The sequence below is a fragment of the Natronorubrum halophilum genome (genome assembly GCF_003670115.1).
Lineage (GTDB): Archaea > Halobacteriota > Halobacteria > Halobacteriales > Natrialbaceae > Natronorubrum > Natronorubrum halophilum.
Map to the genome: position 1 here is coordinate 391,216 of NZ_QQTY01000005.1, position 55,343 is coordinate 446,558.

Here is a 55,343-nt window from a genome sequence, read left to right on the forward strand (position 1 = left end):
CACCGCGGAGGGCGACCTCGAAGATCTGGAGGACCTCGAAGTCGAGACGCGGCCGGAATCGTCGCCCCAATCGGCGGCCGAGTAATGCTCGGTTCCGTCGTGCAACCCTATTTACGCGGTGAGAATCTCAGGCCTCGAGCGCGGGCTCTTCTCGCCCGAGGAACGATCGAATCCGCGAGTCGACGGTGAGCGTTCGCTCGTGGAGGGCGTCATCGCGCGGCCGTTCGTGAACGTCGCCGGTGAATCAGGAAAACCGCGCGGCGATATCCGCTTCGGTGATGATCCCGACCGTTTCGCCGGCCTCGGTGATCATCACCGCCTTGTAGTGCTCGAGCAGGTTGCTGATCTCGTCTAACGTCGCGTCTTGCGAGACCGTCGGAAAGCTCTCGCTCATGTGTTCTTCGATGGGTTCGTCTCGAGCCTCCGAATCGAGGTGGACGAGGTCGCTCTGGCTGATCGAGCCCACGGGGATCCCGTCCTGAATGACCGCCAGTTGCGAGTAGGCCTCCTCCTCCATTTTTCGCGCCGCGGCTTTGACCGCGCTGTCGGGCGCGACGCTGACGACGGCCTCGTTCATCAGGTCGGAAGCGCGCACGACGTCGCTTTCGGCCTTCTCGAGTGCGTTGACGATTCGACGGAGCGTCGATAGTCGGGGATCGACGTCCCCGCCTTCGATCCGGGCGATCAACGGCTGGGAGACGTCGGCCGTGTCCGCGAGTTCGCTCTGGGTCAGCCCGAGTTCGGTTCGGCGCTGGCGCAGATCCGCGGGCGTCGGAAGTTCCATACGGGGTAATAACTGCGGGTTATCAAAATCCTTTGGGTCGGTCCTCGGGTCCGGTGCCGATCGCATCCGTTCAAAAGCGCCCGGTCCGTCGGAGCCGAACTCAGTCCTCGTCCTCGGGCGTTTCCATGATCTCGACGACGCTCAGCGGGACGTCCCGCAACGCGCCGCCGACCTCGCTCTTCGCGATTCTGGAGGCGTGTTCCTCGCCCTCGGCGTTGAAGACCTCCATCTCGAGACCGAGTCCGACGAGTGCGGTGTCGGCCGCGATAAAGGCGGAGTCGAAGGGTTCGCCGCAGGCCGGACAGCCCGTCGCACCGACCTCGACTTCGACGTAGTCCATGTTTTCGCTGTTGAGTCGTTTTCCGGCTTCGCTGACGGCGACGCCGATCGCGTCGTCGATCGCTTCGACGTCACGAACCAGCCACGCGGCTTCCATCGCGACGAGATAGTTTCCCATACGACGTGGTGGGTCCGAGGGGTTTCCTGCTTTGCGGTTCGTCGCCGGCACGTGCCGGCGACCGTCGACCCGCGCTCGAGGTGCGCACGGGAAGCGAAAGATTCCCATAAGTTACGAGAATTGCCCGCATCGATTGCCTCCGACATAGCCGTAGATGGTCGCGAGTACGCCTCGAGTTGTCCCCAACGAAACTGTATTTGAATCGCAAGACTGCGTCGACCCGGTGACGAAGTAGCACGCCGTGAAAACTGCAGCCATCAAGAAGACTTATATATGCCCTCGGTCTGAGCGACGATGAACGCCGATGATATCCCGAGCGTACCACGCGACGCTGTTTGCACTGTACCAGTTGTGCATTGTAATCGGTATCGCCGCAATGCCACTCGCAATCGCCGCCCGCCAAGCCGGATTCACCCTCCCGATCCACCGCATCCTCGAAAATCTCGAGGCCGCCTACGAGGCCCGTCACTCCCGGGAGTAATCACGGAAGTCGCCCCGATCGGACGCGCCCGGTCTCGAGTTCGGGCACGTCGTCGGGCGTATCGACGTCGTGGAAGTGCCCCGCCCTTTTCTTGGCCGAGAATTGAACGCGCCGCGGAGTCGCGTCGCCCGCGGCGATGACGGCCTGTCACTCCTCGGGGCGAACCATCGCCCCGTCGCGTGAGCGTTCTCGACGCCCGTCTCCACGTCGAGGTCCACCTCGACGGCGCTCGAGTCGGCCCGCGCGTTCTACGGTGTTACGGACTCGCGTCGCGAACCGGGGTACGACGAGGGGATCACGCCGGTCAGAGCGGAGCGAGCAAGCCGCAGGTCGCGTCGCATTCGAGTAGCCGTCGCCGGTTCCGTTGCACAGACCACGCCAAGACGTTTGCCGGTTCCGCTGGTGACTAGCCCCATGACGACGCTCGAACTCGCGGAATTCGTCCAGAAAACCGACTACGACGACCTCTCGTCGGAGACGCGCGACGCGCTAAAACGACGCGTTCTCGACTCGGTCGGCATCGCCATCGCCGCGGAGGTCGCCGACCCGACGCAGGTGGTGTATCGAACCGTGCGAGACCTCGAGGCGGAGGGAGAGTGTACGCTCTGGGGCCGAGACGCCGCCGCCTCGCCGGTACAGGCGGCGATGCACAACACGGCGCTGACGCGGTACCTCGATTACATGGATTCGTTCCTAGCACCGAACGAGACGCCACATCCGAGCGACAACCTGGGAGCCGTCGTCGCCGCCGGGGAGTACGACGACCGATCGGGAGCGGAACTGCTCTCCGGACTCGCGATCGCCTACGAGATCCAGGCCGAACTCGCGTGGAACGCTCCCGTTCGCGACCGCGGGTTCGATCACGTCACCCACACCGTCATCTCGGCGGCCGCCGGCGCGTCAAAACTGCTCGGACTCGACGCAGCGGAGACTCGAAACGCCATCGGTATCGCCGGGACCGCCCACAACGCCCTGCGAGTGACGCGAACCGGCGGGATCAACGAGTGGAAGGGGATCGCGTCAGCGAACGCGGCCCGCAACGCGGTCTACTCGGCGATGCTCGCGAAAAACGGGATGGACGGTCCGCGAAACCTCTTCGAGGGCCAGAAGGGGTGGCAGGAGGTGATCTCGGGCGAGTTCGACGTCGATCTGACGCCCGGCGAGCGCGTCCACGACACGATGACCAAACGTTACGTCGCGGAGACGTACGCCCAGTCGGCCGTCGAGGGGGTGATCGAACTCGCCGACCGCGAGACGCTGGATCCGGACGACATCGCGGGGATCAAACTCGAGACCTTCGGCGGCGCGAAACTCATCATCGGCGGCGGGGAGGGGAACCGGTACGAGGTCGAAAACAGGGCGCAAGCGGACCACTCGCTGCCGTACATGCTCGCGACGGCGCTGATCGACCGGGACCTCTCGCTCGAGCAGTACGAACCCGAGCGCATCCGGCGCGAGGACGTTCAGGAATTGCTCCGCGTCGTCGACGTGAGCGAGGATTCCGAACTCACCGAGCGCTTCGAAAACGGCGAGATGCCGGCCGTTATCGACGTGACGACGGACGACGGCACCACCTACCGGATCGAGAAGGACGCCTTCCGCGGTCACCCGCTCGATCCGATGGGGTGGGACGGTCTGGAGGCGAAGTTCGACGCGATCACCGAGGGGCACATCGCGGACGGTCGACGCGACGACATCGTCGAGACGATCAAAACCCTCGAGGATCACGACGTCTCGGAGCTGACGGCGCTGCTCGCCTGACCGGCTACCGGCCGCGTCGAAGCGGTCGCCCGGTTACCACGGCTACCTTTCTCAGGCAACGTGGTAGCGTTTTGACGATGGTCGTGGTGAACGGTCGTATGTCCGATCGCGCATTCGACTTCCTGCACGTCAACGACCGCGGCGAAAAGCCTCGAGAAAACGGTATCACCGAAATCCGCGGCCCGTACTACGACCCGATGGGGCCGCGAGAGCTTCGAGACATCCTCGAGACGATGGGCGAGTACGTCGACATCTACAAGTTCTCCGGCGGATCGTTCGCGCTGATGCCCGAAGACGTCGTCCGAGAGCTGATCGGAATCTGCCACGAACACGACGTGCTAGTCTCGACGGGCGGTTTCATCGAACACGTGCTGATTCGGGACTACGAGCAGGTGGACCGCTACGTCGAGGAAGCCGCCGATATCGGCTTCGACGTCGTCGAGGTCTCGAGCGGTTTTCTCGCGATCGACGTCGACGACATGGTCGCGCTCACGGAACTCGTCCAGGACCACGGGCTGAAGGCCAAACCGGAGATCAACGTCCAGTTCGGTGCCGGCGGTGCCTCGAGCGTCGAGGACCTCGAGTCCGAGACGGCGATCGATCCGACGAGCGCGATCGAGGAAGGGAAGCGCCACTTAGAGGCCGGCGCGTACAAAGTCATGGTCGAATCCGAGGGGATCACCGAGCAGGTACGCGACTGGCGAACCGACGTGGCGTTCAAGATCGCGGACGGTCTCGGCGTCGAAAACTGCGTCTTCGAAGCCGCGGACCCCGAGGTCTTCGAGTGGTACATCAAGCAGTTCGGTCCGAAGGTGAACCTGTTCGTCGACAACTCACAGATCGTCGAACTCGAGTGCATGCGCTCGGGACTGTGGGGCAAGAAGTCCTCGTGGGGACGGATCGCGAGCTACGAGCGCGACGAAGACTGACGAAGGGGCGAACGAGAACGGAAGCCGAGGCGAGTGCTAATCGTCGCTGGAGCCGGTCGTCGCGGCCTCGGGATCCACGACGGGGTCCGCCGGCGCGGCGTCGAACAGGGGGCTCTGCTCGCCGGGGACGAACGTGTTGAGCAACAGGGCGGACAGCGCGGTCAGGATGACGGGTTGGCCGAAGAACGTCTCTGCCGCAGTGGGAAGGCCCTGAAGGGCCTCGGGCGTCGTCGCGACGCCGAGTCCGAGACCGAGCGAGACGGCGACGATGACCATGTTCCGACGGCCGAGGGCGGTGTGCGTGACGATCAGTCGAACGCCGCTGGCGGCGACCATGCCGGCCATGAGCAAGACGGCACCGCCGAAGACGGCGCTGGGGATGGTGGTGACGGCGGCACCCACCCTCGGGCTCAGGCCGAGGATCGCGAGAATCACGCCACAGATTCCGACGACGTGGCGGCTCATCACGCCGGTGAAGTTGACGATACCGACGTTCTGGGAGAACGACGTGATCGGGAACGCGGCGAAGATGGCCCCGAACGAACTCAGGATGCCGTCGTTGAACAGGCCGCCGCGGAACTCCTCGTTCGTCGGGTTTCGCCCTTCGGCGGCCGTGACGCCGGACATGTCGCCGACGGTCTCCATCGCGGAGACGAGAAAGAGGAAGGCGAACGTGACGATCGCGATCGGCTCGAACTCGAAGCCGAACCGAGTGGGCGACGGGATGGCGACCCAGGCCGACTCGCCGATCGGCGAGAAGTCGACGAGGCCGATCACGACGGCGACGACGTAGCCGACGACGATCGCCGCGAGGATGCTCAACAGGCGCGCGACGCCTCGAGTGAACAGGTTGAGACCGACGGCGGTGGCCAGGACGAGCGCGGCCAGACCGATGTTGTGAACCGCGCCGTAGTCGTCCGCGCCGACCCCACCGGCGGCGTAGTCCATGCCGACGGGGATGAGATAGAGACCGATGATGACGACGACGAGCCCGGTGACGAGCGGCGGGAAGAACGGTTTGATGCGTTTGAACTGCCAGCCGATGAGTCCCTCGACCGCGAACCCGGTGACGAGAATAGCACCGAAGACGGCGGCCATCCCGTAGTCGATCCCGATCGATATCGACGCACCGACGAAGGTGAAACTCGAGCCCATCACGATCGGCAGTCGCGCGCCGACCGGGCCGACGGTGTACGCCTGTACGATGGTCGCCAGTCCCGAGAACAGGAGGACCATCTGTACGATGTACGCCGTGTCGGGACCGCTGAGTCCGACGTCGCCGGCGACGATGAACGCGACCGCCGTCGCCGGGACGATCATGACCGCCACGTGCTGTAAGCCGAGGAGAATCGACTTCGGCCACGGCGGTTTATCGTCGAGTTCGTATTCCAACTGAATGCCCCCGTTCGGTTCGTTCGACATACTATGGCAGCCATCTTGCGGATCACCCACCAAAAAGATTCGTATGTGCGCGCATATTACCCTTCTTCCAGAACTGAATTGTGCACGTTTGTGAACAAGAATGCGAAGCGCCAGCACACAGCAAGGGCTCTACGCAGTCGTCTGCTCCCGCTCGAGACCCGATTAGTGAACGGTGACTTCGCCGTCTTCGACGGTGATGTCGATGAGGCTCGTCGCCTCGAACGCCGTCTCGTCGAGTGCGGACGGTCCGACCTTCCGCATCACGACGACGATGTCGACGATATCGGCCCCGATGTCGTCCAGCGCGGTACAGATGGAGGCCAGCGTGCCGCCCGTCGAGAGCATGTCGTCGACGATGAGGACGCGGTCGCCGGATTCGACATCGTTGATGTACATCTCCGACTCCGAGTAGCCGGTCTGTTGGTGCAACGAGACCTCACCGTCGAGGCCGTACGGTCGCTTGCGGATCACGACCAGCGGAATGTCGGTCTGGAGCGAGAGCGCCGTCGCGAGGTGAATGCCCATCGCTTCGGGGGCGACGATCTTGTCCACGTCCAGATCGGCCGTCTGCATGACCTCGATGACGACCTCTCGCAAGAGGGCCGGATCGAGCATCGGGACGCCGTTGCTGATCGGATGGACGAGATATTCGTAGCCGTCTTTGTCGATAATCGGCGCATCGTCGAGCGACTCGAGGAGTTTCTCCATACTGCCGATTGGAGGAATCGGTGCAAAAACGGATCGTTCTCCGCGTCGCTCAATCGTCGGCGCGCTGTGGTCGCTCCCGTCCCGAGACGGCGCTGCTGACCGTCCCCGCGGTTCGCTCGAGGACGTAGCGGAACTCCGCTCGCCGGTGGATGAACAGCGCCAGTCCGAGGAGGATGTAGACGGCGCTGTACGCGAGAAGCATCTCGTAACTCGAAAACGGCACGGTCACGAGTTCGCGGATCATGGCGAACTCGAGGAGCACTTGCGAGAGAAAGAGCACCAGCAGTGCGATCGCTTCTCGGACCGTGATCTCGAAGTCGATCAGGATGGCGATGGCGAAGAACGACTGGGCCGCCGTGAGCCAGATTTCGGCCATCTGTTTCGCATCGAACGGCAGCGCGCCGTACCGCCCCAACGCGAGGGAGTAGACGAGGACGAGCGTACCGATGAGCAGGGTCCACTGATTGAGTTTTGACGAGATCAGGGCGTTGAAGCCCGCCGTCGATCGCGTCTTGTTGACCAGGTAGGCGACGACGATGAGTTCCGGCGACTCGGAGGCCAACGGCGCGATCCACTGGATCATGAAGAAGGCCGGGATCCCGGCTCCCGTCCCCAGTTCCTCGAGACCGTGGGCGAACGGTTCGACGGCGACGAAGATCACCAGCCCGGAGTAGACGAACAACAGGACGACGCTGGCGATCCGCAGCGGCCTGGCAAACGACTGGAGGTACGCCGGGACCCCGGTATGTATGTCGCTGTGTTCGACGTCGCCGCGGAGTACGATCGCGATGTAGACGACGTACAGTCCCACCAGAAACGCCATATCGAAGATGTCGATGCCGCCGTTAAACGGCACCAGAAACGCCCAGCCCGTCGCCAGCAGGAGGAAGACGATCTCGAGGCTGAGGTCGCGATCGACCGTGACGGCGTCCGTCCAGAATCCGCGACGATCCTCGACGGCGGGATCCGCGTCCGCCGCCCGGCGAAAGATGGTAAAGAGGGCGATGCCGGACCAGCCGAGGCCGATGAGGATCCGGTTGGCGCCGGTCATGTTGGCGACGGCGAGGTTGCCCGCCTCGATCCCGCGTTCGGTCCCCGCGAACTGTCCCGCGTTCCAGGCGTAGAGGGCGTCGACCGCGTACTCGGGGGCGACCGCCAGCACCGCGAGGACGGCGATCGCGAACGCTCGAGGGACGTCTTTCTCGGCGGTTTCGGCCGCCCACGCGAGCAGGAACGCGGCGCCGAGGATCGACACACCGCTGGCCGCGACCGTTCCGATCGTCGAGAGGGGGCCGAGCACCGATCCGCCGTACGCGGACGTCAGCCAGACGACCATCCACGGCACGGTCAGCGAGGCGGCCAACCCGATCGTTCCCAGTGATCGCCACCTCATAGAACCGCTCCGCGGTTCGCCGAACGTACTGGACCGTCGATTGGAATCGCGCCCGACATCGGACTCCGTCCGTATCGTTCGTCTCGCGTCGAGGGGCTCACTCGTCCGGACGTTCGAAGTGATTCGGAAGTGCCGGCTCTGAACGGCCCGCGGAGACTCCACCGACGGTGGGCGCAACTGCGCGAATCCACCAGTCGCTTCTCGTGCATAGATACACACAGCCAGACGAGTGAGTAAAACCTGCCGCCTGCTCATCCGCGCCGATGTCGCGTCCGAATATAGCGTTCGAAATCGCGGGCGGCACCGGTGTCGAACCTCGTCTCCTCGGGACAGGTGGTATCGGCCCGTGAGAGCGTAACCGCGAGCGAGAAGCGAAGACCTCCGGAAGCTCGAGGATCTCACCGGCGGGTCGGATCCGGAGTCGCTCCGGAAATAGTCAGTGAACGGATAGGGGCGGTCTTCGAAGGGATACCGTAACCGAGAGCCGCGACCGACCATCGACGGCGGGCGGGCGAGAAACGGTGTCCGTCGTGGCTTACGAACGGGAGACGCCGTCGGGATCGATGCGGTTCGATTCGGGCACCGCACCGGATTCGCTCGAGACGGCGTATTCGCCCCGCTCCGTTGCCGTCCCCTCCTCGTCGCCGCCGAGAACGATCACGCCCGCTGCGAGCAACGGCGCGAGAATCCCCGCGACGACGACGCGCGGATCCGCGAGGGAGTCGCGAACGACGACTCTGTCGCCGGCCTCGAGTCCGTACTCGTCGATCACCCCGGCCGCAGCCTCGAGCGCGGCGGCGTGGGTCACGGTTCGCTCACCGTCGGTCAGCATCGCCGTCGCGGGATCGACGTCCAGCGGCGGGAACGCGGGGTTTTCCGTCCAGACGCCGGCGTCGAAGTGGTGGATATCGGGCTCGTCGGGTTTCGCTCCGTAGCCGACGCGCTGGGCTCCGCGCGGGAGATCGTAGAGCCCGGACTCGAGGTCCGGAACCGGCGCGACGAGCGCCCGGAAATCGTCCTCGTCCGCGAGATCGGTCGGTGGCTCGAACCGCGTCGTTCCCTCGAGCAACGTGGTGCCGAAGAACGCGAGCACGGCGAGGGGTCCACCGCCGACGATTCCGACGGTGACGTCCTTGCGAACGCCGGAGTGTCGAAGGAAGTTGCCCGACTGCCAGGCCGTCGTACACAGCCAGTGGTGATCGAACTCCCGGCCCGTCGCATCGACCAGCGCCGTCCGGTCGTCCCGGCGTTCGCGCGTGAGTAACTCGTCGACTGTCGCGGCGGTCATACGCCCACTCGAGGGCCAGTCGAAAAAAGCGCGCCGACTCGAGTCGCTGATATTTCCACCGTCGATTCTCGAGCGCCCAGTCCGGTATCAGTCGTCCGCGGCCGCCGGAGCGGTGTCGGCGTGGTCGATATCGGTGCCGAGGCAGTCGAGGAATTCGGCCAACCACTCGGGGTGATCCGGCCACGCCTGTCCCGTCACGAGGGTGTCGTCGCGCGTTACCTCGTTCGTCCAGTCCCCGCCGGCACCGCGGACGTCGGCCTCGAGCGCCGGATAGCCGGTACAGGTGCGTCCCTCGAGGACGTCGGCCGCGGCGAGGATCTGGACGCCGTGGCAGAGCGACGCGACGGGCTTGTCCGCCTCGAAGAAGTGTTGGACGATTTCGATGACCTCGTCGTACGTTCGAAGGTACTCGGGCGCGCGGCCGCCCGGCACGACGAGCGCGTCGTAGTCGGCGGGATCGACGGCGTCGAAATCGTGATTCAATTCGAAGTTGTGCCCCGGCTTTTCCGTGTACGTCTGGTCACCCTCGAAGTCGTGGATGGCCGTCGGACAGGTGTCGCCGGCCTCCTTTTCGGGACAGACCGCGTGGACGTCGTAGCCGACCATCTGGAGCGCCTGAAACGGTACCATTACCTCGTAGTCCTCGACGAAATCGCCGGCGAGGAGCAGGATCTTGTGTGCTGTCATCGGAGTACCCACGTATCCATTCGACAACGCTCACCATAGTTCGTGTTGGGCGTTATCACGACACTCATACCAGCGGATACGAGTCCTCGAATCAGACGGCCGGATCACACACTCCGGGAAGCGCGCCAAAACTGCGACGACAACGAGCGAGGGACTGTCGCCGTTAGAACGCCCGCTTGATCTTCTCGAAGAAGCCTTCCTTGACCTCGATCTCGTCGCCGCCGGCCTCGGCGAACGCCTCGAGTGCATCCCGCTGTTCTTCGTTTAGACTCTCGGGAGTGACGATCTGAACCTGCACGTAGAGGTCGCCCTGGCCGCGGCCGCGGAGGCGAGGCATTCCCTTGTCCTCGAGGCGGAAGGTCTCGCCGCTCTGGGTTCCCCTGGGAACCTCGAGTTCGACGGACCCGTCGAGCGTCGGCACCTCGATGGTGTCCCCGAAGGTAGCCTGCGGGAACGAAATGGGGAGTCGGTACTGCAGGTCGTCGCCGTCGCGTTCGAACTCGTCGTGGTCGCGGACCGAAACGTCGATCAGCAGATCGCCGCGGCGGCTGCCTTCGGGACTGGGCGCACCCTCGCGTTCCATCCGGAGGGTCTGGCCGCCCTGGATCCCCGCCGGCACTTCAACGCTCAGCGACGCCTCGTTGCGGACGTAGCCCTCGCCGCGACACTCGCTGCAGGTCTCGGAGTAGAGCGTCCCGTCACCCTCACAGCGCCGGCACGTGGTCGTTTGTTGCACCCGACCCAGCGGCGTCTGCTGAACCTGGGTCACCTGCCCGCGACCCTGACACTCCGGACAGGTCTGGGCGTCCGCATCCGGCGGGTGCCCCGCGCCCTCGCAGGTGTCACACTCCTCGGGACGCTCGACGGTGAACTGCTTTTGCGCCCCCTCGTAGGCCTCCTCGAGGTCGATCTCGAGTTCGGTTCGCAGGTCGCGACCCTTCTGCGGACGACGCCGACCGCGGCCGCCACCGCCGCCGAAGACCTGCTCAAAAATGTCGCCGAGACCGCCGCCGCCCATTCCGCCGCCGCCCATACCACCGAACGGGCCGCCACCCATGCCGCCGCCGGCGCCGCCTTCGCTGGCGTCGAAGCCGTGCTTTTCGGCCTGTTCGTACCGGTCGTGCCCCATCCGGTCGTAGGCCTGACGCTTTTCCTCGTCGGTGAGGACCTGCTTCGCCTTCTGTATTCTCTTGAACTTCTCCTCGGCGTCAGGGTCGTCGCTGACGTCCGGATGGTACTCCGTCGCCTTCTCCCGATACGCCTGTTTGATATCCTCGGTCGACGCGTCGGAGCTCACACCGAGCGCGTCGTAGAAGTCCTCGCTCATTCGTTGTTCGACCGATACTCGGTTGAGACACTTGAAACGAACGTTCCACCCCGGACTGTTCCCGCCTCGGGTTCGCCTGCGGCGAACCACTCGGCGCAAAAACTTCGGTGAAAAATACCGGAAGTAGACGCTTCCGAACCCTCGTTCGCTTTGCTTACGAGGAGGCTGCTCGCTCACTTCGTTCGCGGGTGTACCGCTACGTCACAGTCAGAGCGGCAACTCGTCGTCAGCAGCTATAGTAGCCACTGAAAGTCACTGCACACCTGATCGCACGAGGGCAGCGCGGTTCGGAGCGAACGGAGTGAGTGAGAACCGCGGCTACGCGATGGCGTGTAAATCGTTTCAGTTGTTACTACAGTACCACGTGTTCATGTGGACTTCGAAACTCACGATACGTACAGAAGACACAGCCGACGGAGTGGAAATTGCTCCAACCGTTCTCGTCGGTGGGGAACGCGCCGAATACAGCAGTCGGTTTAGCAAACCACCAGCGGCTGTGGTGAGCGATCGGTCCTGGATCGACTGTCGATTCGTACGCGACAGTTTCCGTACACCGTGGTAGGTTACTTTTTTGAACAGTCGAGTACTCGAGATACGTACAGTACCGATGGAAACACCCGGCAACAAACGCGTTGAAGCGATCTCCTTCGATCTCGATAACACCCTCGTTCGATACGAACGCTCCCCCGGTGACGTGCTCCAAGCGACCTTCGACAAGCACGGATTCGAACCGATATTTTCTGTCGAGCAATACTATGCCCGATACGACGAGTTTGCGGAGACGTGCGATTCAATGAACGAGCTTCGTTCCGAATGCTTTGCATCACTCGCTTCTGAGAACGGGTACGAGAGCCAATTAGGGCGGGACATTGCGAAGGCGTTCAGTAACGAACGCGACCAATCGAACGTAGAACTGCTCCCGGCTGCCGACCGCATCTTAGAGACGCTCTCTCGAGAATACCGGTTGGCTATCGTTACTAACGGCGCACAGGACGCACAACAGCAGAAAATCAGCGCTGTAAACCTCGAGCGATGGATTGATACGGTCGTTATCGCGGGACACGATACCCCGCCGAAGCCGAGCCCGGAATCGTTTCGCCGCGTCACCCGATCCCTAAACGCCGCTCCAGCGACAACGGTTCACGTCGGCGATTCGCTCGAGACGGATATTGCGGGTGCAACTGCTGCCGGACTCGATTCGGTCTGGATCTCTGAAGACGCTCCGACGCGAGAATTCGACCCGACGTACCGAGTGGATTCCCTCGGCGATCTGTTCCCTTCCCCGTGGAGTAGGGAACCGTAAAAATAATCCTCGCATCGCTCGTCGTCGTCACATTCGAAAACTCACTGCGTTCGTTTTCGAAACGACGATGGACTCGCAGCGCTCGCCCATCGAGTCGAAGAGAACGACTCCTCGTGTTACTCGTCGTCGTCTTCTTCGACGTCTTCGAAGTCCGCGTCGACGAACTCCTCGCCTTCGCCGCCAGCCTCGGGACCGGGGTTCGGTCCGCCGCCCATGCCGCCGGGGCCTGCGCCGGCCGCACCGCCTGCTGCACCGCCCGCAGCGCCACCAGCGCCCGCAGCGCCGGCTTCCTGGTAGATCTGCTTGCCGATCTCCTGCAGCTCCTTGCTCAGATCCTCCGTCGCCTGCTCGATGGCGTCGGCGTCCGCGTCGCCGTCGTCGATCGTCTCCTCCAAGTCCTCGACGGCGTCCTCGATGTCGGCGCGCAGGTCGTCGTCGACCTCCTCGTTCTCCTCGAGGAGCGTTTCGGCGCGCTGGATCGTCGCCTCGGCGGTGTTACGGGCCTCGATGCGTTCGCGCTTTTGCTTGTCCTCTTCGGCGTGCTCCTCGGCCTCGCTTTGCATTTTCTCGATCTCGGCGTCGGAGAGGCCGGCCCCGCCCTCGATGGTGATCTCCTCGCTGGTGCCGGTGCCTTTGTCCTCCGCGCTCACGTTGACGATGCCGTTCTCGTCGATGGAGAACGTGACTTCGATCTGTGGCGTGCCCGCGGGAGCCGGCGGAATGCCGGTCAGGTGGAACTCGCCGAGCATCTCGTTTTTCTGGGCCAGTTCGCGCTCGCCCTGGAAGACGCGGACCTGCACGGAGGTCTGGTTGTCCGCCGCGGTCGTGAAGATCTTCGACTCCTCGGTCGGAATCGTCGTGTTCTTCTCGATGAGTCGCTCGAAGAGGCCGCCCTTGACCTCGATACCGAGCGAGAGCGGCGTCACGTCGAGCAGGACGATGTCGTCGACTTCGCCGCCGAGGACGCCGCCCTGAATCGCGGCCCCGAGCGAGACGGCCTCGTCGGGGTTGACGTTCTTCTGGGGATCCTTGCCCGTCAGTTCCTCGACCTTCTCCGAAACCTGTGGCATTCGCGTCGAACCGCCGACCAGGAGGACCTCGTCGATGTCGTCTTTCTCGTAGCCCGCGTCCTCGAGCGCCTGCTCCGTCGGTTCGACGGTGCGCTCGATGAAGTCGCTGGTGAGCGATTCGAACTTGGCGCGCGTCATCGATTCCTCGAGGTGGATCGGGCCGTCGTCGGTCGCCGTGATAAAGGGCAGGTTGATCTCGGTCTCCTTCCGGCTCGAGAGCTCGATCTTGGCCTCCTCGGCGGCGTCCTTGAGCCGCTGGAGGGCCTGACGGTCGTCGCGGAGGTCGATGCCGTGTTCCGATTCGAACTCGTCGGCGAGCCAGTCGATGATCGCCTCGTCCCAGTCGTCGCCACCGAGGTCGTTGTCCCCGTTGGTCGCGACGACTTCGTAGACGCCGCCGCCGAGGTCGAGAATCGAAACGTCGAACGTGCCGCCACCGAGGTCGTAGACGAGCACGGTCTGGTCGGAGTCGTCGTCGAGTCCGTAGGCCATCGACGCTGCCGTCGGCTCGTTGATGATGCGCTCGACCTCGAAGCCGGCGATCTCGCCGGCGTCTTTGGTCGCCTGACGCTGTCGGTCGGAGAAGTACGCGGGAACCGTGATGACGGCCTTCTCGACCTCGTCGCCGAGGTAGTCTTCGGCGTCGCGTTTGATCTTCTGGAGGATCATCGCCGAGATCTGTTCGGGCGTGTACTCCTCGTCCTCGATCTCGACGGTGTAGTCCTCCTCGCCGATGTGGCGCTTGATCGAGGCGATCGTCTTTTCGGGATTCTGGATCGCCTGATTCTTCGCCGGTTTGCCGACGAGCCGTTCGTCGTCGTCGGTAAACGCGACGACCGAGGGCGTCGTTCGCTCACCTTCGGCGTTGACGATGATCTCCGGATCGCCACCTTCCATCACCGCGAACGCGCTGTTCGTCGTCCCAAGGTCGATTCCGAGAATTTTGTTGCTCGCCATCGTGGAGGGCTATTGTGCGCACTTTGTTTTAAAGGTTACTAGGCAGTTTCGCGGCCAGAATAAAATCCCACGAGACCCGCGTATAACGCACTAAGACGGCCAGAAGAGGAGGAATGGGAATATCTGATCTGTGCGAGACACGGTGTCAGTCAAAAATACGGAGCTACTGGTCCCCCTCCCGGTCAACGAGCCGGCACTCGTCCGAAAGACGGTCGATGCCGGCGTCAGGAACGTGTTTCTCTCGCACGTCGCAGGGGACGAAGTACGCCGCGTCGTACGAGCCAGCCGCTTCAATCACGACGGTGAGCCCGGTGGTCGCGGCCTCGCGTTCCAAGAGCGAGTCGATGGGGCTCGACCTCGAGAACGATTACGTAGCGAACGAAGACGATAGTACACTCATCGGAGTGGCGATCGAGTCACCAAATGCGGTGACGAATATCGAGTCGATCCTCGACGTGCCGACTCTCGGCTTCGTCTTCATCTGGCCGTTCGATATCTCGGTCGCACTCGGTCACCCGACGACAGTGAACGGGGATTATCCCCGTCGGCGTCGTCCGTCGGGTATGGGAGTCGGACCCGCGTTCGACGGTTGGACTACCGGACGTAGCTCACTCTCGGTAAGGCGCGAAAACGGACTCGAGCGGCCGGTGAGTGACGTCGGTGGCTCGAAAGCTACCTACCCGATAGACGACGGTCCCGGTGTCGAACTGTGACGCCGACGGGCGCACGGTGGCGAAACACCGATCCAGAATCGCGCCTGCTGATCGCCACCCTGTTACTTGCGAGTACGCTGACGGTCATGTCAGGGGCGACGATCGCGCCCTCGCTGCCGGCGATACGCGCACACTTCGCGACCGTCGAAAACGCCGCCCTCCTGGTTCGACTCGTCCTGACGATACCGGCGCTGTTCATCGCCCTCGGCGCACCGGTCGCCGGACTCGTCGTGGATCGGGTGGGACGAAAACCGATGCTGATCGCCTCGACCGCGCTCTACGTCGTCGCCGGGGGCTCCGGTTACGTGCTGGCGACGCTCCCCAGCATCTTGGTCGGCCGAGCGACGCTCGGCCTCGCCGTCGCGGGCATCATGACGAGTGCGACGACGCTCATCGCCGATTACTACTCGGGCGTTCGTCGAGAGGAACTCCTCGGGAAGCAGGCGGCGTTCATGTCGTTCGGCGGCGTGATCTTTCTGCCTCTCGGCGGGTTTCTCGCCGACGTCGGCTGGCGCGTTCCGTTTCTGATCTACGTCTCGGCCGCGGTGTTGGTACCGCTGATGGTCGTCGCGGTGTACGAGCCCACGATCGGTTCTCCGACTCGAGCGCTCGAGCCCACTACGTGCGATCCGGCGACCGGGATTCCGGTCAGTCGAACGGACGGTGGCCGATCGACGCCGTCTGTCCGCTCGGGTCGCGTCCCGGGGAAAGCGATTTCGCTGGCCTACCTGACGGCGCTCGTGTCGATGGTGATCTTCTACATGATACCCGTGCAGATCCCGTTCTATCTGGAGACGCTCGCGGCGACGAACGGATCCGAGGTCGGCCTCGCAATCGCGACGATGACGCTGGTGAGTGGCGTGACGTCGACGCAGTTCTATCGGGTCAGCGCGCGCCTCGACGCGACCGGTATTACGGCGCTCGTGTTCGGGTTCATGGGCGTCGGCTACGTCGTCATCGGCTCGAGCAACGGCTATTCGCAGGTGATCGTCGGACTGGCCGTTTCCGGCATCGGACTCGGATTGCTCTTTCCGAACCTGAACACGTGGGTGACCGACAACGCGTCCGAGGACGTTCGCGGACGCGTCCTCGGCGGCCTCACGAGCGTTATCTTCCTCGGGCAGTTCCTCTCGCCGATTCTGACCCAGCCGATCGTCACTCGAGTTGGACTCGGAACGGGTTACAACGTCCTTGGACTCGTGCTGGCCGGACTCTTTGTGGTGGTCGTCACCGGGGGACTGATTGGATGGCTCGAGCGACCGGAATCGACCGGATGAACGGCTAACGGATACGACCGACACGCGTAGCGACCGATGGACGCCGGCGAAAACGGTACGATCGGGAGGGACGTCGACGGAATCGTTCGAGAAACCGAACCCGGTGAGACGATCATCACGCCGGCGGCGTCCCACACAGCTGGGAAGTGCTGGGCGACGATGCGACACAGGTTATCTGCGTGATCGCGCCACCCGAAGCGGACAGTCGACCCGGACGAATTAGCTCGTAGCGTCGTCATCACTACCGGTGGCCGGATTTCCGATCGTCCGCGTTGTGACACCTCGGCGAGGGTCGTTCCGACAAACGAAATGGCTTCTGGTCACGTTAGTCGGTTCCGGCGAAAACCGGCGGGTCAGCCCGTTCCTTCGTCGTGCTCGCACTGCCTTCGTCAGTCCGTCGTCTCGTCGCTCGCGACGTCGCCACCGAGTTCGATCGCGTCATCGTCGTCGCTCTCATCCGCCGATGTGTCGGCAGTGTCGGATTCCGCTTCGGTTGCAACCTCGTCGTCAGCCCCTGTCGCCGACTCGTCGGTTGATTCGTCCGCGTGCGCTTCGTCGCCGCCCTCGTCGGTTTCGTCTTCCTCGAGTTCGCCGTTCGAGACGGTCACCTGCGCGTTCTGGATGACTTTATCGCCCATCTCGTAGCCCGGCGTGAAGACGTCGGCGACGGTCCCCTCGGGTTGGGCGCTGTCGACTTGCATCATGACCTCGTGGCGCTGCGGGTCGGTCGCGGTGCCGGGCTCTGGATCGATCTCCGAGACGTTCTCGTCCTCGAGAATGCGGTCGAACTCCCGAAGCGTCATGTCGACGCCGTCGCGCAGGCTCTCGGCGTCGCCGCTGTCCTCCTCGAGCGCGCGTTTCAGGTTGTCTCGAACGCCGAGCAGCCGTTCGACGAGATCCTCCGTCGCGCGGTCTTTGAGCTGCTCTTGGCGCTTTTTGGCTCGCTTCTTGTAGTTCTGGAAGTCCGCCTGTTTGCGTTTGAGGCGGCTCTTCAGGTCGTCGACCTCCGCGTCGCGGGCCTCGAGTTCGTCCTGTAACTCGCCGATGGTCTCGGCCTGTTCCTCGACCCGTTCGGTGAGGTCCTCGAGTTCGTCGCGCTGGTGGGCGACGGTGCCGTTCAGTTCGCGGGCCTCCTCGACGATGGCGTTGACCTGGTGGGCGAGTTCGTCGTCGTACTCGGTAACGCGATCGAGGAGTTGTTGAACGTCGTCGCTCGTTTCCGGAACGGAGTCCATCTCGGCGTTCGACTCCGCTGTCGAACCGGTCTCCGTATCCTCGCTCGAGTCGTCGTTCTCGACTGACGAGTCCGACCCGTCGGTGGCGGGTTCGGCGACCGATTCGTCAGCGTCCGTCGTCACAGATTCGACGTCGGCCGTGTCGCCGTCGTCGGATTGCTCCTCGGACGGGACACCGTGGGAGGAGGAGTTCGTGCCCTCGTCTTCGCTCATGTGCCAGTCAAGGAACAGCGATAATAAAAGGGTTGAGGTACGGTGCGCCGGTCGCCGCGCACGGGGAGTGTCACACCCGACAGTATTTGTCCGTCCCGTTCCGATCACCGACCGTGACGCGGCCACAGGACGAACGCGCGGGACCGCCACCGATCGCGCTCCGATACGAGGACGGTACCGTCCGGATCGACGGCCTCGAGGAGCCGTCTCTCAGCGCCGTCCGCGAGTCGGTTCCCGACCTCGAGACCGACCCGCGAACCGACGGCTGGCGCGTCCCGGCGTTCCGGTACGCGGCGCTCCGAACAACGCTGGTCGATGCCGTGACCAGTCCCGACCGAATCGACGACCGCGTGCTCGATCTCGAGCACCTCCCATCCCTCGAGTCGGCGTACGAACTCCGGGAGTACCAGCGGGCGGCTCTCGCGGCGTGGCTCGAGACGGACCGCTGGAACGCCGACGAAAACGGTCTCGAGGGGCTCTCCCTCGCGCCGGCCGGCGCGCTCGAGCTTCCGACCGGGAGCGGGAAAACGGTCATCGCACTCGAGGCGATCGAACGGCTCTCGACGCCGACGCTCGTGGTCGTCCCGACGATCGATCTGCTCGAACAGTGGCAACGGGAACTCGAGCGGGAGTTCGAGTGCGAGATCGGGCGCTTCGGCGGCGGCGAGCAGCGCTTCGGGCCGATCACGGTCTCGACGTACGACTCGGCGTACCTGAAAGCCGATTCGGTCGGCGACCGCTTCGGCCTCGTCGTCTTCGACGAGGTTCACCACCTCGGCGGGGAGGGCTATCGCGAGATCGCACGCCTGCTCGCGGCACCCGCCCGACTGGGACTGACTGCGACGTTCGAGCGCCCCGACGGCGCCCACGAAATCATCGAGGAGGTCGTCGGACCCCTCGTCTACCGCGTCGGCGTCGACGAGTTGGTCGGCGATCACCTCGCGAGCTACGACCTGAAGCGACTCGAGGTCTCGCTCACACCCGACGAGCGCGAGGAGTACGACCGGGTGCAGGAGGTGTTCACGAACTACCTCGCGCGGTCGAACATTCGGATGCAAAGCGGGTCGGACTACCAGCAACTCGTCAAACGCTCCGGCAACGATCCCGAGGCGCGCGAGGCGCTGCTTGCCCGCCAGCGCGCCCGCGAGATCATGTACGGGAGCGCAGCCAAACTCGAGGCCCTCGAGGGAATCCTCGGCGACCACCGCGAGGACCGGACGATCGTCTTTACGGCCCACAACGACCTCGCGTACGACGTCAGCGAGCGGTTTTTGATACCGACGATCACGCACCAGACCGGGACCGCCGAACGACGGGAGATCCTCGAGCGGTTCCGCGAGGGGACCTACAGCCGGATCGCGACGTCGAACGTGTTAGACGAGGGGGTCGACGTCCCCGACGCGTCGGTCGCGGTCGTGCTCTCGGGCAGCGGCAGCGAACGGGAGTTCATCCAGCGACTCGGACGCATCCTGCGCCCGAAAGCGGACGGCGGGCGGGCGATTCTCTACGAGGTACTCTCCGAAGACACCGGCGAGAAACGGGTTTCGAGCCGCCGTCGGGAGTAGCGATGTCGATCGGTTTCCACAGCGGAGTGATACCCCGACCGAAGAACGGACGGTTACTGTTGCGGATCGGACCGCGCTCGCGAGTGCGAACAGAACGAGACGAGGCGACGACCATCCGTGAACGATGACAACGTGACTCACGTCCTTCGGGATATACCGCCAGTAACCGGTCCAAAACAGCGTCTCGAGCCGAGTTGTGCTCCGCTCAAACGGCGTGATACCGAGTGCGTACGGCGGTTTCGCCGAATCTCCGCAGGGTGGCGTACCGAGACCGGTCGGATAGCGATCTAGCCCGATAACGACGCGTTATCGATCGGAAGGGAGTCACAATAGATCTATAGCCGCCTTCTTCTTCCCCGCAATCGACAGATAACAAAGACGTTCTTCAGGGAAGACTGGTTCGCGTCGCAAACATTCAGCAACGAAAGACCCTCACGGGTCATTTAAAAGTCGTTGCGACAATGACCATGACCAAACGATCACAGCTTACGACGATTTTCGTGGCCGCGATGGTTGTCATCTCGATGGTCGGGATGGCTGCCCCCGTCGGCGCGAACGGAAGTACCGACGACAGAACAGTACACACGATGGAGAACGGGGAGGACGTCTACCTCGTCTTCGGAGCGGACCTCGGCGAGCAATCGCTCGAAGAATATATCGAAAGCCACGCACCTGACGAGTCTGGAACCGCCACAGCACAAGAGGAAGGCAACTCCGAAGTGGTCCAGTACCAGGACGTCGGGCAGGTAAACATCAACGAACAGGGTGAGGCCGTCGCCATCGCGATGGGCGGCGGCGAGGCGACAGCGATCCAGGAAGTGAACCAGCAAAACGCCAACTCCCAGGTGGGTGAGGCGTCCGCGCAGAACTACGAAGGGAACAGCCACGAGACGACGCTCGAGGAGGTCGGCGACGTCCACGTGATCATGGGCGACAACGGCCAGGAGTTCAACGGCTGGGGTGCCGTTGGCGACGACGGTGAAACGACGGTCAGCCAGACGGCTGAAGCGTCCGTCAGCCAGGCCCAGGACGTCAACCAGGCGAACGTCATCCAGAACAACACCGCGCTCGCGTTCGCCGAGAACGACAGTTCGGCGACCGCGGTGCAGCTGACCGAACAGTCCAACATCAACCTGCAGGAAGGCTCGGCGAACGCGTCGAACGTGTACGGAGCCGACCTCGACGAGAACAAGGACAAACACAAGAAATCCAGCAGCAACGCGCCGAACACGGACCAAACCGCGAATGCAACCATCGAACAGGCCCAGGAAATCGAGCAGATAAACAGCTACGAGATGGGCAGCGCGATCGCGATCGCAGTCGGTGAAAACTCGTCGGCGACCGCAATCCAGATCTCCGATCAGACGAACCTGAACGAACAGATCGGAACCGCCGAAGCCATGAACGTCCTGATGGACTCCGCAGGGATGCACGTCGCGACCGCAAGCGCCGACGGCGCTACCGAGGTCGTAAACCAGGACGGCGCGGAAGAGTACGGTTCCTCGGAGAAGAAACAGGGTAGCGGCGACGTGTCGCAGACTGCCGACGCCAGCGTGACGCAGTACCAGAGCGTCGAGCAGGTGAACATCAACCTCAACAGTTCGGCACAGGCGATCGCCACGAACTCCAGCGAGGCTGAGGCCGTTCAGCTGACCTTCCAGCAGAACGTCAACGCACAGATCGCGTCCGCGGAAGCGCTGAACGTCTTCCTGGAGGAAGGCGAGGAAGCCCCCGAACTCGAAAACAAGAAGGACACCTACGAGGGTGCCGTCATCACCAACACGACATCCGCGATGATCAACGGTGACGGGCTCGAGGACGTGAACCGCACCGCCTTCGATTACGACGGCAGTAACGAGCAACTCAACGACGTCGACCAGTCCTCGACCGCTGCCATCGAGCAGAATCAGGAACTCGTCCAGACGAACCTGCAGTCGAACGACGCGCTCGCAATCGCCGACGACAACGGGAGCGCCTCCGCGTTCCAGCTGACCATGCAGGAGAACCAGAACGTCCAGATCACGTCCTCGGAAGCGACCTCCGTCTCCGAGGAACCGGTTAACGATGGAGACGACAAGAAGGATGACAAAAAGGACGACAAGAAGGACGATAAGAAGGACAACAAGAAAGACGACAAGAAAGATCAGAAGAGCGACGACGACAAGAAGGGATCCACCATCGAAGAGAAGAAAAGCGATGACGACGACAAGCAAGAAGAGGACGACTCGGTGCCCGGCTTCGGTGTCGGCGTCGCGCTCGTCGCAGTGCTCGCCGCCGCCATGCTCGCACGACGCGGGCAAAGCTAAGCACTCGCTGCTGACGTACTAACCCCGGTCGAATTTGACCGCGAACTTTCGACGATTCATTTTCTCCGCGATTACCACCAGAAAGAGCGGTGCTGCAGTCGCGGGACCGAACCGACACCGACGCAACGTCAGTCGGTCGCGTCGTCGGACGCTGACGACTCGAGATCGGCGTTCTGTCCGCGGTGTTCGGCGAGGGCCTCGTCGATCGTCAACTCGCCCGACGCGACCCGTCGAGCCAGCATCTCGTCGATCGCTCGATTGTTCTCGCTCCGTTCGCGCGAGCGGTCCTTGATCACCTGTAACTCGCCCGTCGTCGGTTCGATCGTCCGGGTGTCGACGATATCGCCCTCGAGACGCGCGATGTTGACTGCGGCGAGAACGTCGCCCATCCCTCTCGAGCCCGTTCCCAGATAGGGCGTCGTCCCCGTCTCGTCGACGAGTTCGACCGTCACGTCCTCGAGGTCGTTGACGAGTTTCGCACTCTCGAGGCGGGAGCCGTCGCCGACGCGGACGACCGGCGAAGTCGCCTCGTCGGCTTCGCGCTGGATTACGTCGATGGCGTCGGAGAGCGGGACCTGGAAGGCCGCGACGACGATCTCGCCCGCGAGGACGGCGATACCGGGTTTGCGCCCCGGATCGACGCCGATGATGGTTCGACCGCCGCCGCCCCGAACTGCGGTGAGCGCCTGATCGACGGCTCGTCTGGGGGCGTCCGGATCGGCGACGATCGTCGTCACATCAGTAAACGCGTCGGCGTGGTCGGTACCGGTAACGACGACCGTCGTGCGGTCCGGGAGCGTTGCGTCGGGTTCGACGGTCGTGAACTCGGCACCCCGCTCGCGGAGTTCGTTGACGACGCCGTGGTACACCTCGAAATCTGCTGTGGCGACGACGATCACGGTCGCCCTTCGAGGCGGGCGCGAATATATTGTCGGCCGGACGTCAGTGCGGTGATCGTTTTACGCTCCGCGGTCGGTAGTAACAGCGCGATACGCGGAGTCGGCCGTGCACGGAAGGGAATTCGCGCGGGCGGTTCCGGGGGCTTTTTGCGCGTAACCTTCCAACTGAAACCGTGAACGACGAAGCGATCCCGACCGGCTGTAGCCCGGTCGACGAGTTACTCGGTGGGGGCTTCGAACGCGGGACCGTCACGCAGCTGTACGGTCCGCCCGCCTCGGGCAAGACGAACCTCGCGCTCTCGGCAGCCGTCGAGACGGCCGTCGGCGAGGGCACTGCGGTCTATATCGATACGGAAGGCGTCTCCGTCGACCGCTTCCAGCAACTGCTCACGGCGCGCGTCGGCGACGACGTCGAACCCGTCGCCTCTCGGATCGTCATCGAGGACGCCCTCGATTTCGAAGAACAGTCCGAAGCCGTCCGCGACGCCGAGGAGTTCGCCGAACGGGCGGATCTGATCGTCCTCGACAGCGCGACCGGCTTCTACCGACTCGAGCGAACCGGCGGCGGCGACGACGGCGAGGCGCTGCGCAGCGTCACCCGCCAGGTGACGCATCTCCTCTCGCTCGCTCGAAAGTACGATCTCGCGGTCGTGCTGACGAATCAGGTCTTTGCGGATCCCGAGGCCGACCGCACGCGCGCACTCGGCGGGAACACGCTCGAGCACTGGACCGGCGTCGTCGTTCGTCTCGAGCGCTTTCGCGGCGGTAACCGGCGCGCGACGCTCGAAAAACACCGCTCGAAGCCCGCAGGAGAATCCATCCAGTTCCGGATCACGGATTCGGGGCTCGAGGGCGGCGACGAATCGACGCGGCGCTGAACGACCGCTGTACGTTCGGTTTGAACGGTAATTGACACGAACTGTTCGGCGATATCGGATTCCGTCGACACGGCGCGTCTCCAGCCGCGAACACGGCGTATTTCCGGCGTGAACGCGTGTCCGCGTGAGATATCACTGAGAGCGTCAAGTCCCCTCCGAGCGCCCGAAAAATAATCGGTCGAAGTCGAGTCGACGGTCGAAGCCCTAGAGTTCGTTCAGCTTCCGCAGCAACTGTCCGCGGTACTCCTCGTCGCTGGTGACGCCTTTGACCTCTAAGACATTGCGCTCGAGTTTGTCGACGGCGACGCGGAAACTGTTCTCGGCCCCGTACCCCTCACCCGTGCCGGCGACCTGTCCCTTGTTGGTTCGCAGTCGGATCTGGCACTGGACGAGCGGCGTGCCCCGGAGCTTCTCGTTGTGCTCGTGGAAGCGGACGTGGGCGTGCATCACCTGCATGTCGGCGTACTTGTCGGCGACGTCCTCGATGCTCTGGACGATCGACTCCCGGGTGATGGTGTCGAGCATCGAGATGTTCGTGATCTGGACGTCCATGTGCTCCTCTTCGGTGAACGTGAGCGCGCGCAGCACGTCCGTCTTGGTGATGACGCCGATGACGATCCGGTCGTCGTCGTCGGGCGTCACCATCAGTCCTGCGTAGTCCTTCTCGAGCATCGTTTCGACGGCTTCCTTGGCCGTCACATCGAGGGTCGTCGTCTCTACGGGGCTGTTCATGATATCGTAGACCGGCACGTCGAGCAGGCGCTGGGTATCGCCGACTCGGTCGCCGGTCGTCGTCGTGTGGTTCTCCCGGATGACGAAGTCGGCGATGTCGTGCGTCGTGACGACGCCGGTGAGGTAGCCGTTCTCGTTTACGACGGGCAGCCGCGAGATTCCGTGTTCCCGGAGGTGGTTGATCGCCTTGCCGATCCCGTCGTCTTCCTCGAGGGTGATCGGATCGTCCGTGTAGATGTCCTCGACGGAGAGCGCGTCGAGGTTGTCGATCACCGCTTCGAGAATCGCGTCGTCGGTGATGACGCCCCAGAGGTCGCCGTTTTCGAAGATCGGCGCGACCTTCGAGTTGCTCTCGATCAGCAGACGTGCCGTTTCGCGGACGTCTTCGTCTCGGTCGATCTTGGGTGCCGGATCGTTCCGACTCGGTTTGATGAGTGCGGCGACCTTGGCGTCGTCTTCGACGTGAGACTGGAGGACCTCCCGCTCGCTGATAACGCCTTCGTACTCCCCGTCGTTGGTGACGATAATTCCCTTGGGGTTTCCGTTCTCAAATGTCGAACGGACCTTCCCCATACGCGTGCCGACGTCGACTTCGATGTAGTCCGTGGTAGCGATATCGGAGATATTCATTGGTTCGGATGACCATTCTCTCGCTGGGGTTTTGAACATACCGCACGTTTTAGCCGGGTGGTCCCGAGAAAGGATGTTATTATCGCCGGTGTCGTACTTCGGGTATGGTGCCTGATATCAGCACGCTGGGCCGCTACACCTACCTCGCGACGGAGCTGTTCTGGGGCGTCGTCGCCGTGTTGTTGCTCCGTCGGGCGAACGCGCTTCGGAAAGCCGGAATCACGATCCTCGCACTGTACCCCATCGCCTACCTCTGGGATCGCTACACCCTCGCCGTCGGCGTCTTCGACATCAAGCTTCGGACCGGGATCGATATCGCGGGCATCCCGCTCGAGGAACACCTCTTCATGGCGGTCGTTCCGGGACTCGTCATCGGGTTCCACGAGACGATCTTCGGCGACGACTGAGCGGTACTTAGCCGATCGTAAACGAGTTCCCGCAGTCGGTACAGGTCATTCGGAAGACCCCCTCGTCGGTGAGTTCGAGGCCGTGGCCGACTTCCGCCTCGCAATCCTGACAGTAGATCATCGACTCGATCTCGTCCCAGTCGTGTCGGGCACCGGGTGCGCCGAACGCGAATCCGACGACCGGTTCGTCGGCGTCGTTGTACCCCTTCTGGAAGTCACCCGGCGCAAAGCGGATCACTTCGCCCGCCTCGACGGTGACGTCGCCCGCCTCGGTTTCGAACGTCGCGGTACCCTCCTGAACGTAGAAGACCTCCTCCTGATCGTGATGGGTGTGATAGCCGCCCGAGAAAGATTCGCCGGACTCGAGTTCGAAGTAGTTCATCGCGAAGTCGGTACAGCCGAGCGCCCGTGAAACCGGCCGTCTGACCGAGTGGACGTTCATCGGGTTGACCTCGATATCGACGTCGTCGATCGCGACTTTCTCCATACGCGGGTGTTTCCCTACCGTGTCATAAAACCACACGGGACGGCGTCTCGTCTGCGTGGAATCCGGCGAGGCGAAGCGAGAAGAGTAACGCCTACGTTCGTTCGCTCCCGAAGGTCGAACGTGAACCGCCGTACGTTACTGCAGTCCGCAGGCGTGGCCGCCATCGTCGGACTCGCGGGCTGTATCGATGGCGTCCAGGAGCACTTCGGTCTCCAGGGAATCGTCCCCATCGAGATACACAGCGAGGCCGACCGCACCTACAACCTCCACCTGCAGGCCTACGATAGAGAAGCCGACCGACGGAGCTACGAACAGAGCATCGCCGTCACCCCGGGGGAGAGCGTCAAGCCGCCGAACCTCGACAAAACGGAACAGAGCCTTCGCATCGCCCGCATCGACGACAACGACGAAGAGACGGAGGTACGGGAAGTTTCGATCACGTCGACAACCCAAGTCGTCAAGATTCAACTCTCCGACGACGGCCTCGCGGTCGAAGTCGATCACGGCGACGACGCGGAAAACGAGACCGGCGTCGACGGCGATGAGAACCGAACAGTCGATACCGGCGGAAACGAAACCGACGACGGCGCAGCCGAGTAACTCGGCTCTACCCTCGTTACTGCGACCCATTTCGACGATCGATTCCCCGAGAGCCGTCGCGAGGGAGTCCGTCCCTATGGATACGGATGAAACGCGCGATCGAGACGCGACTCGAACCCGAGATCGTCCGGAACCGTTCGCGCTCGCTCACCGAAGAACGGTTCGCCGGTAAACAGGGGCTGGGCACCTGGGACGACGACTCGAACCGCCTCGAATCCGGCCTGCTCGACGTCTCGAGTCGTCAATCGCGCCGCGAACGGCGTCAGGTCGGCATCGCTCGTCCGCGAAACGAGTTCCTCGAGCGCCGCCGTTCCCGAGGGAACCGGATCCGGACCGACGCTTTCGGCCGGAATCGTCCGCTCCGCGTCGACGAACGACCGCACGGCGTCGGGGAACGACGCGTACTCGCCGATCGCGCCCGAGGCGTCGTCGGCCCCCTCGGGGCCGAGGCTGCGCAGTTCCATCCAGTTCTGGAGGGCCTCCTCGAGCGCCGATCGCGCCGCGGCGGTGGCGTCGAGCCCCGCCGCGGAGCCGACGGCGAAGGCCGGCCAGTCGTCGTCGGCCGACGCGACGGATTCGGCCAGCGCGTCCGAATCGCGGTGGACGGCGACCGCGACCACGGGGACGTCGATATCCTGCGTGACGAGCAGCGGCGTCACCGACAGCCCCTCGCTTCGAGCGCGGCGCTCGAGGGTCGCGAAGGTGTCGTCCTCGATCGACAGTTCGAGCGGGTCGAACGTCGAGTACCACGCGAGCATGGTCGCGTCCCGTTCGAGGACCTCCGTCAGCCCCGACAACAGGGCGTCCACGGTCGACGAACCGAGGCCGAGCCCGGTCGTGATCGACGGGACGAGTCGCTCGCCGGGCTGGGGAAACTGGACCGCCGCGGCGGGCAAGTGGACCGACGCTCCCGACGCAAGGTTCTCGCCCGGAACCCACCGGCGCTCGTCGCCCGAGTCGTAGGGTGGTGCGTCCTCGGGTCGCACGAGATCCGTCGGAGAGACCGCGTTCTCGAGGGCGTCCTCGCTCGCGTGGACGAAGTCGTCCTCCCGGTAGACGCCGGCGCAGTAGCGCTCGAGGCCCTCGCCCACGGCTTTCATCAGCGCCGCGTTCCAGTCGTCGGCGACCCCGGCCGCCTGGGTCGGCGCGCTGGCGTCGCTGAAGCCCGCGGTATCCGCCGTCGTCGCCAGGTAGTACGGCGCGGGGAACGAGTCGATTTCGCCGATGCTCCTGACGACGCCGACCCGGTCGTCGATCGTCGCTTCGACGCGTTCGACGGCCGCGTCGAGTTCGAGGCGCTCGTCGTCGCGCTCGAGCGTCCGATCTCGATCACCGTCCCGGCAGTCACAGCCCGGCAACGGCAGGAATCGCCGTCTGTTGTGCGGGAGTTCGACGGTGTGGCCGATCACCGATCGCTCGTCGCCCGAGAGGACGCGCACGCACTCCCGGCCCGCGAGCGCGCCGGCCAGCCGCGCCGCGGCGCGATCCGCCCGCGGCTCGTCGCTCATCGCCCCCTCCTCGAGGTTCGACGCGACGCGGCGCCGGAGACAGTCGAAACAGCCCGCGCCGGATGCGAACCCCGAGACGGCCGCGTCGACCGCGGTGAGCGGATGGCCGCCGACGCCGCCGATCTCGACGGCGATCCACGGCGTTCCGCCCGCTCGAGCGGCCCGGTTCGCCCGCTCGAACGTCGCTGCACCGGCGACGTCGCTTACGACCGCGAACCGAGCGTCCGCGAGTTCGTCCGGACTGGCCTCTTCGACGGCGATATCGACGTCTCCGAGCGCGGCGACGACGGCCGAACGAACCGGGTCGTCACCGACGACGTGGATGTGCATACGAACACGCTCGCAGGCCGGCATCAAAAACGCCGCGCTCGCCCGCCGTCTCGAGCGCGAAACCGATCAGCAACGCGCTGCCAGCCGACCCGACAACTGCAGGCCGCCACCGTTTCCTCCCGACCGACGTTACACAGATAGATCCATGGCAAGTACGCGAACTCCATCCGGTCGAACGGAACTGCTGAAGGACGTGGGCGTCGTCACGACCGCGATCGATGGCGTGATGGAACTCTCGAAGGGGCACCGGAAAAGCGGCCTCCTGTTGCTCGGGGCCGCCGCCCTCTCCTCGAGGATTCCGGGGCTGGGGACGGCCGCGTCAGTGTTGCTCCGTGCGTACCGACGGCTTCGATAGCGTCACCGGCACCAATCAGCTAGTTATTCGCCGTCTCGAAGTCGCTCGAGGACTTCCTCGGCGTTTTCGACGGCCCGTTCTTTCTTCGCGGGGTAGGCCTCGACCTTTCCGCGGAAGGTGATGCCGTCGCCCAGACGGATCTCCTCGCCGAAGGCGGCCTGTTTGTCCAGTCGCAAGAAGAGTTCGGTGTTCTCGGTGACCCGCTCGTCGAGTTCGTCGATCAACTCGTCGAAGGACTCGAGGTCGGCGAGTCGCGAGAGGACGTGCCGGACGTCGTTCGCCTTCTCGACGCGCGCGGAGAGGACGAGGATGCGGTCGCCGAAGTGGCCCTCGCTCTCGACGCGTTCGATCTCGAACTCCTCGGGGAGGAGCGTTCGGAGCGCCTGCTCGACGCGTTTCTCGTCCTCGGTGGCGTAACAGAACGTGCGTAAATCGACGTAGTGAAGCGGGATCTGTGGCATCTGCGATATGTAAACGGGAGCGCTTCGAGCGGCTGGACGGCTCCAGCGACTCGCTTATTCGTCGTCTTCGTCGGCGTCGATGTCGTCGTCCTCGTCGGCTTCCTCGAGAGCGTCCTCGGGGACGCCGGCTTCCTGACCCTCCTCGAAGCTGATGGTGTAGGTCACGTCACCGAACATCGACTCCATCGTCTGGGTGATCGTTCCCGTCTCGCCGTCGAACTCGCTGTGCTCGTCGTCCAGGACGACGCGGTCGTCTTTCTCAAAGCTCATGCACCTGAATTCCCCGCCGTCGCGTAAAAAGGGACTGATTCGCGGTAGAGACGGGTTACACGCCGGCGCACTCGCGCCGCCCTCGAGACGGAATCGCCGCCGACGCTCGGACGGAGCGCTACAGCCTCTCGCTCGAGTCGTCGTCCGCTCGTTCGCGCCACCACTCGTATCCGAAGCCGATGGTGACGGAGATGCCGACGCAGCTAGCGAGAAACGGAATCCAGTAGAGCCAGAAATCGAACCGCGGTGCGATGGCGTCACCGATCGCCGTCCCGATCCCGTAGAGCACGTAGCTGGGGAGGGCGAGCGGCGAGAACAGCGCCGACTTGAGCCACCCGAGGGCGAACGGAACGACCAGTAACACGAAGGTACCGATCGTCGCGGGGCTCGTAACGACCCGTCCGATCGAAACGGGGGTGCGATCGGTTCCGGGGAGTACGAGCCAGTCGTCGTCGCTCATGCGTCACCTCCCGTCTCGAGCAGGCCGTGCAACTCGAGTACGCGTGCAGCCGCCAGCCGCGTCATCTCGTTTCGCGTCGGCTGATCGAGTAGGAACTCCGTCGTCTCGAAGAGGTACGTGCTCGCCTCGAGTTCGCGCGCCGCCTTCTGGAAGAGCAACGGTCCGGAGAGATCGGTCTCCCGGGCCGTAAACCGGTGGAACGGAAGGTACCACGGGACGGAGTCGTCGTCGAGCGCGTCGGCGAGTGCGTCGCCGTGGGCGTCCGGCGAGTGAAAAACGGCCTGCCCGACGTACTGCCGGTGGAAGTCGTAGATTCCGAGCGATCGGTGGAGATCGAGGACGACGTCGGGATCGCGGGTTTCGACGGCGTCCCAGATCCCTCGCGCGAGCTCGCTCACCGGCTCACGATCGGCCGGGAAGTGACGGTTGAGGTTGCCGTCGACGCCCTCCCGCTCGTCGTTCTCGACGGCCACGCGGTCGGTCTCGGGGACGACGACGAGCGTCCCCGCGTCGGGGTGCCACTCGGTGATCTCGCGGGCGACCGCGATTCCGTTTCGCTCGTCGCCGTGGATGCCACCGAACACCATGGCGGTGGGACCGTCTCGCGGCGCGTCGATCTCGTGGAGCCTGGTCTCGTGGACGGTGCCGGGAAGCAGTCGTTCCGTGTTCGTGTTGGTCTCGCCCGCATCACCCGGCTCTCGAGCCGCTGTGAGTAGCCGATGGTCGCCCGACGGCTGGCTGACAAAGCCAGCGGCGACTGTCCCCGCGAGCGCGCTACCGGCGGCCAAAATCGTCCGACGCCTCATTGGGCGAAACAAGGAGGTGCTCCCTCAAGCACTTTCCCATCCGCGAAGCGTGCGTCCGGAATCGTTCGATGCTCGCCACAGTCCCTCGAGTGCCCCGCCCATCGAACGACGCGGAGTGCCGTCCGACGGTATTGCTCAGCGCATGTTATCAAGCGCCCGAACGGTATCTGACATGAGCCATGCGTCCTCGCTGGAGACGTCTTCGATACTGAGCGCAAAGAACGACTCACGGCCGTCGTCGACGGTAATTCGGTAGCTGCGGCTCTGTAACGGATCGGACGTGACGGGCGTGTTCGATTCTGCGGGGACCACGCTCGTCCTCGGGAATCGGCGTGTATAACTGCCTCGGTCCGGGAATCGCTGTAGTTCGAAACGGTAATTCGGATTCGACGCCCACCAGACCGCTCGACGGCTCGTGGTTCGTACCAAAACACGGCCGAAGGACGGATCTCATCGGCGTTTCGAGAATCGGGAAGCGGGCACCGTGAGTCGCTGTCTCTACAGCGTTGCGCGAGCGAACCGAGGAGAAATTCGTCACTCACGGCGCACTCGAGATGCGGCGACTCTCGTCCGCCGCGGGTTCGGTGTATCGATCGAGTTCGATGACGAACGTAGCCCCTCTGGGATCGTTCTCTTCGACCCAGATATCGCCGTTGTAACGGTCGATGAGCGTTTCGACCAGATACAGGCCGAGGCCGGAGCCCGACGAATCGCTTCCCTTCACTCCGGGATCGAAAAACGTAGATCGCATCGATTCGGGAAGTCCGGGACCGTTGTCGGTTACTCGTACCGTCACCGTCTCGGGGCTGGGATCTATCGTCGCCGTGATTTGCGGCGTCGGCTGATCGTTGTGCTGGACGGCGTTCCGAAGGAGGTTCTCGAACACGCCTTTCAACGCGTCATCCGCAGCGACATACTGCTCTCCTTCCTCGGTAGTCACGAGATCGAACTCCGCTTCGGGGTATTCGGCTTGGACGCGGTCGATGGTCGTTTCGAGCATCTCGACCAACCAAATCCGTTGGGGATGGTAGTCCTCGTTGCTATCGAGCCGACTCGCCATGTTCGCGAGTTCGGCGATACGGTCGGCGCGTTCCTCGATCTGTTGGAGCGGATCGCGAGAGATTTCCTCGCGTTCCACGAACCGTTCGTCCCGGTACTGATCGGCGATCATCTCGGCGTACCCGATTATGACCATCACATCGTTTCGAATGTCGTGACGGAGCAGCCGATTGACGAACTCGAGTTGTTGGGTGCGCTCTTCGAGTTGATCCCTGATGTGTTGATTGTTCGCGCTGTAGTGGCCGATAATTAGGAAGATGACACCACCCCGGAGTGCCGCCCTGTTAGTTACATAAAAGATGTCAGAGAGTGTTTGTTCCTGGCCCAAGAGTGAAAACCCGACCAGGAGCGGCGTCAGTAGCGCTCCGAGAAGGAACCACACTGCGATGCGTGGCAGCGCGTTATCCTCGGGCTGTCCGAGTCGCCATCTGACGTACCAGAGCAACACTCCGAAGTACACGAGGGGGAGAAAAAGCATGGTCACCTGAAGGGTAGTAACCGGGGCACCGACCGCGATCCAGTCCTCGATCAGCGGGATGAGGAACAACATTCCGAGTCCGATAATCACGGCAGCCCCCAAATATTCGTCAGTGAGGGTGATACGGGGCATAACCCACGTGCCTTGCCGAGATACAAAAGCCACAGAGACGCCTTCCAGTGAACGTCACACAGCCTGATAGCCACACGGTGCGTGCAACGCCAACGGAAACTGAGCCGGGCGACTCGAGTTAGCGTTCCAGTTCCTCGAGCAGCGTTTCGGCGGCCGCGCTCGAGGAGCCGGGGCCGCGGCCGGTGACGAGGTCGCCGTCGACGGTGACGCTCGTGTCGGCCTCGAGTTCGGCGTCCCAGTCGCCGCCGGCGGCTTTCACTTCGTCCTCGACCCAGTAGGGCAGTTTCCGACCGCTCGGCATGCAGTCGTTCTCGTCGACGATGTCGTCCTCCCACTCGTTGGGGAAGCCGGTCACCTCGCGACCGTTGACGACGAACGCGCCGTGGCTGTCGCGGGCGAACGCGAGGATCCCGACGGCGTGGCAGACGACGAGCGCCTTTCCGTCGTCGTCCTCGACGATGTCACGCAGCAGTCGTCGAGCATCGCTGTCCTGGTTGACGTCCCATTCGGTGCCGTGGCCGCCGGGGAAGACGACGGCGTCGTAGGCCTCGGCGTCGGCCCGCGCCGTCGGAATCGGATCGTTCAGTCGCTCGTCGGTCTCGTGGACCTCCCGAACGTGCTCGGCGGTCTCCTCGCCGACCTGCTCGGGATCGATCGAGCGCTCGTCGATCTTCGGCGGCTTTCCCGACGGCGTTGCAACCGTGATCTCGACGCCCGCGTCCGACAGCGTCTCGAGCGGTTCGACGCACTCCTCTCCCCAGTACCCCTCTTCGCTGACGACAAACAGTGCAACTGTCATACGTGACCGTACGCGGAGGAGCGTAAAAACGGCCAGCCCACCCCTCGGTTCTGCCGCAATCGTCCGGATCGATATGTTCGAACGAGTGATTCTCACGGGGACTCGGAGGAGGCTTTTTCGCCGCCGAACGCGAAAGATACGATATACCATGACAGACCGTTCCAATCCGTTCGAGAACCTGGAAGAACTGCTCAACCGACTGAACCGCCAGTTCGAGACGGCCGCCCGCTCGTGGGAGTCGGACCTCGACACGCGAAGCCGACTCGACCTCTCGATGGGAGGGGCGACGACGCAACTGGATCTCGCCGACCACGGTGACGAGTTCACCGTTACCGTCGACGTGCCGGGCTATGAGACCGACGACCTCGAACTCGAACTCCGCGGCGACACCCTCGAGATCAGCGGCGAGCGCGAGAGCGAACACGAACGGGCGCTCGAGGAGGAAGACGCGGACGAGACACCCCAATCAGAAGCGACCTACATCCGCCGTGAACGGGAGATGCAGTCGTTCAGTCGCCGGATTCAACTACCCGATCCCGTCGAGGCGGATGCCGTTACTGCGGCCGTCAACAACGGCATTCTAACGGTTCACCTTCCCAAGCGGAACTCGAGCGACGACTCGCGGTCCATCGAGATCGAGTGAGCGTCGACGGGACGAACGTCCGTCGTTCGGGCGCGTCGTCCTCCCGGACGGGTGACGGTCCGAACCGCCCGGTGCGGACTCACCGGTCGTCATCGAGGTTCAACGTGTCGAAGAACCGACGAGAGAGGCGGTCGCTGACGAACTCGAGCAACTCGTCCGCGTCGTCTGCGGTGTCGGCGAACAGACCGAGTTCGATCCGTCCTCCCGCCATGTCGTGGTGACCGCCGACCTGACCGAGTTCGTCGAAGCCGGTTCCCAGCGTCTCTCCGATGTGAACCCGCGGATCGATCGAGCGGGCGCTCATCCGGATCGCGTCACCGACGATACCGTAGACGAGGACGGTGTCGACGCCCTCGAGGTTGAGCAGGTAATCCGCCGCCTGCGGGAGCGCGTCCGTCTCGGCGGTCTTGCCGACGTTCGCGACCATCGAGGAGCCGCGTCGCTCCCGGGTTGCGATCGCCCGCCCGATCGCGTCGAGCGTTCCCGGCGAGAACGCGCTGCCGTACAGTTGCTCGAGCGTCTCCAGGTCCGCATCGGGGTAGATCGCGAGCGCCGCCTCGTACTCCCGTCTGGTCGGTTCGCGAACGAAATCCAGTCGCTCTCGGTGGAGCGCGAAGAGCAGCGCCGAGGCGAGTCGCGGCGTCAGTTCTATATCGAGATCGCGGAGGTACTCGACGAAGATCGTCGCCGTCGCGCCGACCCTCGGCTGAATGTCTTCGAACGCCGCCTCGACGGGGTCGCCGGGGTGGTGGTCGATGACGATTTCGGGGACGACGCTCGCCGGCAGTTCGGTGTTCGCGCCGGGTTGGGAATGATCGATAAAAGCGAGGCGATCGTACGCGTCGATGTCGGTGTCGTCGATCGACTCGAGGGGGATCTCGAGCATGTTGACGAACGCACGGTTTTGCTGGTGGGAGATCTCACCGCCGTAGGTGATCGTGATCTCCTCGACGTCGTGGTCGCTCGCGATCGCCTCCAGGGCCAGCGCGCTGGCGAGACAGTCCGGATCCGGATTGTCGTGACAGACGATCGCGAGCGACGCGGTCGTCTCGAGGATGGACGCGAGTTCGGCCGCGCGGGACATGCATCGAAATACGGGAGCGAAACGCTTGAATGCCGTGTCGAAACGCAGTGCGAGAGACTGGCGACGGTGAAGGGGTCGAGGGCAGTGTGCTCGAGAGCGACGACCGGTCGTCCACTCCGCGGCTATCGCGGGAGACGGCCGGGAGACCGCACTCGAAAAGCGGGTCGTCGTCCCAAGTGTATAGGTATATCATACCAGATACCGCACCCACGAGTATGCGAGACGCATATCTCGTCGGCGCGGGACAATCGGATTACGGAGCGTTTCCGGAGGAGAGCTATCGGTCGCTGTTTCGGACGGCGTACGAGGCGGCCACGGAGAGCGTGCCGAACGGACTCGAGGCGAGCGACATCGACGAAGCGTTCATCGGAAATCTCGGCGTCGGCGGCCGCCAACTCGGTCTCTCGGGGCCCGCAGTCACCGAACACGTCGGGCTCGACGGCGTCCCCTGTACGCGAGTCGAAAACGCCTGCGCGGCGAGCGGGTTCGCGGTCCGACAGGCCGTCCAGGCGGTCAAGTCCGGCATGGCCGACGTCGTCCTCGCGGGCGGCTTCGAGATCATGTCCGACACGAGTTCCGACGCGACGAAGTACTGGCTCGGCGTCTCCGGCGAGACCGAGTGGGAGCGTCTCTCGGGGACCACCTTCTCCGGCGTCTACGCCCAGATGGCCAGCGTCCACATGGAAACGTACGGCACCACGCGCGAACAGCTCTCGCGGGTCGCCGTGAAAAATCACGCCAACGGGGCGAAAAACCCGCACGCACAGTTGGGCTTCGAGTGCTCGCTCGAGGACGCCCAGTCGGCCCCCGTCGTCGCGGACCCGCTCAATCTCTATCACTGCTGTCCGACCTCCGACGGCGCGGCCTGCGCGCTGATCGTCGGCGAGGACGTCGTCGACGACTACACCGACGACCCGATCCGCGTCGCCGGCGTCGGTGCCGGCAGCGACAACGTCGGACTCTACCAGCGGAACACCTACACCGGCGTCCCGGCGAGCCGGCGCGCCGCAGAGTCGGCCTACGAGATGGCCGGAATCGGCCCCGACGAACTCGATTTCGCCGAAGTGCACGACTGCTTCGCCATCGCCGAACTGCTGGCCTACGAGGATCTGGGCTTCTGTGAGAAGGGCGAGGCCGGTCGGCTGATCGAATCCGGCGAGACGGAACTCGGCGGCGACCTCCCGGTCAACACCTCCGGCGGCCTGAAGTCCAAAGGACACCCCATCGGGGCAACGGGAGCCGGACAGGTCGTCGAGGCCTACAAACAGCTCACCGGAAACGCCGGCGAACGGCAGGTCGAAAACCCGAAACGCGGGCTCACGCACAACGTCGGCGGCAGCGGCGGTGCCGCCGTGGTTCACGTCTTTGAAAAGGAAGCGGAGGCGGAGGTGAGCGCCCCATGACCGCAATCACCGGCGTCGGCGCGTACGCGCCGCGATTCCGCATCAGCGCTGAGGCCTTCCGGGACGCCTGGGGGCAGTTCCAGGCCGCTGGCGTCAGCGAAAAGGCCGTCGCCGCAGCCGACGAGGACTCGCTGACGATGGCCTACGAAGCGGCCCGACGAGCGCTCGAGGCCGGCGATATCGACGCTGCGAACGTCGACTGGCTCGCGTTCGCCACCTCGCGGCCGCCGCTGGCCGAGGAAGACCTGACCGCCCGTCTGGGCGCGATGCTCGAGGTGGACGAGTCCGCGACGCGCCAGCTCTTTTCGGGCAGCACGCGGGCCGGGACGCGAGCCCTCTGGGCCGGCATGGACGCGATCACCGCCGCCGAAGCAGCGACGGGTCTCGTCGTCGCGGCCGACGCCCCGCGGGGCGACCCGGACGACGGCATCGATCACGCCGCCGGCGCCGGCGCTGCTGCGCTCGTCCTCGAGTCCGACGGTCCGGCCGAGATCGTCGACCGCGCCGAGTACGCGACACCCTATCCCGGAACTCGCTTCCGCAACACCGGCGAGGACGAGACGCGAGGCCTCGGCGTCACCCAGTACGACCGTCGGGCCTTTACCGAAACGATCGGCGGCGCGGTCGACGGCCTCGAGGCCGCGCCGGAGCCGGAGGCCGCGGCGATCCAGGCACCCGACGGGAAGCTTCCCTACCGCGCGGCGGGCGCGGCCGGCGTCGGAACCGACGAGATCCGGGCCGCCGCGACGGTCCACCGCCTCGGCGATCTCGGCGCTGCGAGCGTGCCCGTGTCGCTCGCCGGTGCCCTCGCCGACGGCTCCGAATCTGTCCTCGCCGTTTCCCACGGCAGCGGGGCCGGAGCCGACGCGCTCGTCGTCGAATCGGACGGCGAAGTCCCGGCAGAGACCGCATTCGAGGGCGGCGATACCCTCACCTACGCCGAGTACCTGCGCCAGCGCGGCGTCGTCACGAGCGGCCCGCCGTCCGGCGGCGGCGCGTACGTGAGCGTCCCCTCCTGGCGGCGATCGATCCCGCAGCGCTACACCCTGCAGGCCGGCCGCTGTCCCGAGTGCGGCGCGCTCTCGTTCCCGCCCGAAGGGGCGTGTGCCGACTGTAACGCGCTCGGCGAGTACGAACCCGTCCAGCTTTCGGGCGCGGGGGTAATCGAAGCCGTCACGACCATCTCGCAGGGCGGTGCTCCGCCCGAGTTCGCCGAACAGCAGAGTCGTTCCGGCGACTACGCGGCGGCGATCGTCGCCCTCGAGACGGACGACGGCGGCGAATCCGTCAGTATCGCGACGATGGGCACCGACGCTGCGCCGGACGCGTTCAGCGTCGGCGATCGAATCGAAACGACGATCCGCCGAATCTACACGCAGGAAGGCGTGACGCGGTACGGGTTCAAGGTTCGTCCCGCCGACGCGTAGCCGACGCCGTCACGTTTATTCCGGCTCCACTGAACTCGTATATCATGTCACACTCCTCGTGGTGGTACGGCGTTCTTCCGTTCCCCGTCGTGGTCCTGACGGCGTTGCTCTCTCGTTTCGCATCCCGTGCGTTTTCGTCCGCGGCTCGAGCGCCCGCCGACTCGGCTCTCGGCGCGGACGTCGCGTGGTTCGTCCTCTAGGCGCTCTCGTTCTGGGTCGGTATTCTCGTGGCCGCGGTCGTCCTCGTCTGTTTGCTCGCGGACCTCCGGACGCTCGGCGAGGGCGAGTCGTGGTCACCGAGTGCGCTGTGGGGCCTCGCGGGCGTCGTCCACCTCGGCGGAGCCGTATTCACGTCGCTACTGGTCGTCTCGGTCCCAGCGCTCTCGGTTTATTTGTACCGGCGTCACGTTCGTGTCGGACGGCCTTGACCGCAGAATAATCCGTTTTTGCCCGAGGGTGCGGGATCAGTTCTCGGCGATTGCTCGGGAGTGGACCCGTTCAGTTCCCGGTCAGCGCCTCGCTCGCCGGCGCGAACTCGATCTCGGTTCCCAGTCCCTCCTCGTTCGCGCGCTCGTAGAGCATGTACGCCGCGGCGACGGTCTCGATTCCCGTCCCGCCGCTGTCGAACACCGTGATCTCGTCGTCGCTCGTCCGGCCCGGCTTCACCCCGGCGACGACCTCGCCGAGTTCCGCGTGGATGTCGTCCTCGGTGACGGCCCCCTCCTCGAGCGGAATCATGAACGAGCCCGCGTCGAACGTCGCGCGCTCACGCAGGTCGGGCACGTAGGTCGCCCGTTCGATCGTCGTCGTATCCAGTTCGCGTTTGTCCGGCGAGTACTGTCCCATCGCCGTGACGTGCGTGCCGGGTTCGAGGTCGTCGCCGTCGAAGACCGGCTTACTCGCCTTTGTTGCCGTAATTACGACGTCCGCACCCGAGAGGGCGGCCTCGCTCGAGTCGACGGCACGGACGGTGGCCTCGAGCGCCTCGTCGAAGTCGGCCGCGAAGGCTTCGCGGTTCTCTGGAGTCGGCGAGTAGACGCGAACGTCGGAAAACTCGCGGACGGTTGCGGTCGCCCGAAGCTGACCGCGGGCCTGTGCTCCACTGCCGATGATGGCAAGGGTGTCGCTCTCCGCTCGAGCGAGGACGTCGACGCCGACAGCGCCGGCCGCCCCGGTTTTGTGCGGGTTCATGCTCGCGCCGTCGAGGAGCGCGAGGGGTGCGCCGCTTTCGGCATCGAACACCGGGGTCATGAACCACGCGTCAGCGGCACCGAACCCGGCGCTGTACATGTAGCCCCCCATCGCACCCGTGTCCGGAAGGACGGCGGCGTACGTCGTGAGCATCCCCTGGGGCTCATCGCGGAAGAACTTCGACCGCGGCTGAGCCGGTGCGCCCTCGCCGCGTTGGCGATATCCGTCGCGGACGACCTCGACGTAGTCGGCGGGTGTCGCGAGGTCGGTGACGTCTTCGCTATGAAGAAACAGCGTCTCAGTCATACCCGAAAACGGAACACGAGCGGAGATAAAACGATCGGAGACGACAGACTGGAGATTAGTCCGCGTTGATCGGCGGACGGGCCGAGTTGGCCCCGTCGGAGACGTCGGCGGGCGTGTTGACGAACATCGCGTGGCCGATAATCATCATTGCGACGACCGAACCGATGGGGATCGCTGCTGTCACCGAGACGCCGACGACGGTGAGGGCTGCGGTAATGCCGAGCAGTGCGACTGGGATAAGGCCGAGAACAATGTCGTAGTATCCAGTCATAATGTATTCAATCATATGCGGAATTACCATATAAGTGTTTCCCGTAATCGCCTGATGGTGAATCCGTTTCTAATGCACATCTTCACCAATGGTTTCTCGTAACTTATTCATCCGTTATATTTCGGTGGAGGAGCCGAAAACGGCCCGTCTATCGAACCCATTCGATAGGAAGAATCGTGATCCGCGAGATGGCCGAAGACGAGACTCTCAGCGCGGTAACAAGCGGCTTTCGAGCGTTCGATCCAGGAGCCGTGAGTGCGACGCCGTCCTCCGCAGTCGCTCGATCACCGACTCGAGAACGGATTACGAGGCACGGCCTCTGAGCGCAGCGTAGCCGACGCGCCAGCCGATCAACAGGAGGAGGCCAAATCCGGTTATCACTAGCGGGAACGGCCACGCCGCCGTGTCGCCGAACAGCGACTGCCGAAGGAGTAGTCCGACGTTCGCCGCCCCGAGCCACGCGACGGTCGTCATCCGGGCCGCCCGAGTCACCGACGCCGAGACGGAACGGCTGTAGACGCCCGCGATAGCCGCGACGACGAGCCAGCCGATCACGAACGGGGCGAGCGCCTCGAGCGATGTGAGCGGCTGCTCGATCGGGTTGACGTCGTGGCTAAGCTGGCCAACGAGAACGAATCCGCCGACGAGACCGACATCTCCGGCCCCGAGCAGGAGCGTCTCTCGGTCGAGCGCGTGAGAACGGTCGTCCGTTCGAACTGCTGAGTCCATAACCGTGTCTCGACACTGCGGCCATATTGCTTTCCCGATCCGGTCGGTGATCGGTCACCAGCGACCACCGTCCAGGGAGACACTGATCAACGGGCGAACAGCACGGCTATCCGCTACTCGCGATCGGCGGGATCGGGTCTCGAGCCCCTCCCCAGCAACTCTGTCAAAAGAAGAACTAATGTGGGATGAATACAAAGGGCCGAGTAATGGCTGTGGTCGACGACCGTCACACGGGCTGTGATGGATGTAGCCGATCTGTTCCGCTCGAGGAGTTGACGGCAGTGACGATGCCGAACGGCGAGGAGGTCGCGTGCTGTCCCCGCTGCGAGCCACACGCGCGGGAGGCTGCACGGAAATGTTCCTCCCTCGACCAGCGTCGCGGCACCTGTGACGGCTGTACCGGCACCTATCTCGAGGCCGAACTCGAGGACGTGATTTTGCGCGACGGGACCGTCCTCGCCTGCTGTCCCTCGTGTGCGGCCGAAGCGCCGAACGACGAGGCGGGCGCGAAGATGGCGGAGTCGACCGTCGACTCGAGCGAGCGGGTCGCCGCCGAGAGCGAGAGCGGAGACGACGAGACCGCGAGTACCGGCCAACGCCTCTGTACCCAGTGTAACGAGTGGGTCACCGCCGAACTGTTTCACGCGACGACCATCGACGGCAGAACCGAGCGGCTCTGTCCGAACTGCAAGGAAATCGCCGAGGAAAACGGTATCATCAGGGACGTCAAAATCCGGAAGACGAAAGCGCGCGAGGTCCTCGGCGTCGAAGACGACGCCACCGACGCGGAAATCCGCACGGCCTACCACCGGCAGGTCAAGCGCGCCCATCCCGACCAGCAAAGCGGTAGCAAGTCGGCGTTCCAGCTCGTCACGAACGCCTACGACAGACTACAGGAAGACGGCTGATTCAACGAGTACCGTCCTCCCGACGGACGTATCCGATCGTCGCCGAGTTGAAGTAGTACGTCGAGTCGCAGGCGTCACACGACGTCCGCAGGAGTTTTCCGTGCTCGTACCGCTTCCAGAGTTTCGTCTGTCCCCGTTCGATCTCGAGGGTCACCGGATGGTCGCAGTCGGGGAGCGTACACGGGAACCGGATGTACCAATTCGGCACCGAAAGGGCACCGATCGGGGCGAGTTCGCTCCGGAGACGGCTGAGTAGATTGAAGATCGTAAACGAGAGGTTCTGTCGGTCGATCGCCACTCCTTCGGCGTCGCCGATGAAGCCGCCACGCAGACGGTCATCGTCGAGCAGCGGGATGACCGGAATCCCCTTGGCCAGCGCGTACCCGATCTCCTGATTGATCCACTGACTGTCGGCCGATCCCCCGGTCAGCACTGCGACGACGACATCGCTGTTCGCGAGTCGTCCCTCGAGTCGTTTCCGCGAGCGGCCGGATTCGACCTCCTCGAGGGCGATGTGGACGCCGAATGGAAAATTCTTGACCGTAGAGAACAGCTCCTGGACGAGTTCGAGGTCGCGGGGCGCGTGTGAGACGTAGGTCTGTTCTCCGGTCATCGTCTGTTCTACAACGACAGGGTGTGTGAGACAATATTAATCTATCTACTTTTCAGCACTGTCAGTACGCGCGTATTATCGAACAGCAATCATCACGCAGATTCCCGCTCCGGATACCAGTCCCGTTCGTCGGCGACAACGAACACGGATACCGTCGGCCGGCGCTGTTCGCGGGGTTCGCCGGGAATGATCCGACGACCTACTCCATCCACCCTCCGGCCGAGCGCGCGGATCGGTACTGCGTTCAGGAGGATATCGTCTCGAGAACTCGCTGTGAGAACTCGACCTGGTCGTACTCGCGACCCAACGCGTCGAACCACGCCCCCTCGACGTGCCACCTCCCTCGTCGTTCGCCGTCGGTCGTCAACGACGTCGCCTCGAGTCGACCCGGCGACCAGTCCCGTTCGTCGGCGACGGTGAGCACCATCCGAACCACGGTTCCGACCTCCTGACTATCGACGCCGGGCGACTCGGAAACGGTCTCGTACTCGAGGGCGATCCCGGTTCCGTCCCGGATCTCGTCGCCGTCTGCTTCGGTGTCGGTTTCGACCGCCTCCTCGCGTTCGTCTTCCGCCCGGTCCTCGTTCGGGAGCCGCGTCCACTCGGTGACGTAGATCCCGTGGCTCATGAGCCGGTTCTCGAGCGCGTCGCCGACTGGGCGCTGGTCGCTCATGGCGCGTACTACCGCGAGCAGGGAGAAAAATCGTCGGTTGAGATGCGGCTTCGCACATCTCGCGAGAGCGGACCCGCTCAGAGCGGTTCGACGAGATCCTCGAGTGCCGCTTTCGGATCGTCGGCCTTCGCGACGCCGCTCGCGAGCAAGACGCCCTCGGCGCCGAGGTCGCCGGCTGCAACCGCGTCGTCGCCCGTGCTGATGCCGGCACCGCAGAGCACCGAGACGTCCGAGTCGACGTGCTGTGCGGCGTCGACGGCATCCTCGACGATGTCCGGATCGGCCTGACTGACCGGCGTCCCGGTGCCGATCAGTTCCGGCGGTTCGACGGCGACCGAATCGGGGCCGAGCGCCGCCGCAGCGCCGATCTGGGCCGGATTGTTGGCGCAGACGACCGTCTCGAGGTCGGCGCGCTGTGCAGCCTGGACGGCTCCGTCGATATCGGCGAGTTTCAGCCGCCGCTCGGAGTGGTTGATCAGCGTCCCGACCGCGCCCGCATCGGCGACGGACTCCGCGAGCGCGTGGCCGGTGTTGCTGCCGTGATCGATCGCGTCGACGTGTTGGGCCCACGTTTCCGCACCCGTCTCGGCGACTCGTGCGATGTGGGCCGCCTGCGGAGCGACGGCGAGGCGAGCATCGGTGGTATCGTCGACGTCGCGGACGGCTTCGGCGACCGCGATCGGATCACAGGGATACGTCTTCAGGTTGACGAGGACGAACATATCAGCACAGCCATTCGCCCGGAAGAAATAGCTTGCGAGTCGCCGACGGCCGACCGCTGGCTCGGAGCGCACGCGGTTCGGTCGGCGAAAAACTGTCGTCGAATCCGGACGACCGCCCGATCGACGACTCAGCGACGGGAAATGGGCGGTGAAAGAAAACGCGAGTCGCGGCTGGTCGGACGGTTAGTCCTTCCGTTTGACGACGTCACCGAGCGTGTAGCTGCCCGAGGAGGAGCCGCCCGACCACTCCGGATCCTCGGCGGACCCGCCCTCCGCGTTCAGGTCGATCTCGAGGAAGCTCTCGAGTTTCGACTGGACCTGATCGCTCGGGAGCGTGTCGCCGCGTTCGATCTTTCGAATCAGGCTCGCCTTCTCGTTGAGTTCGTTGGCGAGGTCCGACTGGCTGAGCGACTTGTTCTCGCGAGCGTTTCGGACCCGCTCGTCGTAGTCCGTCGCGAGTTCGTCCATGTCGTCGAACATGTCCGATCGGCGCTGGGAACTCGAGCCCCCGGATCCCGTACTCGCGCTCGAACCCGACCGATTCGACGTGCTCCCGGAACTCGATGACGAGTCGGAGGTCGTCGAATACTTCGAGGAGGAACTCGAACTCGAGGGTTGTTTGACTTCAGTACCGAAGTCAGTACAGTCCGAACACACGTCTAACTTCGCTCCCTCGACCTTGATAGTCTTCGGAGACGACGTCTCGGCGCCACACATCTCGCACTGAACCATGGAGGAACGTATATCGCGGCGAGTGATAAACCATGCGGCGCGCTCCCGAACCGAACCCGGATGGCTCACTCCAGCGCCGACCAGGAGTAGACGAACCGCTGGAGAGCGGTCAGATGGCCGACCACCGCGAGGAAGACGAGCAGCCAGCCAGCCAGCGTGAGTCCGCCGGGATTCATCCCCGCCAGCGGGTAGGCGAGGAAGCCGACGAGGCCGATGATCGCCAGCCGATCAGCGCGGCCGACCAACCCGCCGTAAACCCGGTCGAGGCCGACCGCCTGGGCCTGGGTGCCGAGGTACGAGGTCATCACGACCCCCGTCACGGCGAGGAAGCCGAGGAGGTAGTCCTCGATACCCGCTGCGAGGCCGGCGATAACGATGATGTCGGCGTATCGATCGAGAACGTGATCGAGCAGGTCCCCGCCCGCGGAGGCGACCTGTTGCTCTCGAGCGAGCGCGCCGTCGATGATATCGAGCCAGCCGTTGAGAAAGACGAGCGTCGCCGCCACGACGTACCAGATCGGGTCCGCTCGGCCGCCGAGCAAGAAGGCGACGGCCGACAGTATCGCCATCCCGAACGCCAGTATGCTCACCCCGTCCGGAGTCATCCCGACGCGGTCGAATCCCCTGACGAACGGGTCGAGGAACGTGGAGATGTACGGTCGGAATCTATCGAGCGTCATGTCAGATACCCCACGAAGTCGACCTCGCCGGCGCTCGGTCCGCGCTGGTCAGTGATGACCGCCTCGAGCGCGTCCGCAACGCCCGACGGATCGCGGTCGGTGGTGTCGATCTCGTAGACCGACTCGAGGCCGTGTGCGTCCACCGTTTCCGAGAGGATCACGTCGAGGGCTTCGCTCTCGGCGTTTTCAGTCGCTTTGGCCTCGGTTTCGCCGCGCTCGAGCAGGCGCGCCTCGAGCGATGCCGGCGCACACCGGAGGACGGCGACTCGATCGGCGTCGAAGTGATGGGCGAGGTGGGACTCGACGACGATATCGTCGCGGCCCGCGAGCCAGTCGGCGAGGGCGTCGAGGTCGGCGACCTTGCTCCCGCGGTCGGCGTCGACTTCGGTGTAGAACCCCTCGTCCTCGAGCACCGTGTTCAGGTGGACGACCTCGAGGTTCGGGAGCGAGTCCGTCTCGTCCGCAGCCGCCAGTCGGGACTCGAGCAGGTCCGTCGCGGTCGTCTTTCCCGTTCCCGGGGTGCCGGTGACGGCGACTCTCACGTGTCGGCCACCTCCGTGTCGGTGGTGGCGTCGCCGTCTCTCTCCCCGTCCCCGGTTCCGTCGCCGCCGAGTTCGAGATCCGCGAGGATCTCGTTGAGCGTTTCGACGGCGCGTTCGGTCTCGTCTTCAGTGCCGCAGGTGATGCGGATACAGCCCGGCAGGCCGAAACTCGAGCAGTCGCGAACGATGACGCCTCGATCTTGCATCTCTTCGGCCACCGTGGAAGCGTCGCCGACGTCGACGAGCGCGAAGTTCCCCTCGCTCTCCCAGACGTGAGCCTCGATGTGTTCGCGCATGTACGCGCGAGATTCGACCGTCGTCTCGACGGTACGCTTGACGTGTTCGTCGTCGTCGATCGCCGCCAGCCCGGCCCGGCAAGCGAGTTCGCTCGCGGCGAAGGGCGTGTTCACGCGGGCGTAGGCGTCCGCCCACGCCTCGGGAACGACGGCGTATCCGAGCCGAACGCCGGCCAGCCCGTAAGCCTTCGAGAACGTCCGCAGGACGGCGATGTCGTCGCGAGCGTCGAACCCGTTTCTCCCCTCCGTCAGGGAGAGGGCGCTCTCGCGGTCGGCGAACTCGCCGTAGGCTTCGTCGACGACGACGAGCGTGTCCGCGTCGGTTTCGGCGGCGATCGCTTCGACCTCCTCGAGCGCGATCGTCGATCCGGAGGGGTTGTGCGGACTGGTGAGGTAGACGATTCGATCGCCGTCGTAGGCCGACAGAACGTCGTCTGCGGTCTGGGCGAAGTCGTCCTCGCGCTCGAGGGCGTACTCCCGAACGTCCCCGTGGTGGAATCGCGCGCTCATTCCGTAGTAGGCGAAGCCGGGCGAGGGGACGAGGATCGTGTCCTCGGGCTCGAGCACGGCGCGAGAGAGATAATCGATCGCCCCGTCGCCGCCGTTTGCCAGCCAGACTTGCTCGTCGTCGACGTCCCAGCGGTCGGCGATAGCGCCGGTGAGGTCGGCGTGAGCGGCTTTCGGATAGGAACTGACGCTCGAGGCGGTTTCGCGGATGGCCACGGCGGCCGCGGGGGAGGGGCCGTGGGGGTTCTCGTTCGAGGCGAGTTTGACGAACTCCGAGGGATCGCGCCCGAGCTCGCGGGCGACTTCCTCGATGCCTCGACCCGCCTCGTAGGCGACGTGATCGGACAGGTCGCGCGGTTGCATACGCGAATGCTGTTTGTCATGGGTCTTAAGGGTGCTTACCTGTCCTCGTGCGCGTCCGTCGGCAGTCGGTCAGAAGCATCAATTCACGTAATCGAACGCGACGGCCAGCGACTTCTCGCCGATCACGCCCCAGAACACGAACCGATATCGACCTGCCTTCAGTTCGGGACAGACCGCGAGTAGGTCCTCGTGAACGTGGCCCGCGAGGACGCCGTCTTCGGTCAGTTCGAACGTCCACTCGACCCCCTCGCCGGGGGAATGGGCGAGCGCCTCGTCGGTGTACCCGACCGGAGTGCCGTCGGCGATGACACGCACGTCCATCCAGCCGTCGTCCGTCAACACCTCCAGTCCGTACTTGTGGCTGTTGCCCGTCTCCACCGTTCCCCCGGAGACGTTGTGCATCGAGACGCGTACCTCGTCGCCGCGCTCGAACTCGAGCGCTCGCCGTTCGTCATCACCGTCGTACTGCGGGTTTTGGACGCGCATCGCGAGTGTCGGCTCGCCGTCGTCGCGGACGTCGCCCCACGCGATCTCATCGTCGGGTGACCAGTGACGCACGAACCCGTCGTCCGCACACTCGAGCGCGCCGGGAATCGTCTTCGGATCGTGCGACGGACGAACGTAGCCGGGAAGCGTCTCCGGATCCGTCACGCCGCCGGTCGTATCGACGTCGCGAGTTTCGCCCCACGCGTTCGTGATCTCGAACGCGGCGACGCTGGGAAGGTCGTCGCCGGTCACGCGGACGAAAGCGGACGGGTACGTCACGGCGTCGCCGCAGGCTTCCATTCCGTCGCTCGTGTCCGCGGCCGCAGCGGTTCCCGTAATCGCGACGGTCTCGTCGTTCCCGTCGCCGACGGTCATCGAGGAGAGAGTCACGTCCGACACCGAAACCTCGTCGTAGCACGTGTTCGAGCCGACGGTTCCAACGAAGACGATCACCGACTCGTCGAAGTCGGTCTCGGTGAACCACTCCTCGAATCCCTCGACTGCGTCGAGATCGTCGATCATCCACGGCAGCTCCCCGGACTCGAGAAGCGCGACGAAACCGGGCGCACTGCCGTCTCCCTCGGCCCACGTCGGCCGTGAAGCGGGTCCGATCTGAAAGACGTCGTACGACACGTCCTCGTCGATGCGTTCGTCGTCAGTATCGTCGTCGGTACCGTCGGTGGCGGTTTCCCGGTCCGCTCCCCCGGCGTCGAGACAGCCGGCGAGTGCGAGGCTTCCGACTGAACCGACCGAGAGGAGCGTGCGACGGCGCGTAGCGTCTTTCATACCCGACCGTACGGAGATAACGTATAAGTTCGTTCACCAAGCTCAAACGGTCATTTGACCCGACGACCGACGGCTGCTCGTGGGCTACTGTACCGACCGAAGCGACTCGAGTCGCTCGAGCGAATCCGCATCCCCGGGATCCTTGTCGTGGCGCACGCCGACGAACCGCGGGAAGCGGAGCGCGTAGCCCGAGGAGTAGGTCGGCGAGGTCTGGATCTCCTCGTAGCCGACCTCGAAGACGATTTCGGGCTCGAGGTCCACCTCCTGACCCTCCTCGCTTGCGACGTGGGGCTCGAGCAGGTCCGTCAGTTCCGCGAGTTTCTCGTCGGTGATCCCCGTCGCGACCTTGCCGACGGTCTCCAAGTCGTCGCCCGCGCGCACGGAGAGTTCGAAGGTCCCCAAAAACGTCGCGCGCCGGCCCTCACCCCACTCGGCTCCCGTAACGACGCAGTCGAGCGTCTCCACGTCGGGTTTGCGCTTGCGCCAGTGTTTGCCGCGCCGGCCCGGCGAGTACGTCGACTCGGGATCTTTGAGCATGATCCCCTCGTGGCCCGACTCGAGGGCCTCGGCGTCGATCGACTCGATCTCGTCGGGATCGTCGGCGATCCAGAGCAGGGAGAGCCCCTCGACGTCGTCGTCGCTCACGGGTCCGGAATCGGCCGGAGACAGCACCGACCGCAATCGATCGTGGCGCGCCGTCAGGGGCTCCTCGAGCAGATCGTCCCCCGCGGCGTGCAGACAGTCGAAGAACACCGGTCGAACGGTCACGTCCTCCCGAGCCTTGGCGACGTCGTGTTTGCGCCGGAAGCGTTTGAGCACCTCCTGGAACGGCAGCGGATCGCCGTTTTCGTCTATCGCGACGACCTCGCCGTCGAGGATCACGGGCTCCTCGAGGTGCTCGTCCGCGAACTCGACGACCTCCGGAAGCGCACCGGTGACGTCCTCCATGTTCCTCGAGAAGACGCTCGTTTCCGCGGCGGTGTCGTCGTCGGCTGGCTCGTGGTGCAACTGAACGCGAGCCCCGTCGTACTTCCACTCCACCGCGGCCGCCGCCCACTCCTCGAGGGCGTCCGTAACGGCTCCGGCCTGCGCGAGCATCGCCTGGACGGGGCGGCCGACCTCGAGGGCCATCGCATCCAGTCCCTCGAGGCCCGCGTCACGGGCGACGCGGGCGACCTGCCCGTAATCGTTCGAAACCTGTAGCGCGCGCTCGACGCGCTCGCCGGGCACGTCGAACGCCTCGGCGATCGCATCGCGGACCGCCCCCTCGCCGACGCCGATGCGCATCTCCGCGAGGACGAGTCGAGCGAGGTATCTGGCCTCGTCGCTCGAGCAGCGATTGAACAGGCCAAAGAGGCGGTCGATCTTGCGATCCTGACTGCCCGATCCTTCGGCGGCGGCGAGACTCTCGAGCGTGTCGAAGACCTCGCGGACGGTGAGGCCGTCGCTCCCACCGGTTTCACCAGCGCCGCCACCCCCGCCGGTAAACGCACCCAGGCCCTGCTGACCGCCGAAGTCGTAGCCAGCGGCGACCTCGCCGATCTCGCCGACCTCGGCGAGGCGGTCCTCGACATCGTCGCTGCTCACGTTCGTTCCCGCCGCGCGAGCGATCGCCTCGTAACACGCGCTGGGGCCGATATCGAGCGTCGTCGACCGCCAGGCGGGAAAGACCCGGCCCTGGACGAATCGCGCGACGATCTGCAGGTCGCTCTCGGCGTCCTCGAGGAGGTCCCTAACCTGGGCGACGATCTCGAGATCTGCGGGTTCGGCTTCGATCGCGGCGGCGCGGTCGGCGAACGTGTCGAACTCCATCGGCGGTGTGTATCGGCGGCGGAAGTAAAACGGTTCTGAGACGCGCGGCCCACGGATGAGAGCGCGTCTCACCGTCCGTCCAGAGGGACGGCTTTAAAGACGATCGGGACCGCACTCGGAGGTATGCCAGAGGAGGAACTCGCGACGCGGGTCGCCGACGTGTTGGCGGTCGACGCTGATGGGTTTCGCGAGCAAGCCGAAGCCGACGCCGAGGTGATCAAAGACGCCATCGACGACGGCGTCTTCGACAACCCGCAGGCGATCGTCGGCTTCGAGTACGAGTTCTACGCGGTCAAAGACGACGACTGCGCGCTGCGGCGAGTGCCGCGACGACTCCTCGAACTCATCGGGTTCGAGAAGGAACTCGGTTTGCACAACGCGGAGATGACGACGAGCCCCCAGCCGCTGAACGCCCACGGACTGGCCGCCCAGGAGTCGGAGATCAAGGCTCGCCTCCGGACGGCACTCGACGTCACACAGTCCGAGCGCATGCGACTGGTCAGCGACGCGCTCTGGACGATTCCGCCGGAGGGCGAGGACGCGACGACGTACCTCACCGACAGCGTCGAGCGAATCGCGACGACCCCGAACGGCGACGAACGATCGATCCGCGTCGCCACCAACATGAGCGGCTCGGCCCGCTATCACGCGATGGCCAACACGGATCAGGCCGAATCCGCCGGCATGCGCGTCGACGCGCCCCACGTCTCCCTGCAGGCCGACACCGTCATGCCCGAGAGCCTGATCACGTCGATCCAGCCCCACTATCAGGTGGCGCACGCCCCCGACCTCCCGCTGTACTTCAACTACGCGCTGCGCGCCGCCGGCCCCCTCCTCGCGCTCGGCGTCAACTCCCCGTTCTTCCCGCCGGACCTCTACGACGACGAGGCGACGGCGGACGAGATTCTCGCGGACGCCTGGATGGAACACCGAATCAGCGTCTTCGAAACCGTACTAAACGACCCCGCCACCGGCGAAGGCAAGGTCCGCTTCCCCCACGACCTCGAGAGCGTCGGGGAAGCGGTCGACCGCGTCGCCGCCGACGACACCATCGTGCCGATGCCGGTGGACGAGGGAGAGCGCTTCGACGACGGCTTCCCCCACTTCCGGCGCAAACACGGCACCTACTGGCGGTGGGTTCGCCCGGTTTTCGGCGGTCCGACACGCTCGGCCGCCAACGCCCGCATCGAGTTCCGCCCCATCCCAGCCCAGCCGACCGTCCGCGACTCGGTCGCCTTCCTCGCCGCCTTCGCGGGCATCCTCGAGAGCCTCACTCGCCTCGAACACCCCGTCATCGAACTCGACTGGGAGATCGCTCGAGAGAACTTCTACGCGGCGATGCGCGACGGCCTCGAAGCCGACCTGACCTGGATCACCAACGACGGCAAGGAGACGACGGAGTGCCTCGAACTCTACGAGGACCTGCTCGCCCACGCCGAGGACGGCCTCACGAACCGCGGGCTGACCGAGGAGGAGGCCGCGAAGTACCTCTACCCGCTCCGGCGTCGCGTTCGACAGGCTATGACCCCCGCCCGCTGGAAACGCGAGCAGGTGAGCGCGGAACTCGAGGACGGGGCCCCCCTCGAGGCGGCGATCACGGCGATGCAACGCGGGTACGTGCGACGACAGACGGAGACGCTGCTCGAGGGGAGTTTCGCGGACTGGATCGGCGACTAGGCGGTCGTCTACCGGTACCCGCCAACCGTTCGCGGACCGGGAGTCGATCGGACGATGGAATCCGCCTGTTCAGCGAACGATGCCGGTCGAAGCACCCGTTCTCGACAGGCAGACGGACTGTTTCTCCGTCGCTCGACTATTCGGACGAACGATTTTCATCCGAACGAACGAGTTCGACCGTCACGCCGTTCGGTTCGTACGCGTTTGCAGCGTACCCGCCCTCGTTCCAGGGGAACTCGTCGTCGTCAAGCGCGTCGCGCCAGGCGTCCGGGCCGGAAATTCTCGACGGCTGTCGACGACCCAGTTCGTCCGTCGCACGCGACAACAGCACGTACTCGCCCGGTTCGGCGACCCACTCGTAGCGGAACAGGCGCCACGACCCGGCGTACGCCGGGCCGAACAGCTCCGCGGCGTTCCAGGTCTCGCCACCGTCGGTCGAAATCTCGACGCGGTCGACCGCGTCGTCACCGGCCCACGCGACGCCGCGGATATCGACCGCGTCAGTCGTTTCTAACGGAACGGGCGATTCCCCCGACGGCGTACCGATCACCGACATCACGTTCGCGTCGAACGTGTACGGGTGTTCGACGGCACCCTCGAGTTGCTCCCACGTGTCGACCGTTTCGACGGTTTCGTTCATCTCGGCCGCGGCTCCCTCGGGGTGAATTCGATAGGCGTCCTGCTGCCAGAAGGCGTGCTCGCCCGCGCGCTCGAGCGCCCCGTCGACGACCATCGTGTCCATGACGCGGAGTTCTTCGACCCACTTGACGTTGTTGACGCCGTACCACCCGGGAACGATCAGTCGGACCGGATAGCCGTGCTCCCGGGGAAGCTGTTCGCCGTTCATCTCGTAGGCCAGGAGACAGTCGTCGAGCGCCTTCGCGAGTGGAATCGACCGCGCGAAGAGATCATCGTCATCCGATGGATCCCCGCCGATAGCCGTTAGCCACCGTCCCGCGGCCGATTCCACGCCGTGATCGCGGAGGATCGAACCGACCGGCGCGCCGGTCCAGAAGGCGTTGGCGGCGGCTTCGAATCCCCACTGAACGCTGCCCGTCTCGGGTCGGTGCTGGCCGCGGCCGTTACCCGCACACTCCATCGTGTGTGCGACTGCCACCGTCGGATACGCGTCCGTGATGTCCGCCATCGAGAGCGCTCCCTCGACGTGTCCGGTGAGAGACACGGTCCACGCGTCGGCGTCGATATCGGGGATGTCGTTCCGGTGACAGACGAAGTGTTCCTCGACGGGCGTCAGCCAGTTCGCGAAGGTGCGTCGCCGGGCAGCGCCGACGACGGTGTACTTGTCGGCCTCGTCTCGAGTCTCAGTCACGCCGCCCGTCTTCGCCCTCAGTATCGCGTCGATTTCTTCGCGGCGACTCTCTCGCGGGCGTTCGGTGACCATAGAAAACGGTCCACAGGGAGAACGAAATAGCTTTCACCGCTGGATACTCCGCTACCGACTCTCCGTCGGGAATGTCAAGCAACGTCGCGTATGCGTCCGCTTCGCCACCGCCGTTCGCGGTGTTGACGTCGCCGGGATCGAAAAATGGCCCGTTCGCCGCGACCGCGCTCGCTTTCAGCACCGCTCACGCAGTACTCCCTCGATCAGTTCGATTCGATTGCGGCACTCACGGTTTCTTTCGTTCGTGTTTGTGCGCCTCCAGCGAGACGCTCTTCACGCCGTACTTCTGGCACGCCCCTTGTGCTTGCTCCGAGGTGAACTCGTACTGCGAGTTCTCGCGGACCTCGATCACGTCGAACCCGGGCATCTCGATCAGCGTCGTGTAGTCGTCGACCTGCTCGGCACCGCCGATACACGCCGCCCAGAGGTCCGCGTCGGTTTTGACGCTCTCGGACAGTCGCCGCTCGCTGATGATATCGGAGATCGCCAACCGACCGTCCGGTTCGAGGACGCGACTCACCTCCTCGAAGACGCGGTCCTTCTCGGCGGAGAGGTTGACGACGCCGTTGGATATCACGACGTCGAACGACGCGTCCTCGAACGGGAGGTCCTCGATGTATCCGTTCTCGAAGGAGACGCGTTCCATCCCCGCCGCATCGCGTAATTCACGCGCCTTCTCCAGTTGCTCGTCCGTCATGTCCAGGCCCGTCACGCTCCCCGTTTCGCCGACGTGCAGCGCCGCGACGAACGCGTCCGTCCCCGAACCGCTGCCCAGGTCGAGCACGTCGTCGCCCGGTTGTAGGCGAGCGAGGTCGAAGTGGTAGCCGACCCCCGCGAAGGACTCGAGGGCCTCCTCGGGAATCCGGTCGAGATCCGCCGGCGGATAGCCGAGACGGTCTGCCAGGACGCGTCCCATCTCGAAGTGGAACGCGCCGTCCGGAGTCGTTGCGACGTCCCGGTAGACCGCTTTGACTTCCCGCTCGAGTTTCTCGGTGTCGAGCGATTTCGACATGCAGTCTCACCCCGACGCCTGGACCACGTCGGTTTCGAGCCGAACCGCGTTCGTGATCGTGTCCATCACCGGCGACGTGGTTTCGACTCGGTCCCGGAGTTCGGCTAGCGCTTCCGGCGACGCATCCGCGTCGATGTGTACAGTACAGGTCACGGAATTGTAGCCGGCACGGACGTCCTTGGAGATACCGAGGAATCCCCGAAGGTCGATGTCGCCCTCCAGTTCGAATCGGAGTTCCTCGAGTTCGATATCCATGGCCGCGGCGTTCGCCGCGTACCCGACGCTCAGACACGACCCGAGGGCAGCGAGCAGGAGCTCCACCGCGTTCGGTGCCGTCCGCTCCCCGAGAATTTGTTCCGGTTCGTCCCCCTCGATCGCGAACTCCCTGGTGTGTATCCGTTCGCCTCCCTGATCGAAGTCATCGATCGAGGTCACACACTGTAAGGCGTCGGTCCACTTCGTTTCCGCACGAAACGTGAATTGACCGACCGCCGGTTCGTCCGTAATTGTGTCGACCGCCTGGCCGAGCTGTACGACGTCTACGCCGTTCATAGCAGACATGATTCTGATCCCTCTCTTGTAACCGCCGTTGGAGAGCGACCGCCCGAACAGTGCGAGTACTGACCGGACATCGCGTCGGTGGCTCTCCTCGGTACGTGATCACGAGGCGGGAAGATATGTAGGCATCTAGTGGGTTCTGTGCGAACAGCGCCCTCGGTGCAGACGGTGACCGAAACCCGCCTGCTGCAACGAACGACTCTGTGAACAGTCTCGAGGAAGCTACCTCGAGATGATCGCCGGCGACGGACGCTAACGGGTAACGATTCGGCTATCGGCGAGACCGGAGTTCGCGTTCGCGGCCCACGCTCACTCAACCGGCGTTTCGAGCGCGAGCGGGCGCGCTTCTTGTCGGTACGTCTCGTACGTCCATTCCGCCCACTCGCGTGCCTCGGCCGTATCAGTATCGATCAACACCTGCACCGTCCCGTTGGCGGGGTTGTAGCAACTGATCCCGATTCGCTCGTCGAAAAGACTGACACCGTAGGACGGCAAGTCGTCGTGCAACCAGACCGTCAGATTGTCGCTCTCGAGGGGCGGAGAACAGTGATCCGGATACGTCGAGAGGATATACTTGGCGACGTTCGGCGGGTCGATGATCTCCGTGTGCATTCCGTTGAGGATTCGCCGACGAAGCTCGTTCTTACACGGCTCGAGCAAGGCGACGTCGAACCCGACGAATCGAAACCGATCCGTCTCCCGAAGCAGGGACAGGAATCGGTTCACCGGGCGGTACGGGTCGTCAGCTTCGGCATCCGTTACGACCGCCTCGGATCCCATCTCGATACTGAACCCGCTCGCCTCGCTCGGAAGCCACTGCCACACGTCGCGGAGTTTGCGCTCAGTTTCGATTCGCTCGATCAGTTCTCGCATTCCGGACGCAACGAATGCACCGAGCGGCGTCACCTCGTACTCGTATTCGTCCTTTGTGATCCACCGCCGTTCTTCGAACGCGCCCAGCACGCGTCCGATCGTCGATCGCGACGCCTCGGTCAGGTCCTGAAGGTCGGCCCGGCTCCGTGGACTCTCGGCCAGGGCCTCGAGCACCGCGACGCGATGTTCGGATCGCGCGAGGAACTCGACATCGTCGAGTGGCGACTCCGTGGTCATCGGCATCATGGTAGACCTACTCATAGTAGTAGCATAATTCTACCTCTACGCGGTGGTCTCCGTAACTAGTCGGAACGTTCGGGTCACGATGACGAGGCGAAGAGGGGACACGTACTCGAACTGGTCGCCTCGAGCGGCTCCTCTCGCCCGAGGGTGGTTCGAACGCATCTGCGCGCGACCGGAGCAAAAGATAATTAGGAGTTTGATATGGAGTGTGCGTATGAAAACAGTAGATCGTTGTCA

Annotated in this window: 60 protein-coding genes (2 of these 60 only partly in view); 21 read left to right on the forward strand and 39 right to left on the reverse strand. The window is 64.4% G+C overall.

All coding sequences use genetic code 11. The annotated features are described in order from the left end of the window. Positions 1-85, forward strand: the 3' portion of a protein-coding gene (gvpA, locus tag DWB23_RS20800) for a gas vesicle protein GvpA (protein ID WP_121744691.1). 203 nt of this gene lie to the left of the window's left edge; 85 of the gene's 288 nt are visible here — the last part of the coding sequence; the start codon falls outside the window, past its left edge; the stop codon is at positions 83-85. 159 nt (positions 86-244) lie between these two features. Here gvpA and DWB23_RS20805 read toward each other — a convergent pair whose 3' ends face one another. Both DWB23_RS20805 and DWB23_RS20810 read right to left on the reverse strand, forming a co-directional pair. Continuing rightward, positions 245-784, reverse strand: coding sequence for a CBS domain-containing protein (locus DWB23_RS20805; RefSeq protein ID WP_121744692.1), 540 nt, complete (start codon positions 782-784; stop codon positions 245-247). Positions 785-884: 100 nt separating this feature from the next. Further along, positions 885-1,241: a DUF555 domain-containing protein gene (locus DWB23_RS20810; RefSeq protein ID WP_121744693.1), complete on the reverse strand. Its 357-nt coding sequence runs from the start codon at positions 1,239-1,241 to the stop codon at positions 885-887. A gap of 895 nt (positions 1,242-2,136) precedes the next feature. Here DWB23_RS20810 and DWB23_RS20815 point away from each other — a divergent pair. Together DWB23_RS20815 and DWB23_RS20820 are read left to right on the forward strand one after the other, a co-directional pair. Further along, complete coding sequence (locus DWB23_RS20815; protein WP_121744694.1) at positions 2,137-3,483, forward strand: MmgE/PrpD family protein; 1,347 nt, start codon at positions 2,137-2,139, stop codon at positions 3,481-3,483. Between the two features lie 98 nt (positions 3,484-3,581). Beyond that, positions 3,582-4,412: a phosphosulfolactate synthase gene (locus tag DWB23_RS20820; protein ID WP_121744695.1), complete on the forward strand. Its 831-nt coding sequence runs from the start codon at positions 3,582-3,584 to the stop codon at positions 4,410-4,412. Positions 4,413-4,448: 36 nt separating this feature from the next. Here DWB23_RS20820 and DWB23_RS20825 read toward each other — a convergent pair whose 3' ends face one another. From DWB23_RS20825 to dnaJ, 6 genes are all read right to left on the reverse strand, one after another. Further along, positions 4,449-5,834, reverse strand: a complete 1,386-nt coding sequence (locus tag DWB23_RS20825) for a uracil-xanthine permease family protein (protein ID WP_121744696.1) — start codon at positions 5,832-5,834, stop codon at positions 4,449-4,451. Between the two features lie 162 nt (positions 5,835-5,996). After that, the gene (gene hpt, locus DWB23_RS20830) at positions 5,997-6,542 is read right to left on the reverse strand and encodes a hypoxanthine/guanine phosphoribosyltransferase (RefSeq protein WP_121744697.1); all 546 of its coding nucleotides are present in this window, start codon (positions 6,540-6,542) and stop codon (positions 5,997-5,999) included. A gap of 49 nt (positions 6,543-6,591) precedes the next feature. After that, complete coding sequence (locus DWB23_RS20835; protein ID WP_121744785.1) at positions 6,592-7,935, reverse strand: sodium:calcium antiporter; 1,344 nt, start codon at positions 7,933-7,935, stop codon at positions 6,592-6,594. Positions 7,936-8,470: 535 nt separating this feature from the next. Continuing rightward, a complete protein-coding gene (locus DWB23_RS20840) occupies positions 8,471-9,223 on the reverse strand; it encodes a hypothetical protein (protein WP_121744698.1) in 753 nt (250 codons plus the stop codon). A gap of 87 nt (positions 9,224-9,310) precedes the next feature. Then, positions 9,311-9,910 carry a DJ-1/PfpI family protein gene (locus DWB23_RS20845; RefSeq protein WP_121744699.1) on the reverse strand — a complete coding sequence of 200 codons (600 nt, stop codon included), beginning with the start codon at positions 9,908-9,910 and terminating at the stop codon, positions 9,311-9,313. A 163-nt stretch (positions 9,911-10,073) separates the two neighbouring features. Then, positions 10,074-11,237 (reverse strand): molecular chaperone DnaJ, encoded by a 1,164-nt coding sequence (dnaJ, locus tag DWB23_RS20850; RefSeq protein WP_121744700.1) that lies wholly within the window; start codon positions 11,235-11,237, stop codon positions 10,074-10,076. 607 nt (positions 11,238-11,844) lie between these two features. On the opposite strand from dnaJ, the gene DWB23_RS20855 reads away from it, so the two are divergent. Continuing rightward, complete coding sequence (locus DWB23_RS20855) at positions 11,845-12,540, forward strand: HAD family hydrolase (RefSeq protein ID WP_121744701.1); 696 nt, start codon at positions 11,845-11,847, stop codon at positions 12,538-12,540. 116 nt (positions 12,541-12,656) lie between these two features. Here the strand turns inward: DWB23_RS20855 and dnaK are convergent, their stop codons facing one another. Next, on the reverse strand, positions 12,657-14,567 hold the full coding sequence (gene dnaK, locus DWB23_RS20860) for a molecular chaperone DnaK (RefSeq protein ID WP_121744702.1): 1,911 nt from the start codon (positions 14,565-14,567) through the stop codon (positions 12,657-12,659). A gap of 163 nt (positions 14,568-14,730) precedes the next feature. After that, on the reverse strand, positions 14,731-14,901 hold the full coding sequence (locus DWB23_RS23915; RefSeq protein ID WP_338067836.1) for a hypothetical protein: 171 nt from the start codon (positions 14,899-14,901) through the stop codon (positions 14,731-14,733). 10 nt (positions 14,902-14,911) lie between these two features. On the opposite strand from DWB23_RS23915, the gene DWB23_RS23920 reads away from it, so the two are divergent. Genes DWB23_RS23920 through DWB23_RS23230 form a run of 3 tightly spaced genes read left to right on the forward strand, consistent with a single transcriptional unit; the run spans position 14,912 to position 16,740 of the window. Continuing rightward, positions 14,912-15,280 carry an aldolase/citrate lyase family protein gene (locus tag DWB23_RS23920; RefSeq protein ID WP_338067837.1) on the forward strand — a complete coding sequence of 123 codons (369 nt, stop codon included), beginning with the start codon at positions 14,912-14,914 and terminating at the stop codon, positions 15,278-15,280. Beyond that, the gene (locus DWB23_RS20870) at positions 15,277-16,557 is read left to right on the forward strand and encodes an MFS transporter (RefSeq protein WP_238717523.1); all 1,281 of its coding nucleotides are present in this window, start codon (positions 15,277-15,279) and stop codon (positions 16,555-16,557) included. The genes DWB23_RS23920 and DWB23_RS20870 overlap by 4 nt, the downstream gene beginning before the upstream one ends. Positions 16,558-16,593: 36 nt before the next feature. Then, entirely contained in the window at positions 16,594-16,740 is a 147-nt protein-coding gene (locus DWB23_RS23230) for a hypothetical protein (RefSeq protein ID WP_162989896.1), read from the forward strand. Between the two features lie 206 nt (positions 16,741-16,946). On the opposite strand, the gene grpE is transcribed toward DWB23_RS23230, so the two are convergent. Beyond that, a complete protein-coding gene (gene grpE, locus DWB23_RS20875) occupies positions 16,947-18,005 on the reverse strand; it encodes a nucleotide exchange factor GrpE (protein WP_121744703.1) in 1,059 nt (352 codons plus the stop codon). Between the two features lie 113 nt (positions 18,006-18,118). Between grpE and DWB23_RS20880 the strand changes: the two genes are divergently transcribed. Beyond that, a complete protein-coding gene (locus DWB23_RS20880) occupies positions 18,119-19,570 on the forward strand; it encodes a DEAD/DEAH box helicase (protein ID WP_238717524.1) in 1,452 nt (483 codons plus the stop codon). Between the two features lie 467 nt (positions 19,571-20,037). Next, positions 20,038-21,876, forward strand: a complete 1,839-nt coding sequence (locus tag DWB23_RS20885) for a PGF-CTERM sorting domain-containing protein (RefSeq protein WP_238717525.1) — start codon at positions 20,038-20,040, stop codon at positions 21,874-21,876. Positions 21,877-22,004: 128 nt separating this feature from the next. Here the strand turns inward: DWB23_RS20885 and DWB23_RS20890 are convergent, their stop codons facing one another. After that, the gene (locus DWB23_RS20890) at positions 22,005-22,775 is read right to left on the reverse strand and encodes a hypothetical protein (RefSeq protein ID WP_121744704.1); all 771 of its coding nucleotides are present in this window, start codon (positions 22,773-22,775) and stop codon (positions 22,005-22,007) included. 173 nt (positions 22,776-22,948) lie between these two features. On the opposite strand from DWB23_RS20890, the gene radB reads away from it, so the two are divergent. After that, on the forward strand, positions 22,949-23,653 hold the full coding sequence (radB, locus tag DWB23_RS20895) for a DNA repair and recombination protein RadB (RefSeq protein WP_121744705.1): 705 nt from the start codon (positions 22,949-22,951) through the stop codon (positions 23,651-23,653). Between the two features lie 204 nt (positions 23,654-23,857). On the opposite strand, the gene DWB23_RS20900 is transcribed toward radB, so the two are convergent. Then, positions 23,858-25,015, reverse strand: coding sequence for a CBS domain-containing protein (locus DWB23_RS20900; RefSeq protein ID WP_121744706.1), 1,158 nt, complete (start codon positions 25,013-25,015; stop codon positions 23,858-23,860). 104 nt (positions 25,016-25,119) lie between these two features. Between DWB23_RS20900 and DWB23_RS20905 the strand changes: the two genes are divergently transcribed. Beyond that, entirely contained in the window at positions 25,120-25,422 is a 303-nt protein-coding gene (locus tag DWB23_RS20905; RefSeq protein WP_121744707.1) for a lycopene cyclase domain-containing protein, read from the forward strand. Positions 25,423-25,429: 7 nt separating this feature from the next. Here DWB23_RS20905 and DWB23_RS20910 read toward each other — a convergent pair whose 3' ends face one another. Further along, positions 25,430-25,909, reverse strand: coding sequence for a cupin domain-containing protein (locus tag DWB23_RS20910; protein WP_121744708.1), 480 nt, complete (start codon positions 25,907-25,909; stop codon positions 25,430-25,432). 120 nt (positions 25,910-26,029) lie between these two features. Here DWB23_RS20910 and DWB23_RS20915 point away from each other — a divergent pair, with 120 nt between their 5' ends. After that, positions 26,030-26,509, forward strand: coding sequence for a hypothetical protein (locus DWB23_RS20915; protein ID WP_121744709.1), 480 nt, complete (start codon positions 26,030-26,032; stop codon positions 26,507-26,509). A 74-nt stretch (positions 26,510-26,583) separates the two neighbouring features. Here DWB23_RS20915 and DWB23_RS20920 read toward each other — a convergent pair whose 3' ends face one another. Next, positions 26,584-28,347, reverse strand: coding sequence for a YcaO-like family protein (locus DWB23_RS20920; protein WP_121744710.1), 1,764 nt, complete (start codon positions 28,345-28,347; stop codon positions 26,584-26,586). Positions 28,348-28,492: 145 nt separating this feature from the next. Between DWB23_RS20920 and DWB23_RS20925 the strand changes: the two genes are divergently transcribed. Next, on the forward strand, positions 28,493-28,702 hold the full coding sequence (locus DWB23_RS20925; RefSeq protein ID WP_121744711.1) for a hypothetical protein: 210 nt from the start codon (positions 28,493-28,495) through the stop codon (positions 28,700-28,702). A 23-nt stretch (positions 28,703-28,725) separates the two neighbouring features. On the opposite strand, the gene DWB23_RS20930 is transcribed toward DWB23_RS20925, so the two are convergent. From DWB23_RS20930 to DWB23_RS20955, 7 genes are all read right to left on the reverse strand, one after another. Next, on the reverse strand, positions 28,726-29,163 hold the full coding sequence (locus tag DWB23_RS20930; RefSeq protein ID WP_121744712.1) for an RNA-binding protein: 438 nt from the start codon (positions 29,161-29,163) through the stop codon (positions 28,726-28,728). A 54-nt stretch (positions 29,164-29,217) separates the two neighbouring features. Further along, positions 29,218-29,433, reverse strand: a complete 216-nt coding sequence (locus DWB23_RS20935; protein ID WP_121744713.1) for a DUF1918 domain-containing protein — start codon at positions 29,431-29,433, stop codon at positions 29,218-29,220. Between the two features lie 118 nt (positions 29,434-29,551). Continuing rightward, positions 29,552-29,893: a hypothetical protein gene (locus DWB23_RS20940; protein WP_121744714.1), complete on the reverse strand. Its 342-nt coding sequence runs from the start codon at positions 29,891-29,893 to the stop codon at positions 29,552-29,554. After that, the gene (locus tag DWB23_RS20945; protein ID WP_121744715.1) at positions 29,890-30,699 is read right to left on the reverse strand and encodes a succinylglutamate desuccinylase/aspartoacylase family protein; all 810 of its coding nucleotides are present in this window, start codon (positions 30,697-30,699) and stop codon (positions 29,890-29,892) included. The genes DWB23_RS20940 and DWB23_RS20945 overlap by 4 nt, the downstream gene beginning before the upstream one ends. Before the next feature lie 135 nt (positions 30,700-30,834). Next, a complete protein-coding gene (locus tag DWB23_RS23235; RefSeq protein ID WP_162989897.1) occupies positions 30,835-31,011 on the reverse strand; it encodes a hypothetical protein in 177 nt (58 codons plus the stop codon). Between the two features lie 226 nt (positions 31,012-31,237). After that, entirely contained in the window at positions 31,238-32,368 is a 1,131-nt protein-coding gene (locus DWB23_RS20950) for a sensor histidine kinase (protein WP_121744716.1), read from the reverse strand. Between the two features lie 118 nt (positions 32,369-32,486). Next, positions 32,487-33,167 (reverse strand): type 1 glutamine amidotransferase domain-containing protein, encoded by a 681-nt coding sequence (locus DWB23_RS20955; RefSeq protein WP_121744717.1) that lies wholly within the window; start codon positions 33,165-33,167, stop codon positions 32,487-32,489. 148 nt (positions 33,168-33,315) lie between these two features. On the opposite strand from DWB23_RS20955, the gene DWB23_RS20960 reads away from it, so the two are divergent. Beyond that, entirely contained in the window at positions 33,316-33,810 is a 495-nt protein-coding gene (locus tag DWB23_RS20960; RefSeq protein WP_121744718.1) for an Hsp20/alpha crystallin family protein, read from the forward strand. Between the two features lie 79 nt (positions 33,811-33,889). Here the strand turns inward: DWB23_RS20960 and DWB23_RS20965 are convergent, their stop codons facing one another. Beyond that, a complete protein-coding gene (locus DWB23_RS20965; RefSeq protein ID WP_121744719.1) occupies positions 33,890-34,894 on the reverse strand; it encodes a DHH family phosphoesterase in 1,005 nt (334 codons plus the stop codon). 215 nt (positions 34,895-35,109) lie between these two features. Here DWB23_RS20965 and DWB23_RS20970 point away from each other — a divergent pair, with 215 nt between their 5' ends. The 4 genes from DWB23_RS20970 to DWB23_RS23610 are packed head-to-tail and all read left to right on the forward strand — an operon-like array spanning position 35,110 to position 38,152. After that, on the forward strand, positions 35,110-36,297 hold the full coding sequence (locus DWB23_RS20970; RefSeq protein ID WP_121744720.1) for a thiolase domain-containing protein: 1,188 nt from the start codon (positions 35,110-35,112) through the stop codon (positions 36,295-36,297). Beyond that, the gene (locus tag DWB23_RS20975; RefSeq protein WP_121744721.1) at positions 36,294-37,724 is read left to right on the forward strand and encodes a zinc ribbon domain-containing protein; all 1,431 of its coding nucleotides are present in this window, start codon (positions 36,294-36,296) and stop codon (positions 37,722-37,724) included. The genes DWB23_RS20970 and DWB23_RS20975 overlap by 4 nt, the downstream gene beginning before the upstream one ends. 44 nt (positions 37,725-37,768) lie before the next feature. After that, the gene (locus tag DWB23_RS23605; protein ID WP_238717526.1) at positions 37,769-37,924 is read left to right on the forward strand and encodes a hypothetical protein; all 156 of its coding nucleotides are present in this window, start codon (positions 37,769-37,771) and stop codon (positions 37,922-37,924) included. Positions 37,925-37,951: 27 nt separating this feature from the next. Further along, positions 37,952-38,152 carry a hypothetical protein gene (locus DWB23_RS23610; RefSeq protein WP_238717527.1) on the forward strand — a complete coding sequence of 67 codons (201 nt, stop codon included), beginning with the start codon at positions 37,952-37,954 and terminating at the stop codon, positions 38,150-38,152. 70 nt (positions 38,153-38,222) lie between these two features. Here the strand turns inward: DWB23_RS23610 and DWB23_RS20985 are convergent, their stop codons facing one another. The 3 genes from DWB23_RS20985 to DWB23_RS20995 form a co-directional block, all read right to left on the reverse strand. Then, on the reverse strand, positions 38,223-39,221 hold the full coding sequence (locus tag DWB23_RS20985) for an ornithine cyclodeaminase family protein (protein WP_121744722.1): 999 nt from the start codon (positions 39,219-39,221) through the stop codon (positions 38,223-38,225). 55 nt (positions 39,222-39,276) lie between these two features. After that, positions 39,277-39,492, reverse strand: a complete 216-nt coding sequence (locus DWB23_RS20990) for a hypothetical protein (protein ID WP_121744789.1) — start codon at positions 39,490-39,492, stop codon at positions 39,277-39,279. A 303-nt stretch (positions 39,493-39,795) separates the two neighbouring features. Further along, the gene (locus DWB23_RS20995) at positions 39,796-40,221 is read right to left on the reverse strand and encodes a DUF3054 domain-containing protein (RefSeq protein WP_121744723.1); all 426 of its coding nucleotides are present in this window, start codon (positions 40,219-40,221) and stop codon (positions 39,796-39,798) included. Between the two features lie 206 nt (positions 40,222-40,427). Here DWB23_RS20995 and DWB23_RS21000 point away from each other — a divergent pair, with 206 nt between their 5' ends. Next, on the forward strand, positions 40,428-41,129 hold the full coding sequence (locus tag DWB23_RS21000; RefSeq protein ID WP_121744724.1) for a J domain-containing protein: 702 nt from the start codon (positions 40,428-40,430) through the stop codon (positions 41,127-41,129). A 1-nt stretch (position 41,130) separates the two neighbouring features. Here the strand turns inward: DWB23_RS21000 and DWB23_RS21005 are convergent, their stop codons facing one another. The 9 genes from DWB23_RS21005 to ligA form a co-directional block, all read right to left on the reverse strand. Further along, a complete protein-coding gene (locus tag DWB23_RS21005; protein ID WP_121744725.1) occupies positions 41,131-41,742 on the reverse strand; it encodes a toll/interleukin-1 receptor domain-containing protein in 612 nt (203 codons plus the stop codon). 244 nt (positions 41,743-41,986) lie between these two features. After that, complete coding sequence (locus tag DWB23_RS21010; RefSeq protein ID WP_121744726.1) at positions 41,987-42,415, reverse strand: hypothetical protein; 429 nt, start codon at positions 42,413-42,415, stop codon at positions 41,987-41,989. Positions 42,416-42,492: 77 nt separating this feature from the next. Next, positions 42,493-43,137: a triose-phosphate isomerase gene (gene tpiA / locus DWB23_RS21015; RefSeq protein WP_121744727.1), complete on the reverse strand. Its 645-nt coding sequence runs from the start codon at positions 43,135-43,137 to the stop codon at positions 42,493-42,495. Between the two features lie 183 nt (positions 43,138-43,320). Further along, entirely contained in the window at positions 43,321-43,869 is a 549-nt protein-coding gene (locus tag DWB23_RS21020) for a multiprotein bridging factor aMBF1 (protein ID WP_121744728.1), read from the reverse strand. 65 nt (positions 43,870-43,934) lie between these two features. After that, positions 43,935-44,549, reverse strand: coding sequence for a CDP-alcohol phosphatidyltransferase family protein (locus tag DWB23_RS21025; RefSeq protein ID WP_121744729.1), 615 nt, complete (start codon positions 44,547-44,549; stop codon positions 43,935-43,937). Next, complete coding sequence (locus DWB23_RS21030; protein WP_121744730.1) at positions 44,546-45,091, reverse strand: adenylate kinase family protein; 546 nt, start codon at positions 45,089-45,091, stop codon at positions 44,546-44,548. The genes DWB23_RS21025 and DWB23_RS21030 overlap by 4 nt, the downstream gene beginning before the upstream one ends. Then, on the reverse strand, positions 45,088-46,257 hold the full coding sequence (gene hisC / locus DWB23_RS21035; RefSeq protein WP_121744731.1) for a histidinol-phosphate transaminase: 1,170 nt from the start codon (positions 46,255-46,257) through the stop codon (positions 45,088-45,090). The genes DWB23_RS21030 and hisC overlap by 4 nt, the downstream gene beginning before the upstream one ends. Before the next feature lie 78 nt (positions 46,258-46,335). After that, entirely contained in the window at positions 46,336-47,529 is a 1,194-nt protein-coding gene (locus DWB23_RS21040; RefSeq protein ID WP_121744732.1) for a hypothetical protein, read from the reverse strand. Positions 47,530-47,613: 84 nt separating this feature from the next. Continuing rightward, positions 47,614-49,341, reverse strand: coding sequence for an ATP-dependent DNA ligase LigA (ligA, locus tag DWB23_RS21045; RefSeq protein ID WP_121744733.1), 1,728 nt, complete (start codon positions 49,339-49,341; stop codon positions 47,614-47,616). Positions 49,342-49,464: 123 nt separating this feature from the next. Between ligA and DWB23_RS21050 the strand changes: the two genes are divergently transcribed. Beyond that, complete coding sequence (locus DWB23_RS21050) at positions 49,465-51,018, forward strand: hypothetical protein (protein ID WP_121744734.1); 1,554 nt, start codon at positions 49,465-49,467, stop codon at positions 51,016-51,018. A 136-nt stretch (positions 51,019-51,154) separates the two neighbouring features. On the opposite strand, the gene DWB23_RS21055 is transcribed toward DWB23_RS21050, so the two are convergent. The 4 genes from DWB23_RS21055 to DWB23_RS21070 form a co-directional block, all read right to left on the reverse strand. Beyond that, positions 51,155-52,420 carry a sulfite oxidase gene (locus tag DWB23_RS21055; RefSeq protein WP_121744735.1) on the reverse strand — a complete coding sequence of 422 codons (1,266 nt, stop codon included), beginning with the start codon at positions 52,418-52,420 and terminating at the stop codon, positions 51,155-51,157. A 226-nt stretch (positions 52,421-52,646) separates the two neighbouring features. Then, positions 52,647-53,432 (reverse strand): methyltransferase domain-containing protein, encoded by a 786-nt coding sequence (locus DWB23_RS21060; protein WP_121744736.1) that lies wholly within the window; start codon positions 53,430-53,432, stop codon positions 52,647-52,649. 6 nt (positions 53,433-53,438) lie between these two features. Continuing rightward, entirely contained in the window at positions 53,439-53,984 is a 546-nt protein-coding gene (locus tag DWB23_RS21065; protein WP_121744737.1) for an OsmC family protein, read from the reverse strand. Between the two features lie 315 nt (positions 53,985-54,299). Continuing rightward, positions 54,300-55,109: a helix-turn-helix transcriptional regulator gene (locus DWB23_RS21070; protein ID WP_121744738.1), complete on the reverse strand. Its 810-nt coding sequence runs from the start codon at positions 55,107-55,109 to the stop codon at positions 54,300-54,302. Positions 55,110-55,320: 211 nt separating this feature from the next. Here DWB23_RS21070 and DWB23_RS21075 point away from each other — a divergent pair, with 211 nt between their 5' ends. Continuing rightward, positions 55,321-55,343, forward strand: the 5' portion of a protein-coding gene (locus DWB23_RS21075) for a hypothetical protein (protein ID WP_121744739.1). Its footprint extends 298 nt past the window's final position; 23 of the gene's 321 nt are visible here — the first part of the coding sequence; the start codon lies at positions 55,321-55,323; its stop codon lies off the right edge, out of view.

Bases quoted from the DNA above. Each gene is read 5' to 3' on its own strand.
- DWB23_RS20805 (WP_121744692.1), bottom strand. From the start codon at position 784: ATGGAACTTCCGACGCCCGCGGATCTGCGCCAGCGCCGAACCGAACTC.
- DWB23_RS20810 (WP_121744693.1), bottom strand. From the start codon at position 1,241: ATGGGAAACTATCTCGTCGCGATGGAAGCCGCGTGGCTGGTTCGTGAC.
- DWB23_RS20815 (WP_121744694.1), top strand. From the start codon at position 2,137: ATGACGACGCTCGAACTCGCGGAATTCGTCCAGAAAACCGACTACGAC.
- DWB23_RS20820 (WP_121744695.1), top strand. From the start codon at position 3,582: ATGTCCGATCGCGCATTCGACTTCCTGCACGTCAACGACCGCGGCGAA.
- DWB23_RS20825 (WP_121744696.1), bottom strand. From the start codon at position 5,834: ATGTCGAACGAACCGAACGGGGGCATTCAGTTGGAATACGAACTCGAC.
- hpt (WP_121744697.1), bottom strand. From the start codon at position 6,542: ATGGAGAAACTCCTCGAGTCGCTCGACGATGCGCCGATTATCGACAAA.
- DWB23_RS20835 (WP_121744785.1), bottom strand. From the start codon at position 7,935: ATGAGGTGGCGATCACTGGGAACGATCGGGTTGGCCGCCTCGCTGACC.
- DWB23_RS20840 (WP_121744698.1), bottom strand. From the start codon at position 9,223: ATGACCGCCGCGACAGTCGACGAGTTACTCACGCGCGAACGCCGGGAC.
- DWB23_RS20845 (WP_121744699.1), bottom strand. From the start codon at position 9,910: ATGACAGCACACAAGATCCTGCTCCTCGCCGGCGATTTCGTCGAGGAC.
- dnaJ (WP_121744700.1), bottom strand. From the start codon at position 11,237: ATGAGCGAGGACTTCTACGACGCGCTCGGTGTGAGCTCCGACGCGTCG.
- DWB23_RS20855 (WP_121744701.1), top strand. From the start codon at position 11,845: ATGGAAACACCCGGCAACAAACGCGTTGAAGCGATCTCCTTCGATCTC.
- dnaK (WP_121744702.1), bottom strand. From the start codon at position 14,567: ATGGCGAGCAACAAAATTCTCGGAATCGACCTTGGGACGACGAACAGC.
- DWB23_RS23920 (WP_338067837.1), top strand. From the start codon at position 14,912: ATGGGGCTCGACCTCGAGAACGATTACGTAGCGAACGAAGACGATAGT.
- DWB23_RS23230 (WP_162989896.1), top strand. From the start codon at position 16,594: ATGGACGCCGGCGAAAACGGTACGATCGGGAGGGACGTCGACGGAATC.
- grpE (WP_121744703.1), bottom strand. From the start codon at position 18,005: ATGAGCGAAGACGAGGGCACGAACTCCTCCTCCCACGGTGTCCCGTCC.
- DWB23_RS20885 (WP_238717525.1), top strand. From the start codon at position 20,038: ATGACCAAACGATCACAGCTTACGACGATTTTCGTGGCCGCGATGGTT.
- DWB23_RS20900 (WP_121744706.1), bottom strand. From the start codon at position 25,015: ATGAATATCTCCGATATCGCTACCACGGACTACATCGAAGTCGACGTC.
- DWB23_RS20905 (WP_121744707.1), top strand. From the start codon at position 25,120: ATGGTGCCTGATATCAGCACGCTGGGCCGCTACACCTACCTCGCGACG.
- DWB23_RS20910 (WP_121744708.1), bottom strand. From the start codon at position 25,909: ATGGAGAAAGTCGCGATCGACGACGTCGATATCGAGGTCAACCCGATG.
- DWB23_RS20920 (WP_121744710.1), bottom strand. From the start codon at position 28,347: ATGCACATCCACGTCGTCGGTGACGACCCGGTTCGTTCGGCCGTCGTC.
- DWB23_RS20925 (WP_121744711.1), top strand. From the start codon at position 28,493: ATGGCAAGTACGCGAACTCCATCCGGTCGAACGGAACTGCTGAAGGAC.
- DWB23_RS20930 (WP_121744712.1), bottom strand. From the start codon at position 29,163: ATGCCACAGATCCCGCTTCACTACGTCGATTTACGCACGTTCTGTTAC.
- DWB23_RS20935 (WP_121744713.1), bottom strand. From the start codon at position 29,433: ATGAGCTTTGAGAAAGACGACCGCGTCGTCCTGGACGACGAGCACAGC.
- DWB23_RS20940 (WP_121744714.1), bottom strand. From the start codon at position 29,893: ATGAGCGACGACGACTGGCTCGTACTCCCCGGAACCGATCGCACCCCC.
- DWB23_RS20945 (WP_121744715.1), bottom strand. From the start codon at position 30,699: ATGAGGCGTCGGACGATTTTGGCCGCCGGTAGCGCGCTCGCGGGGACA.
- DWB23_RS20950 (WP_121744716.1), bottom strand. From the start codon at position 32,368: ATGCCCCGTATCACCCTCACTGACGAATATTTGGGGGCTGCCGTGATT.
- DWB23_RS20955 (WP_121744717.1), bottom strand. From the start codon at position 33,167: ATGACAGTTGCACTGTTTGTCGTCAGCGAAGAGGGGTACTGGGGAGAG.
- DWB23_RS20960 (WP_121744718.1), top strand. From the start codon at position 33,316: ATGACAGACCGTTCCAATCCGTTCGAGAACCTGGAAGAACTGCTCAAC.
- DWB23_RS20965 (WP_121744719.1), bottom strand. From the start codon at position 34,894: ATGTCCCGCGCGGCCGAACTCGCGTCCATCCTCGAGACGACCGCGTCG.
- DWB23_RS20970 (WP_121744720.1), top strand. From the start codon at position 35,110: ATGCGAGACGCATATCTCGTCGGCGCGGGACAATCGGATTACGGAGCG.
- DWB23_RS20975 (WP_121744721.1), top strand. From the start codon at position 36,294: ATGACCGCAATCACCGGCGTCGGCGCGTACGCGCCGCGATTCCGCATC.
- DWB23_RS23605 (WP_238717526.1), top strand. From the start codon at position 37,769: ATGTCACACTCCTCGTGGTGGTACGGCGTTCTTCCGTTCCCCGTCGTG.
- DWB23_RS20985 (WP_121744722.1), bottom strand. From the start codon at position 39,221: ATGACTGAGACGCTGTTTCTTCATAGCGAAGACGTCACCGACCTCGCG.
- DWB23_RS20990 (WP_121744789.1), bottom strand. From the start codon at position 39,492: ATGACTGGATACTACGACATTGTTCTCGGCCTTATCCCAGTCGCACTG.
- DWB23_RS20995 (WP_121744723.1), bottom strand. From the start codon at position 40,221: ATGGACTCAGCAGTTCGAACGGACGACCGTTCTCACGCGCTCGACCGA.
- DWB23_RS21000 (WP_121744724.1), top strand. From the start codon at position 40,428: ATGGCTGTGGTCGACGACCGTCACACGGGCTGTGATGGATGTAGCCGA.
- DWB23_RS21005 (WP_121744725.1), bottom strand. From the start codon at position 41,742: ATGACCGGAGAACAGACCTACGTCTCACACGCGCCCCGCGACCTCGAA.
- DWB23_RS21010 (WP_121744726.1), bottom strand. From the start codon at position 42,415: ATGAGCGACCAGCGCCCAGTCGGCGACGCGCTCGAGAACCGGCTCATG.
- tpiA (WP_121744727.1), bottom strand. From the start codon at position 43,137: ATGTTCGTCCTCGTCAACCTGAAGACGTATCCCTGTGATCCGATCGCG.
- DWB23_RS21020 (WP_121744728.1), bottom strand. From the start codon at position 43,869: ATGGTTCAGTGCGAGATGTGTGGCGCCGAGACGTCGTCTCCGAAGACT.
- DWB23_RS21025 (WP_121744729.1), bottom strand. From the start codon at position 44,549: ATGACGCTCGATAGATTCCGACCGTACATCTCCACGTTCCTCGACCCG.
- hisC (WP_121744731.1), bottom strand. From the start codon at position 46,257: ATGCAACCGCGCGACCTGTCCGATCACGTCGCCTACGAGGCGGGTCGA.
- DWB23_RS21040 (WP_121744732.1), bottom strand. From the start codon at position 47,529: ATGAAAGACGCTACGCGCCGTCGCACGCTCCTCTCGGTCGGTTCAGTC.
- ligA (WP_121744733.1), bottom strand. From the start codon at position 49,341: ATGGAGTTCGACACGTTCGCCGACCGCGCCGCCGCGATCGAAGCCGAA.
- DWB23_RS21050 (WP_121744734.1), top strand. From the start codon at position 49,465: ATGCCAGAGGAGGAACTCGCGACGCGGGTCGCCGACGTGTTGGCGGTC.
- DWB23_RS21055 (WP_121744735.1), bottom strand. From the start codon at position 52,420: ATGGTCACCGAACGCCCGCGAGAGAGTCGCCGCGAAGAAATCGACGCG.
- DWB23_RS21060 (WP_121744736.1), bottom strand. From the start codon at position 53,432: ATGTCGAAATCGCTCGACACCGAGAAACTCGAGCGGGAAGTCAAAGCG.
- DWB23_RS21065 (WP_121744737.1), bottom strand. From the start codon at position 53,984: ATGAACGGCGTAGACGTCGTACAGCTCGGCCAGGCGGTCGACACAATT.
- DWB23_RS21070 (WP_121744738.1), bottom strand. From the start codon at position 55,109: ATGATGCCGATGACCACGGAGTCGCCACTCGACGATGTCGAGTTCCTC.